We start from the raw sequence: 57,671 nt of genomic DNA, 5'->3' as shown, positions 1-57,671 counted from the left end.
GTCGACCGCCATGATCAAATCAGCACCAATTGGTAGCATGAGACCGAACGTCCCCCAGCTCGTACCTGTCGAGAACGCCATGAGACCGGCGATCGCGAACAAGATGAGCGGCAAGTATGACGCCGCGATCGTATCTGTGACGAAGCTTGCCAAGTAATCACCAGTTCTCATATCCCCGATGACGGCAATGATCGTCCAAGCGAACAGCAAGATGAGTACGGCTGGCCACATGGCCCGGATACCGGCCCACGCTGCATGACCGTAGTCTACAGCTGGAATGTTGCGACCGATGAGAAGCAAGAACGCCACGATCAAACTGATGACCGCGCCGGCAACGAGTGAACGCGTCACGTCCGTCGATTCGAACGCTCCGAGCAGCGAGAAGCTTTGACCGTCAGCAGCAAGCGCTTGGCCACCTGTGTAAAGCATGGCCGAGACGGTCGCGATGATCAAGACGATGATCGGGACGATCAAGTCGCGGACTTTCCCACCATCATGCTCTTTAATGTCTTCACTCATTCCCATCGGCGCACCTTTCGACACATCGTACAGTTCGCCTTGAAGCGCGCGAAGTTCATGCGTGCGCATCGGTCCGATGGCAAGCCCTGTGAAAGCGACGTACCCTGTCAACATGAGTGCGAAGATGGCATAGAAGTTCATCGGGATGATTTGAATGAACGCCGAGAACGACGAGTAGCTGTCGATTGAGTACTTCGTTAAAATACCAGCGATGATGGCGATGATGTAGGCCCCCCAGCTCGAAAGTGGGCTGATGACACAGACCGGAGCCGCCGTCGAGTCGATCGTATACGCGAGTTTAGCGCGCGATACTTTCTTCCGGTCCGTCAGCGGTCGGCTAATGTTCCCGACAGCGAGACTGTTAAAATAGTCGTCGATGAAAATCAAGATTCCAAGACCGAACGAGACGAGGCGCGCGCCGCGCGCCGTTTTGACGTTAGAAGCCGCCCATTCACCGAACGCGCGAGCGCCGCCCGATGTTTGGATGATTGACGATAAAATACCAAGCAAGAGCAAGAACGCGATCAAGAGCACGTTCCATTCGTTTATGGCCCCATCTGCCCAGAACAAGGCGATGACGTTCGACCATAAGTACTGAATCGATTCGAGCGGATTGAAGTTATGAAGGAGCAAGACCCCTGCGATGATCCCGACACCGAGTGACGGAATGACTTTCCTTGTTGTGATCGCCATAATGATGGCGAGTAGTGCTGGTACTAACGAAAGTACCGATGTTGAATAATCTACCATGCTGATTTCCTCCTCTTCTGTTTGAGATGAGGCCCCCCAATGCTTAAAAAAACGCAAAGCGAGGGCATCGGCAACAAAGCCGACACCCTCGCTGGATGTTCCGTCTTTCTTAGCCGACTTGGAGCGCTCCATACGTAATATATGTATGGCAGTCTGACGGGTGTTTCCCGTCAGCCCAGCATAAAGTCAGAGACATGACTTTACACTTCGGCGATTCTGCCTTTCTGTAGTCTTCACCGTTGTCATCCTCGGACTACTTACTCATCAGCATCGCACCTCTACCTCATCGATAGCACGAATATTCATTTAAAGTTACGTCTAAATTATCATAGGTTACAGTAACATATCAATAGTTTTTTTAGTCACGGACGATTTGTTTTAATACAGCGAGCGCGGCTTGGTCGTTTGACTCAACGGCTTTAAAGAAATCACTAAAGAAATGATAAAGCACGAACCGCTCGGCATGCGATGACGTATGATCTTTGATCGTCAATAAAATCAAACGGCGCAACCGTCGCTTCGTCTGCGTCTCGCTAGGCAATTCTTCACACCGGTCCTTGAAGGCACGATACACAGAATTGATCAAATCCTCATGTTCATCATACGACCGGTTGTAAGCAACTTGTTCCATCTGTTATATCCCCCCTTTCAATTTGTACCGATGAAACTTGTTGTAACTATATCAACTTAAGCGCACGCATTCAAACGTTTCGGGTTGGTCTTTACGAAAATCATACGTTAGACCGAGTCAATTTCCGATAAATGAGAACGTTGTCACATCAAACAGTCCCATGTCCGTCAATTTCAAGTCGGGAATGACGGGAAGTGCCAGGAACGACATCGTCAAATACGGGTTGAAGTGACGATGAGCCCCGACGACGTCAAGTGCGTCGTTCAGCTGTTCGAGCACGTCTGCGACTTCATGATACGGACGCCTCGTCATGAGCCCTCCAATCTCGAGCGGCAAGACGGCAAGCACTTTCCCTTCCGAGACGGCGACGACACCGCCACCGACCTTCTCGAGCGTCTCTGCAGCCAGTAACATGTCTTCCGGGCTGACACCGGCGATGACAAGGTTATGGCTGTCGTGGGCGACCGTCGCTGCGAGCGCACCACGTTTGAGTCCAAAGCCCGTCACCGGTGCGAGCGCCATATGGCCCGTCCCGTGATGCCGCTCGATGACGGCGAGCGTCACGATGTCCTCGTTAAGATCAGCGCCCGATTCATCCGGATTGAACACGTGGCGGACGTGCTTCGTCAACAGGCTGTTCGGCAACACTTGAATCACGTCGACCGCTTCTTCCTTGATCGGCAGGCGGAACGAGTCAGTTGTCAGGTCCGGGAGTTTGAGCTCACCTTTCATCGGCTTCGGCACTTCAATCCCTTCGGCCTCGAACGTGGCTTTCCCCGCTCGAGCGACTACTTCACCATCGACGTAGACGGTTTCGATGTTAACCGATTCGACGTCTGACAAGATAACAAAGTTCGCTTTTTTGCCCGGCGCGATCGCACCGACGTCTTTCAAGCCGTATGCTTCGGCCGCATGAAGGCTGGCGATGGCGTATGCCGTCTCCGGCTTGACGCCCTGACGGATTGCCATGCGGATATTATAGTCGATACCACCTTCTGCCACGAGATCATCGAGGTGCTTGTCGTCCGTACAGAACAAGAAGCGGTGGGCATTACTTTCGGTGATGGCCCGACTCACTTTCTCGACGTTCCGCGCGACCGAGCCTTCGCGAATCTGGACGTAAAAGCCACGACGGACCCGCTCGATCGCCTCTTCTGCCGTCGTGCATTCGTGGTCGGTCATGATGCCGGCTGTCCGGTACACGTTTAACTGATCAGGATTGAGGCCTGACGCGTGACCATCGACGACTTTCCCCGCGAGTTCCGTTTGTGCGATTTTTTGGAGCATGTCCTCGCTTCCGGCTTCGACCGATGGATAATCCATCACTTCCCCGAGACCGTGCACTCCAGGGTCCCCTAAAAATGGCGCAAGATCTTCGGCGTACAGTTTGGCGCCCGCGTGTTCGAACGGCGTCGCCGGGACGCAGCTCGGGAGCATCATCCGGACGTCGAGCGGCAACCCGTTCGCATCGGCAAGCATATACTCGATCCCGAGCGCACCGTTGACGTTCGCGATCTCATGCGGGTCGGCGATGACCGTCGTCACACCGAGCGGCAGGACCGCTTTCGCAAATTCATGCGGAGGCACCATCGACGACTCGATGTGAACGTGTGAGTCGATGAATGACGGAGCGAGCGTCCAAGACGGGTCATGATATTCCGTCTCCCCTTCGTAACCTTCCCCGATGGCGACGATATAGCCCGAGTCGATGGCGACATCGGTGCGAATCGTCTCGCGACTATAGACGTCGATGACCGCTACGTCCTTAAAGACGACCGCCGCTTTCTTTTTCTTGGCGGCAATGTCGATCAAATATTGTTTTTCCATCTGTCTGTCTCCTTTTGCAACGTATTTTACCTATCTTATCAAGAATAATCTTTCGGGCGCAATTTCTTTTTGTAGTTGTGCGACAATGGGAGCATATCTAATTGAAAGGGGTTACACATATGCAATACAAATTAGGAGACCTGATCCCACAAGTCGACGAGACGGTATTCGTCGCACCTGGCGCCCACGTCATCGGTGACGTCACGATCGGAGCCCATTCCGGTGTCTGGTTCAACACCGTCATTCGTGGAGACGAGGGCCCGATCCAGATCGGCGCTTATGTCAATATTCAAGACGGGTCGATGATCCATCAATACGAAGGATCGCCGACAATCATCCATGACCGTGTCTCGATCGGCCATATGGCGATGATTCACGGTTGTGAGATCGAGGAAGGGTGTCTCATCGGGATGCATGCGACCGTGCTTGACGGTGCGAAAGTCGGGAAAGGGTCGTTCGTTGCCGCCGGTGCCCTCGTCACCCCGAATATGCAAATTCCGGAAGGTGTCATGGTCATGGGCGTCCCGGCCAAAGTCGTCCGTCCGCTCAATGACGAAGACCGCTTCATCATGGAACGGACCGTCAACAAGTATGCGAAGCGGGCCGAGCAGTATTTGAACACGTGTGAACCGCTAACACCGACACAAAGTTTGTGAAAGCGTTTACAAGATTCATAAATTGTTAACGATTACCCCGATTTTTCTTCATGTTTCCCTTGTATACTGAGGATGTAGTCAAGCCGACGTGTCGAAAGGGGCCAATTGTATGTATCCAAACCATGCACAACTCATGTTAGACCTGTACGCCTCGTCCATTAACCCGAGCTATTGCCTTCACATCGATGATTCGTTCGATGATACGCTAAAAGGTACACATCGAGAGGTTTGGGAACGGATGCAATCGGATAATGACATAGAAGAAGAAACTCAAACTGGGGGAAAATAATTACCATGATTCCGACGAATGTCATTCAAAACTGGCTTGCTGGCAAGCTCAAAAAATAAACTGAGACGTTTTTAAACGTCTCAGCCTGTTTATACATCCTGCTCGAGTGCGGCCACGCCGTGCTCGAGCTTTTTCATGTTCACTCGAAGATCGTCAAACACGCATCAAGCGACTGCCGCGCCTTCGTCGGCGGAACGTCTTCAAATCGTCCGAGTTGGAGCAGACCGACGAACGTCTCCCCGTCCGCCCCGATCATCTCCTGCAGGCGAGCGTCTTCGAAGATACCGCCCGTCCGCCAGACGAGCCCGATGTTTTGCTCGGCACAGAGCAAATGGAAGTTCTGGATGAACGTCGCCGTCGCGAGCAGTGCATCCTTCTGCCCTTTCTCCGTCTCAAACGGCTTCGTCGTCACGTACACACACGCCGCCGCGTTGCGGATCCGTCCGGTAATCTTCTCTCGCTTGGCCTCAGGACCGTCTTGAAACGCCGGTTCGAGCGCGTCTAACAACACGCCTTTCCCGTCTCCATTGAACAAATAAAGATTCCACGGCTCGACTTTGTTATGAAACGGCGCTTGGTGGGCCGAGGTGAGCAACTGATACAGCAATGCCGTATCAAGCGGTTCCTCTACAAACATCCGAATCGTCCGCCGCGACTCGATCAACTGTTGTCCGACTGTCTTCTCCATTAGAAATCACTTCCCCTGATGTAGTCTTTTTCATCATAAGTGAAAATGGTTCTCACGTGTAGCAATTTGACCGAAAAGCATGGGAACTTGATAGCTCATCGTCCCGTATATAGAAATGACTAGATTTTTCTTTTGATTGAAACTTGTACTACGTTTGAAGACGATACAAATAAGGAGAGGATCACCGTGACCCCACGTTTCAAATCGTTTCTATTATGTACGCTCTCGCTCGTCATCTTTACAACAGCATGTCAATCCGCGACATCGTCACCTTTGACGATTGACATGAAGAGCGAAGAAGAACAACGCCAAATCGTAGACAACTTCACGTTCGACGATTATAAAGCACTGTTTGACGACGTCATCACCGAAGCAAACAAGTTCGACGTTGAGGAACCGTTACGAAAGTGGGTAATTCGGACATTGTCCCAAGAGAAACTGTATTATGAAACCGACTTGACGGATGAACAAGTTATCACGCTCTCAACGGAAGCGATGAAGCATGATATCGCATGGAAAACGGTCGCAAAAGAGCAGTACAACATTCACGTAACAGAAGAAGAGATTGACCGTTACATTCAACAAGGCCCGGATCGGAGTGATTTACCGAGTCATCTCGCCTACGCGAGCGCCCTCGGCTTGTCGCTGCAACAACTAAATCATCAGTTCGATCGAGACCTTTATGAAAAGAATACGATTTGGCTAAAGTTGAAACTTGAGTTGGAAAAGAAGTACCAGACAGACGACAACAACGAGCTCGTTGATCGCTATGAAGCGGAAGTCAACGCACAGCTAGATTAACCTGATAGATCGACTCGGTAAGGTCGCATCGGTCGTTCATACGAAAAGGGGTTCAGTCGTTTTTATGACTGAACCCCTGTTCTTTATCTGCCTACAAAATTATGTCGATTGTCCAATCACTTCACACGCGACCAAGTCTTCGAGCGTCTGTCTGCGAACGACGAGACGATGTGTCCCGTCTTTCACGAAGACGACGGCCGGGCGGAGCATTTGGTTATAGTTGCTCGCCATCGAGAAGTTATAAGCGCCTGTCGCTTTGACGAGGAGAAGATCCCCGGCTTCAACCGGCGGGATGAGCGAACGGTTCGAGATGATGTCTCCAGACTCGCAGCACGCCCCGACGATCTTCGCTTCAAGCGTCTTCGCTTCATCCATCCGCGTCGCCGCGATGACGTCATATTCGGCATCATAGAGGGCAGGACGGATGTTGTCTGTCATGCCGCCGTCGACCGAGACGTATGTGCGGACACCGCTCACGTCTTTGACCGTCCCGACTTCATACAGCGTCGCACCGGCGTTGGCGACGAGCCAACGTCCCGGCTCGATGCCGATTTTTGGGAGCGGCAAACCGAATCGCTCCACTTCTGAAACGAGCGTATCCATCACTTGCGTCATCGTAGCGGCAAAGTCGAGCGGGTCATCCGTCTCAAGATAGGCGACGCCGAAGCCACCGCCGATGTTCAACACATCAGCCGTAAAGCCGGTCTCCCGACGAATCGTCTCGATGAAGTTGACCATCGTCTTGACCGTATTGATGAACAGCGTCGGTTCTTGAATCTGTGACCCGACGTGACAATGGATCCCTTTCAGATGAAGACGTTCCGCCGCGAGTGTTTCCCGGACCGCTTCGAGATACGTGTCGTCATGCGTCGGGAAACCGAACTTCGTATCGACCCCACCCGTCTGGATCGCCTCGTGGGCGCCTCCGACGACTTGCGGGACGATGCGGAGCAAGACGTCGACATCGACATCATGCTTTACGGCGAGACCCGAGAGCAGACCGATCTCACGCATGTTGTCGATCGTGAAATGGCTGATGCCGTTCTCGAGCGCGAACGAGATGTCTTGCACCGTCTTATTTGACCCGTGAACGTGAATCCGGTCAGCCGGGACACCGGCATGGAGCGCGACGAACATCTCACCGCGTGAGACGACGTCGATGCTCAAGCCCGCCGTCATGATTTTCTCATACACGGCCGCGATCGACATCGCCTTTGACGCATAGAGCGCGTACGTGTTCGGATACTTATCTAAAAATGCGCTCCGGACGAGCCCGAGCCGAGCTTCAAGTTCTGGCTCGCTCATGATATAGAGCGGTGTCCCGTACGTCGCTTGAAGTTCTTGGACGGATACGCCCTCGATCATACAAACGGATTGGTTGCTGGTGTACATAAAATGCCTCCTTCAAAGCGATGCGGGACACGCCATGAGCGTGCGCATAGTTGTTCCGAGTTGTTGGCGTGCCCGGACCGGGTCACGTCATCGATCTTCGTCTCATTACCGTACAGCTCGACCCGGTCACCGATTTGAACCGTCTCGTCGACGCGGAGGAAGCTGTGGCTCATGAAAATATTGCTGACGAACGGGAACGCCCGTCCATTAATGTGGACCGGCAAATGCCGGCGGGCCCGCATCAAGCCATCGCCATATCCGACTGACAACACGGCGATCCGCTCTTTCGACGGTGCCGTGTAGCCCGTTCCGTAGCCGACGTGTGCGCCGGCCTCGATATCGTGCACGGCAACGACTTCCGTCTCCCAATGAAACGCCGGGACGAGCCAATCGACCGCCTCGACCGATGAGTAGCCGTAGAGAAAGATTCCGACCCGGACGTGCGTGCAGTGCCCGAGGCGCGGATCAGCTTGAAGCGTCGCCGCGCTGTTGGCGGCATGGACGACTTCAAACGAATGCCGTTCGATCAGCCGCGTCGACCAGTCGGCAAACCGTTCGACATGGACACTGTGCTCGATTTCGGCGTTATCGGCGTCGGCGAGCGGAAAGTGTGTGCATAAACCGACGAGGTCGAGCTTTTCATCTTGGCAGAACGCTAAGATGGCAAGCGCTTCTTCGAACGTCTTCGCACCGAACCGGTTCATGCCGACATCGAGCTTCAAATGAAGACGGACGCCGTCGAGCTCATGGCGTTGTGAGACGAGCCAATCGTACGAACCGATGGCGACGTCTAAACCGTCGCGATGCACGGCCGACCACTCGTAAACGGGGTTCATGACGAGGACGTTCGCCTCGGGTGCATGCACCCGGACCTCGCTCCCCTCGTCGAGCGTCGTCACCATGAAGTGACGCACCCCTTCTGCGTACAATGTCGTCACAACTGGCTCCATCCCTAAGTTATAGGCGTTGTTTTTCACGACGGCAAACACCGGTCGGCCGAGTGCCTCGATCCGACGTTTGTTCTCGCGAATCGCGTTTAAGTCAATTGTGACTCCCATACACATTGCTCCTTTATTCTTTGACTGCTTCTTTGACGAACGTGATCCAATCGCGGTGTGCCGGGATTTGTCCCGTCACGGTCTCGCGGTAACGGGCGAGCATAGTCGTTGCGACCGTCTGAACCCCGCCGCCGATCGAGATATTGTCGACTTCGATGACACTCGTCACTTCAGCTGCTGTACCCGTCAAGAAGATCTCATCTGCTACATACAATTCGTCACGTCCGATATGGCGCTCAATGATCTCGAACCCTTCTTCACGGGCAAGATCGATGACCGTTTGACGCGTGATGCCGTCGAGGACAGAACAGTCGAGTGACGGTGTGAAAATTTTATTGCCTTTGACGAGGAAGATGTTGGCGACGCTCGCCTCGCTGACGTTTCCGTTCATGTCGAGGGCGATCGCTTCGTCATACCCGTCTCGGACCGCTTCTCCTTTAAGGAGCTGCGAGTTCATATAGTTGGCTGCCGCTTTCGCTTGCATCGGCATCATCGTCGACGAGACGCGGCGGTACGACGCGACTTTCGCCCGGATACCGACCGTCTTGCTGAAATATTCGCCGAGCGGCCAGCATGAGATGGCAACGTGTACTTTCGTTTCCTGCGTCGGCATGAGGGCCTGCCAAGGTGTGCCGAGGAAAACGAATGGACGGATGTAACACGCTTCAAAGCCGTTGCGTTCGATCAATTCGATCGTCGCTTGTTCGAGCTCGTCGACCGTGTACGGTAGTTCGACGTGATAGTAAGCACACGAACGAACGAGTCGCTCCAAGTGTTCACGGAGTCGGAAGATGGCTGGACCTTCCTCTGTGTGATACGCCCGAATTCCTTCGAAGAACCCGCTACCGTAGTGGATCGCGTGCGTCATGATACTCGTGTTCGCGTCACTCGGCTCGATCCAAGCCCCGTCTTTCCACATCCATTGTCCATATTGTTCCATTGTTCAACTCTCCCATTCACTTTTGATATTTTCTGTCTATTATACGTTACAGGGAGCGTAAGTCATCCACTAGTTGTGTTTTTTCTGCTGTTTTTTCATCTTTTTGCTTGATGACACGGGCTGGCGTGCCGGCGACGACACTTCCTGCCGGGACGTCGACTGTGACGACACTGCCTGCTGCGACGACCGCATTCTCGCCGACACGGACACCTTCTAAAATGACCGCGTTTGCACCGATCATGACCCCGTCTTCGATGATGACCGGATCTTTTGAAGGCGGCTCGAGGACACCTGCGACGACTGCGCCAGCGCCAAGGTGGACGTTTTTACCGAGTGTGCCGCGGGCGCCGATGACGGCGTTCATGTCGACCATCGACCCGTCACCGATGACGGCGCCGATATTGATGACCGCCCCCATCATGACGACTACGTTGTTGCCGATTTGAACGTGGTCACGGATGAACGAACCTGGTTCGATGCGGGCGTTCAACTTCGTCGTGTCAAGCATCGGCACGGCGCTGTTGCGGCGGTCGAACTCGAGGTGCGAGTCGGTGATGACTGACGCGTTCGCTTCAAGGAAAGCGGCCGCACGTTCAGCCGTCGTGAGGAATAGTTTCGACTCGTCTGTTCCGAATGCTTTTGCTTCTTCGATTGTTAAACCTGCCAACTGACCGTTGACGTACAATTTGACTGGCGTTTCTTTCTTGGCATCTTTAATGTATTGCGCGATTTCATAAGCGTTTGTGAGTAACATGAGTGGCCTCCTCGTATAGGTTCGTTAAATTATATAATCCGGCCGGGCGGTCGAGAATTGTCGCCGCCGCGGCGAGTGCCCCGTTCGCGAAGACGCGTTTCGACAGGGCCGTATGTTTTAATTCAAGCATTTCATCGTCTCCGGCGAAGAGCACCGTATGCTCACCGAAGATCGTACCGCCGCGGACCGAGTGCATGCCGAGTTCGTCGGCACCTCTCGCCTCACGGCGTGACGCACGTTCGTACACCGGCGTCACGTCCCGCTTCGCCTCAATGGCACGGGCGAGCAGTTCAGCCGTCCCGCTCGGCGCGTCGACTTTTTTACGGTGATGCGCTTCGATCACTTCGATATCATAACCAAGCGTGAGCGGCACGAGCTGATCAAGCAACTGCTTCAACAGTGCAATCCCGTAAGACGTGTTATACGACTGGAAGATCGGGATCTGTTTCGATGCGTCCTCGATCTTTGCCAGTTCCGCTTCCGAGAAGCCCGTCGTCGCGATGACGAGCGGGATTTGCTTGTCTTTCCCGAACGCGAGCACGTCATCTAGCAGCGCCGGGTTCGAGAAGTCGATGACGACGTCGATCGCGGCGTCAACTTCTTTCAGTGAAACGGGATGATCGCCGCCCGCCGGTGAGACGATGGCCGCGACGTTCAAGTTTTGAGCGAGCGCGACTTCTTCAACGATCTGCCCCATCGCGCCGTATCCGTGAATTAACAAGTTCACTGTCTCACCTCATTAAACTGCTCCATCGCCGACAACAGACGTGCCTCGGCCGTCGCGCTCATCGGAACGAGCGGGAGGCGCGGCGAGCCAAATTCGAAGCCGCGTGCGTTAAGCGCCGCCTTGACCGGGATCGGGTTCACTTCGGCGAACAGTTCATCGATGACCGGAAGCAAGCGGATCTGCCATGTGCGGGCCGTCTCTAAATCTCCGGCGAGAAGCGCTTCGGCGAGCGCGACCGTCGCTCCCGGATACACGTTCGAGAGCACCGAGACGACACCTTGGGCGCCCCATGCCATGTACGGCAGGATTTGGTCGTCGTTTCCGCAGTAGACCGGGAAACCTTCCGGCAAGTGGGCCATCATTTGCGCCATCACCGAGATGTCCCCGCTCGCTTCTTTCAACGCAGCGATCTGTGGGTGTTCGGCGAGTTCACCGACCGTTGCCGGATCGAGCGCGACGCCTGTCCGTGACGGGACGTTGTAGAGCATGAGTGGAATCGGTGACGCGTCGGCGATCGCCGTGAAGTGGGCGATCAGCCCCGCTTGGGTCGACTTATTATAGTAAGGCGTGACGACCATCGCCATCTCGGCACCAAGTTCTGCCGCCCGTTTCGTCTTCGTGATACTTAACGCCGTATTGTTCGACCCTGTCCCGGCGATGATGACGGCACGACCGGCGGCGACTTCGATCGCCTTCGTGAGGAGCGTCTCGAACTCTTCGTCCGTGATCGTCATCCCTTCGCCTGTCGTCCCCCCGATGACAAGACCGCTGACGCCTTCTTTGATTTGATCTTCAATCAATGCTTCCCACGCTGTGAGATTTAACTGACCGTCCGTTTGGAACGGTGTAGCGAGTGCTGTAGCGACTCCTGTGAACATATGATTTCCCCCTTATTTCGTAGCGACTTGCCCGATCATGCACTGGGCGATTTGAACGGCGTTCGCCGCCGCCCCTTTGCGAACGTTATCGGCGACACACCAGAGATGGAACGTGTTCGGTTGCGACTCGTCGCGGCGGACGCGACCGACGTACACTTCGTCCGTCCCGTTCGCATCGAGCGGCGTCGGGTAGACGAGCTCGCTCGGGTTGTCCATGAGGACGACGCCTGGCGCGTCACTGAGGACCGCCTTCACTTCCGCGAGCGTCGCTTCACGATCGAGCGTGACCGTGATCGAGACGGCGTGGCTGTTACGGACCGGGACGCGGACACACGTCGCCGTCACACCTAATTCTGGTGCGTTCAAAATTTTGCGTGTCTCGTCGATCATCTTCTGTTCTTCTTTCGTGTAGCCGTTCTCGAGGAAGACATCGATATGCGGCAGCACGTTATCGTAGATCGGATACGGGTAGTTTTGCGGCTCTTCACCGCGGGCGCCCCGTTCGAGATCTTCGATGCCTTTTTGTCCCGAACCGGAGACGGCTTGGTAAGACGTATAGGCGACACGCGTCAATCCATACACTTCTGCGAGCGGTGCGAGGGCGACGACCGATTGGATCGTCGAGCAGTTCGGATTGGCGATGAGCATCTTGTCTGGGCTCAGTTCGACTCGGTTCACTTCTGGTACGACGAGCGGGATTCCTGCTTGCATCCGGAACGCGCTCGAGTTATCGATGACGATGACTCCTTGTTCACTCAGACGCGGTGCATACTGTTCACTGATGCTACCACCGGCCGAGAACAAGGCGATGTCGATCGCGTCTGCGTAAATCGTGTCCGACAGTTCACGGATGACGATGTCGCGACCGTTCACTTCGACTGTTTTCCCAGCCGAGCGGGCTGACGCATATAGTAATAGTTCGTTGATTGGAAACTCATATTCTGTGAGCACGTCGATCATTTTTTGACCGACGGCGCCTGTCGCACCGATGACGGCAACGTTATACATGGTAACTCCCCCTTATAAATGGAAACGCTCCGCGATGGCCGCGACCGCCGCTTCAACGTCTTGATCGTTAATCGTGTAAGAGATGCTGATCTCTGAAGTTGTGACTTGATAGAACGGGATTCCGCTCTCACGGAACGTGGCGAACAATCCGGCTGCGACACCGGTCGCGTCGCGCATGCCGATCCCGACGACCGAGATTTTCGCATGTTCGGTATGACGGTCGATTTTAATTTGTGGGAACGCCTCCGTCAGTTCGGCGAGCGCTTCTTCGAGGAACGCCTCCTCGTCAAGTGGACAAGTGAACGACAGGAACACTTCACCGTCGAACGCTGTCTGACTGATCATGTCGATATTGACGTGACGCTGTGACAACTTCTCGAAAATATCGGCAACCCCTGCCACTGAATGCGGAATATGTTTGATCGAGACGCTGAGCACGTTTTTCACGACGCTCACGCTCGTCACCGCTTTTTGTTCCATCGCCTGTGTCATATCCATGATCCATGTTCCTCCTTCGCTCGATAGCGTCTTCCCTACAAAGATGTTCACATCATATTTTTTGGCCAGCTCGACGCTGCGCATTTCCATCACTTTCGAGCCGAGCGCGCTCATTTCCATCATCTCGTCATACGAGACGGTATCTAGGCGACGTGCCGTTTTATGGATACGCGGGTCGGCCGTATAGACACCGGCGACGTCCGTATAAATCTCACAACGTTTACTGAGGACGGCGGCAAGTGCGACGGCTGTCGTATCCGAACCACCGCGTCCGAGCGTCGTTACATCCCCGAACTCGTTGACGCCTTGGAAGCCGGCGACGATGACGACGTCATTCGTTCTGAGCCTTTCTTCCAACACTTCTTTCCGGATCGCTTTGATCTTACTTTTCGTGTGAATGCCCATCGTGTCGATCCCGGCCTGTTGCCCCGTGAGCGAGATGGCGGCGACACCTCGTGAGTTCAAGGCGATGCTGAGTAGACTGATCGTCTGTTCTTCTCCGACGGCGAGCAAGCGGTCGAGCTCACGAATCATCGGACGCTCTGTAATTTGTTTTGCGAGTGACAGGAGTGAATCGGTCGTTTTCCCCATCGCGGAGACGACGACGACGAGTTTCTCGCCAGCGACGACTCGTGTCTGTAAATATTCAGAAATTGCCTGAATCTGTTCGATTGTGGCAACAGAACTTCCTCCAAATTTTAGTACGGTTGTCATCAGGTTCCCCACTTTCATGATGTCGACCAACAGAAAAAGCGGCAGACCGGTAGGAAGCACTCTCCCTACGGTCTGCCGCTTGTACGCGCAGTTGAAAAACGATTAAAAAATCGTTCCGTAGATAGCGCTCCATGGCATTTCATCCATGGCAGTGTAGGCGTTGTTCACGACTACCCCAGCCTTCGTTCGTACGCATGCGAACGTTGACTTCGGCGAATTTCCCCTTTCGGCTCGATCCGGAATGCGTCCGTTTCAATCAAGCTTACTCATGTCATTCGCAACCTCTATCTGTCAGTTGTTAGTTTTAGTTATAACAAATGCTTCCCGGCTTGCCAACCTTTTTTTAGAAAAAAAGAAACTTTCTAAAAATAATCACCACGACTTCTTCATCATCCGATGCGGGATATCGGCGTCTAAAAACTCGTCACCGAACGTCGTATAGTCGAGCCGTTCATAGAACGGGAGCGCCGTCAGTTGAGCGCCGAGCTTCAACTCATGCAGCCCACTCTCGCGCGCCACATCCTCGATTTCGAGCATCAGCTTTTTCGCATATCCGTTCCCTCTCGCCGATGCGAGCGTGGCGACCCGTTCGACTTTGCCGACACCGTCTCCGATCGGTCGTAGCCGTGCCGTCGTCACGGGCTCCCCGTCTATCATCCCGACAAAATGGATACAGACTGGATCGAGGTCGTCATATTCGAGCGCCGGGTTAATCCCTTGCTCGCCGATAAAGACAACCTCCCGTACGGAACGGGCTCGTTCGATGAGCGACGTGTCGTTGCCGTGTTCAATCGTCAACATGACACCACTCCTTCCTGTAACCGTTTGACGACTTCTGCCGTGGCCCGTTCTAGGTCGACAATCGATTCGAAGCGGGCTTGGGCTTGTTTATGACTGCCACCGCCCCGACCGATGCCAAGGTCGTCTAACGTCCGCTTTAAAAACTTGCCGATGGCGATGTCATGCGTCCCGTCATGCATGAGCAACAGTTTTTGTCCGGTATGATTGGCACCGACGGCAATCCGTCCGGTCGCCGCGATCCGTTCGACGATCATCGTCGTGAGCGTCTCCGCCTCGGTCTTGCCGATGTGCGTGATGACGTAATTGTCCTCTTGTAAGAATGCTGCGACTTTCGCCTTGGCGACCCGGGCCTCGAGCACCTTCACTTCTTTTTCACGTTCGAGTCGCGCCGTCCGCTCTTCGGCGACACGGGCCGCGACCGTCTCGTTCGTCGTCGACAACGTTTGATGGATCGCCCGTAGCGCGGTGCGCGAAGATTGGATGACCGTTAGTGCCCGCATCCCTGCGACATACGTCAAACGAACGTTCCCTCGCACTTTTTTCATCGAGGTCACTTTAATGATCCCGAGCTGGCCGGTCGTCGACACATGCGTCCCTCCGCAAGCGTTATAATCGAGTCCATCGATTTCGACGATCCGAATCGTGCCGGTGCGATCCGTCGCTTTACGTAACCGGTCATGCTCGACTTCGCCATCCTGTAATTCAAAAATGTGAATCGGTCGGTTGTCGAAGATGATCTGCTGAACGTCACGTTCTAACGTTTCGATTAACTCCCAATCGAATGATTCGGCCGCGATCTCGATCGATGAATCGTCAGCACTGATCCCAAAACTGAGCGTCTCGATACCGTATCGGTCTTCAAGCAAGGCCGTCAGCACGTGTTGCGCCGTATGTTGGATCGAGTGGTCGTGACGTGTCGCTGCGTCGATTTGACCGATCACTACTGTTGCTTCGTCGATTGGCTCGTTGACGAGGTGCCACACGGTCGAGTCGTCACGTTGCACATCTAAAACGGCTTGTCCGCCAATCGTCCCTGTATCGGCCGGTTGTCCGCCACCTTCCGCGTAAAAATGTGTTTCTGCAAGCGCGATCCACGTGCCCCGCTCATCTTCCCGCTGCGCTGTCACCGTCGTTTCAAATTGCCATGAGTTCATATTGGTCGCCACCTTTTCTGCATGATATGTTCAGACAACTAGTCTGATTTGGTCTATAATAAGTAACACTTACCCTTAGGTCAGGAGCGATATGTATGTTACAGATTGATAAAAAGTCCCCGTTACCTATTTATTATCAAATCGAAGCTTATTTAAAGCAACAAATAGATGCTGGCGAGCTCCAACCCGGCGAATCGATCCCGTCCGAACGGGAATATTCGGAGCGGTATAACGTCAGCCGGATGACGGTGCGCCAGGCGATCACGAACCTCGTCAACGCTGGTTATTTGAGCCGTCAAAAAGGACGTGGTACGTTCGTCGCCAGTAAAAAGATCACGATGGCGTTGTCCGGTTTGACGAGTTTCTCAGAAGAAATCAAACACCGGGGCATGCGCCCGTTCAGCCGTCTATTGTCATTCGACACGATTCCGGCCTCGAATAAAATCGCGCAGAAATTGAATGTCGCAGCCAGTACGCCGGTCTATGAGATGAAGCGTCTCCGACTCGCCGACGAAGACGTGCTCGCTTTAGAGACCGCCTATATCCCGGTCGCCTTATTGCCCGAACTGACCGAGGCAGATGCCGTCGGCTCGATTTATGAGTTCGCCGAACAGTCCGGACTGCGTTTGAAAAACGCGACACAGACGCTCGAAGCCCGAAGCGCCGGACCTGTTGAAGCGAACCTGCTGACCATCTCCCCGAACGCGCCCGTCCTATTGATCGACCAACGGACGTATCTCGAGAACGGCGACATGTTCGAATACAGTCGTTCTTTGTTCCGCGGCGATGCGTATTCGTTCACTGTCGCGATGGAACGCACCTAAAAAAATGGTTTGCCCCGCTGAGGGCAAACCATTTTTTTATTGGGCTTCGTATGTGATGCCGGACGGGTCGAGCATATAAGACTCGAGCTCCGTCTCCGTCATCGCTTCGACTTCGTTGCCGGAATCCGCTTGTTGCACACGGTACCGGACCTCGTCGAGCAACGGCTCGTTCAAGAAGTAATAGAAGTGGCCGTCATTGCCACGCGCACCTTCTCCGGTCAATTGATATTGAACCGTGTTGTTAAGGGCACCGACGTCTTCGATCAAACGCATATAGTCGTTCGGTCCAAGCGTCGTCTGCATATTGTCACCGACCGATTTGAGCACTTTATCATAGTTGTTGATCAATGACGTGCCGAGCGACTGCTCGAGCACGGCGTTGATGACTTCCATTTGACGTTGGCCGCGTCCGATGTCCCCGCGCGGGTCGTCATAGCGGTTTCGGACATAAGCGAGTGCTTCTTCACCCGACAACTGCTGAAGGCCGGCTTCGACTTGGACGGCTTCACGGGATGCGTCATAACTCTTCTGTTCAGACGAGAAGGGAACGTCGATTTCGACGCCTCCGACAGCATCGATGAAGTCGACGAAGCCTTGGAAGTTGAGCGACACGACGTGGTCGATTTCAACACCGACTAGGTCTTCAACTGTATTCGTCGACATGCGCATACCGTTGTTCGGATCCGACTCGTCCATCGATCCGAAATAGTAGGCGTGCGTGATTTTGTCTTGATCGAGACCGGTCTTACCGTAAGGGATATCGAATCCTGTGTAATCGATATTGACGTACGAGTCTCGCGGAATGCTGAGCATCGTCGTCTGCTTGTCTTTCTTGTTCAAAATGACGACAATCATGACGTCAGAGCGACCGAACTCCCCTCGCGCTTTCTTTTGCGGGGAGAGGTCGGTCCCGAGCACGAGAAAACTTTCGGTGTCCTCTTTATCAAACCGGGTCGGTTCGATCGTCGGATCGTCCTCGAGCGTCACTTGTGTGCCGGACAACATGTTGTGCGCTTTATAAAAAGCCGCCCCATACATGCTAGAGCCGACGATGACGGCAATGAGGATCAGCGAGCTGAACACTTTATAAAACGTAGACGGACCTTTACGCCGTCTACGCGCCTGGGTTCTTGAGTTCATGTTTTTCTCCTTCACGGTCGAATGATACGAGCTTCACTTATTATAGAGGAATCCTCGAGTTTTGTCGAAAACGTTTTGATGACAAACTCATTTCCATACAATTTCCCATAATCGCAACCAAAAAAACCTGGGGACGTGCGTCCCCAGGTTGAACGGTTATGAGCGGATCGAGAAGAACCGTGCGGCTGCTTCGCTTCCGCGTGCCTGTAAAGCTTGCGCGCACTGTGAGGCCGCCTCGGTATCAAGTACGATCGTGACACTCGGATGCGCCTGCAAAATCGTCGCGGGCCAATCGACAGACGGCACACTCTCGATCATGTGATGGACCGCGTTCGCTTTTCGGTCTCCCGTTGCGACGAGAACAATCTCGCGCGCGTTCATGATCGTATCGAGTCCCATCGTGATCGCGTGCGTCGGGACTTCTTCGCTTGCATCGAAGAAGCGGCGATTCGCCTCCCGCGTCGACTCAGTGAGCGCTGTCACGTGCGTCTTCGCATCGAGCGCCGTCCCCGGTTCGTTGAACGCGATATGACCGTTTTCACCGATCCCGAGCAGTTGAAGATCGACACCGATTGATCGGACGAGCTGTTCATACCGCTCCGCTTCAGCATCAGGATCTTTTGCGTCACCACGCGGAAGATGGCTTTCTTTGAACGGAACATCGTTGAACAGACGTTCTTCCATGAAATTATAGTAGCTTTGAGGATGACTCGGAGCAAGCCCGATATATTCGTCCAAATTAACGCTTGTCACATGGCGGCAATCGAGCTGGTCCTGCTTGAACATCTTATACATCCCGACCGGCGTGCTCCCCGTCGCCAGCCCGAGTACGAATTCCCGTTTCCCGGCCAACCGCTCTTTAATGAGCGTGTAGGCAATCTGTTCAGCGTCCGCTGGTGTCTTCGCTACTAATATGTTCATTTCACGTCCTCCTTCTCAAATCCGATGCGTCCTTGGTGAATTGTCTGCTCGACCGTCAATGACCCGTCCCAGATGACGAGATCAGCGTCAAACCCGGCTGCGATTGACCCTTTTTTACTCATGCCAAACTCAGCGGCTTGGTTCGCGGACGTCATCTTCACGGCTTCTTGAATCGTGCACCCGGTGAAGGCGATGATGTTGCGGAACGCCGCGTCCATCGTCAACACACTTCCAGCCAAGTTACCGGCTTCAAGCCGCGCCGCGCCGTCCTCGACGATGACCGGTTGTCCCCCGAGCTCGTAACGCCCGTCCGGAAGACCTTTCGCCCGCATCGCATCCGTGATGACGACGAGACCGTCCGCGCCTTTCAAGCGATACGCGAAATCGACCATCTCGGGACGGCTGTGAATCCCGTCCGGAATAATTTCAACCATGACGTCCCGTTCTAACAGGCAGTAACCGACCGTCCCCGGTTCACGGTGGTGCAACCCGCGCATTTGATTGTATAAATGTGTGCCGTGCTTCACGCCAGCCGCTTTGTTCTCGGCAAACGTCGCATTCGTATGACCGGCTGAGCCGATGGCACCCGATTCAATCATTACTCGCTCAAGCTCTCGTGCGCCCGGACGTTCCGGTGCGTACGTGACGAGTCGGATGTGACCGCCCGCCTCGTCTTGCCAGATGCGAAACTGCTCGGCGTCAGGATCGATAATATATTCTGCCGGTTGAGCCCCCGCGTTCTCGACGTTGACGAACGGTCCTTCTAGATGGATACCGGCAACCGTCGTCTCGTTTGACTCGATGACGTCACGGACAGACTCAAGCGCCTTGGTGATTTCTTCCGGTGACTGCGTGATCGTCGTCGCAAAAAACGAGGTCACTCCTTCGGCGAGCATCGATTGACTGAGGAAACGTAACCGGTCTCGGTCCGCATCCATCGTGTCGACGTCATACCCCCCGTGGACATGTATATCAATCATGCCCGGTGTCACGAGTTTTCCTGCGACATCGAGCACTGTCTCATCTCCAGCCTCATAGTCAGCCATCGCCCCGACCGCTTCAATCGTTTTACCGTTTATCCGAACATAACCGCGTTCCCACGTCTCCTGTCCAGAAACGAGGTGTGCGTTAATAATCACCATCATCAGTCATCCACCCTTTCACTACTATTCTCGACAATAGCATATCAAAAATCAGTATAGTTGTATAGACCAATTTATCCGTTTTAAAAAAATCATCAAATCATCAGTCATTTGCCCGACTTCCAATCGACTCAAACAAAAAAAGGCTGCATCCGGACGAACCAGATCCAACCCTATTTTGTCACGCTGTCTCTTCGACAGCTGCTTTGGCATTGTATCGTTTGACGATATGGACGAGGCGCATGAACAAGAGCACTGCCCCGGCGGCAAGTCCGACGATGAGCCCGATCCAATAACCATCGGGACCGAAGCCGAACCGTTCCGCGAGTAAGAAACCGAGCGGCAGCCCGATCACCCAGTAGGCGATGAGCGACAACACGAGCGTCACGTTGACATCCTTGAAGCCGCGCAAGATGCCTTGAATCGGTGCGGCGACGGCGTCAGACAATTGGAAGAAGACCGCAAAGATCATGAAGTGGGCCGCAAGTTCCACGACAGCGGCGTCATTCGTATAAATGGCGGCGACGCGTTCATTCTGCCAGAACAACAAGGCGCCTGAAAATGACGATACGGCCAGACAGAGCACAATCCCAATCTTGGCATAGCGCACCGCGTCTTGGAGCCGACGGGCACCGAGTTCATAGCCGACGACGATCGTCAAAGCGCTTGAAGCAGACAAAGGCAACATATAGACGAACGAGGCAAAGTTGATCGCCGCTTGGTGGGCGGCGACGATATTGTCCCCGTACTCGCTAAGGAGTAGTGTCACGGCCGCGAAGATGCTGACCTCAGCAAAGATGGCGAGGCCGATCGGCGTCCCGAGCTTGAGCAGTTCTTTTTGGCGCGGCCATGCCAATCGATCCGGCGCGCGCAGGAACCGATACTCAAGGAACGGTTTCCCGCTCCGGACGAACGCGAACGCCATGAAGAAGAGAAGCCAATACGTGATCGCAGAAGCGATGCCGGCCCCGATGCCCCCATAAGCAGGAAGTCCGAGCTTCCCGAAAATGAAGATGTAGTTTAACCCGACGTTAATGGGTAACCCTAATAGTATAAGCAACATGGAAATTCGGGTTTTTCCGAGTGAATCCATGAGCGTCCGGAGCACGTTGAACAAGAACATCGGCAAGACGCCGAATCCGAGCGCGAGCAAATAACCTTTGGCGATTCGTTTTCCTTCCTCACTTAGCCCCATCCCGTCCACTGCGGCCGGAACGAGGAACGCACCGAGGACGAGTGTCGCGATGCTCAGTCCGATCGCTAAGTAAACGCCTTGATACAACGTCCGTTGGATATGTTGGATATTACGGGCCCCGAGCGCCTGAGCGACAATCGGTGCGACGGCAAGCAGAATCCCGCTCAGTCCCGTATAGACCGGCATCCATAGACTCGAGCCGACACCGACGCCAGCCAAGTCGACGGCTCCGGCTCGGCCTGACATGACCGTATCGAAGAAGCTGATTAAGTAGAATGATACTTGCGTGACCAAAATCGGAAAGAAAATCGTGAAGAACAATTTTATTTTTTCGTTAAGTGAATGCGTTTGATACATGGACAACCCTCATCTCATTTCAGAAAGGAACAAATTCGGATGAATCAACGGAATGCAGAGAAGCTAAAGTACGAACTATTGGAAACATGGAATACGTTCAACCATTATATGACCGAAGCGCTCACTTTCCAAAACACAGAAGACGTGCATCAGGCCCGGGTCCATTTGCGCAAGTTGCTGACGTTCATGCAACTGTACGACACGAAACCTTCCACGTATCGGCAATTGAAACAGCTGATGGAAGCGCTCGGCGCGGTCCGTGACGGGGACGTGTTGCTCCAAGGTCTCGCAATCGAGACCGGGCTCGAGCAGGCGTTTGCCGATCACATGGAAGCGAACCGCGCCAAAGACCGGACGTTATTAAATTCGCGCGTCACCGAAAAGATGACGCCGTCGCTCGACCAACAAGTGCGCCGCTTCATCGGCGGTCAATTGTATCGCTCGTTAAAGAAGCAAGACGCCTCAGCGTTTCTCGATAAGGCAAAATCGGAGCGGAAACGCCGCGTCGAGTCCCACCACCACGCCACATCAAAGCATGACCGGCTCGAGGCACTTCATAAAGTCCGGCTCGCCGTGAAGCGTGAACGCTACTTGCACGAGTACTTGTTAAACTACGAAGAAAAGGCCTCGAAAGACCAGGTCCAAAAGTTGAAACGGCTCCAAACCGAGCTCGGTGAGATGAATGACCGTCATCAATTGCTGCTACGCTGGACCGATTTTTCACCGCCGACCGAATACGTTTCGGCGTATGAACGACTCATCGACACACTGCACGAGCAACTTGACGCTTCTGTCGACGCCATCAAGCTCTAGCGTGACGTGTAGCGTTCGACGAGCAGTTCGAGTAGCTTCATACCAGCAATCGAATTGCCTTTTGAGTCGAGCGCGGGACCGAAAATCCCGAAGCCGACGTCGCTCAGTCCGAGTTCGTGCTTCCCGGTCGCGAGAATCGCACCCGACACCCCGCTCTTCCCTGGCAGACCGACACGGACCGCAAACTCACCGGAGGCGTCATACATGCCACACGTCGTCATGATCGCTTTGACGATGCGGACGACCCGGCGCGGAATCAACTCTTCGCCTGTGACCGGGTCTTCCCCGTTGCCCGCGAGCACCCGTCCGATGCGGGCCAACTCAAAACAGTCGATCTCGATGGCACATTGTTTCGTATAGACGTCGATGATCTCATCGACGTCGCCTTCCACGATGCCGTGGTGGCGCATGAAATAAAGCAAGGCCCGGTTCAAGTCGGTCGTCTCGTATTCCGAGCGGGCGACTTTTTCGTTGTACGTCACTTCTTCGACCGGCACACCGAGTAACGTCGCTAAAAATTGACGGAACTGATAAATTTTAAGTTCCGCCGTATCCCCTAATATCATGCTCGTGACGGCTAGCGCCCCGGCGTTAATCATCGGATTGAGTGGTTTCGATGGCACGGTCTCTTCGAGCTTGGCGATCGAGTTGAACGCATCACCCGTAGGCTCCATCCCGACTTTCGAGAACACGAAGTCCTCGCCGAACTCCATCAACACGTAACAAAGCGCGAGTGCTTTCGAGACGCTTTGAATCGTAAACTTATGATGGACATCACCCGCATGGATGTAAGAACCGTCAGGCAGGCAAATCGCCACGCCGAGCAAGTCATCCTTGACATGTGCGAGCTCAGGGATATAATCCGCAACTTTTCCTTGAGCCGTATACGGACGACACTCGTCGACCAAATGCGCCAACTGCTGTTCTAATACGTTCATCAAAATCACCTCATATCCGATAGTTTACAACCGGCTCATCTTATCATATCTTCTCAAGCTTAGCCATCAGGCGGACCGTCATCTTTGGACGATCCTGGCTTGTACCAGTCCTCGTCGGCCCAAATGACCGGCGGACTTTCCTCATCCCCAGCAAGCTTCTCTCCATGTCGGTTCATCGCGGCGATGAATGCGACAATCCCAACGACGACAATCGAAGCTGTGATGCCGAACCAAACCATAGTCGCCCCTCCCTTTCATCCGTGACAATTTCGTCTAGAACCGTGTGATACTTATCCTATGTCTACACCCATATTCTCGGTACGGTTAGTTCGAAGACTATATAGAAATGGGTGAATCGATTGAACAACATTGCGATTATCGGGGGCGGCATCACGGGTATGGCCGCTGCTTACTATGCGAAACAGGCCGGTGCACACGTCACACTCTTTGAATCGAGTGATCGGGTCGGCGGGAAAATCAAGACGGTTTATCGGGACGGATTTGTACTCGAATGCGGTCCCGACGGTTATATGGCCAGAAAGCCGACGTTGACCGAGCTCATCACCGAACTCGGTCTTGATGAACAGCTCGTTCGTTCACAGACCGGCACGTCTTACATATACGTTCGCAACAAGTTACGGCAAATGCCAAACGGTTCCGTCATGGGCATCCCCACGAAATTTTGGCCGATGGTGAAGACCGACCTGTTCACGTGGCGTGGAAAGGCTCGGGCCGGGATGGACTTGGTGCTCCCCCGCGTCTATGCGGGCGAAGACATTTCGCTCGACACGTTTTTCCGGACCCGGCTCGGCTCTGAAGTCGTCGAATCGATGATCGAACCACTCCTGTCAGGCATTTATAACGGGACGCTTCAAGATATGAGCATCGAGTCTACTTTCCCTCAGTTTATCACGATTGAACAAAAAACACGCAGCTTGATTCTCGGCATGAAAGCACTCACGCCGCCTGTACAAGCCGGAGTGAAACCGCGTGAGGCCGGGAAGTTTTTATCGTTACAAAACGGGCTCGGAATCCTCATCGAGGCGCTCCGTCCGTCGATCGACCGCCTCTACACCGGCACCCGTGTCGCCTCGGTCCGCCCTCATGAGATCGAACTCGAGGACGGCACGATCGAACAGTTTGACGGCATCATCTTAGCGACTTCGCCGAATGCGCTCGGCCCGATCCTCGGAATCCCCGAGGCGGAGCGATTATCTCAATTGAAGCGCACCTCATCGATCACCGTCCTCGCGGCGTTCGACGAGAAAGATGTGGCGGCGCTCGACGGGACAGGTTACGTCATCGCCAAAGCGGAAGCCAATGCGTTGACCGCCTGCAGTTGGATGCATAAGAAATGGCCTCACATGGCACCGAAAGGTAAGGCGCTCTTGCGCGTCTATATCGGTTCCGATCACGTGCCCGCCTTATTAGCTGCAACGGATCAAGCGGTCGCCGAGTTTGCGTTAAACGAGCTCCGCAAAATTCAACACGTCGGGACACCGCTTTTCACGAAAGTCGAGCGCCACGTCGATACGATGCCACAATACGAGGTCGGTCATAAGCAACATGTGCACGCGTTCGAACATGCCTTGGCCGCTCTCGATGGCGTCGAGGCGTGCGGGGCGATCTTACACGGGGTCGGGCTTCCCGACTGTGTCGATTCCGCCAAACAGGCCGTCATGCGGGCGATGACGGCGAAGCAGGTGGTGCGCTCATGAAACGGATTGATTACAACGAGAACCCGTTCATCGTCATCTGGGAAGTGACGCGCGCCTGCGCCTTGTCTTGCGTCCATTGCCGGGCCGAGGCGCAGTACCATCGTTACCCGGATGAATTAGACACGGCGCAAGGCAAAGCGCTCATTCGTGACATTTACGCGATGGACAACCCGATTCTCGTCTTCACGGGCGGCGACCCACTCATGCGTGAAGACTTGTTCGAGTTGACTGAATACGCGGCGTCACTCGGCATGCGCGTCTCAATGACTCCATCAGCGACGCCACGGGTGACTCATGACGCGGTCAGACGGGCCAAAGCGGCCGGGTTGACACGCTGGGCGTTCTCACTCGACGGTGCCGACGCGAAAGCGCACGATTATTTCCGGGGGACACGCGGCAGCTTCGAGCGGACGATTCGCGGCATCTCCTATTTCCGGGAGGAAGGCATGTCGTTCCAAATCAATACGACCGTGACCGAGTACAACGTCGACCAACTGCCAGAGATCGCGAAACTCGTTGGTGAGCTCGGCGTCTCGGTCTGGACGCTGTTCTTCCTCGTCCCGACCGGTCGCGGCTCGCTCCTGCAACCGATCTCGCCGGAACGACATGAGGACGTGCTACGCTGGGCGTTCGCGCTGCAAGAACATGTGCCATACATCATCTCGACGACCGAGGCCCAGTTCTATCGCCGGGTCGCCCGGCAAGAAAATCAAAAACGGAAAGACGCAGGACTCGCGCCGATCGGTCATCCGCATGACGACCTCGCCAAAGCGCCACGCGGGACGAATGACGGCAACGGCTTCGTCTTCATCTCTCACACCGGTGATGTTCAACCGTCCGGCTTCCTGCCGATCAACTGCGGCAACGTCAAAACGACACCGCTTGCCGAGATTTATCGGGAACATCCGGTGTTCAAGACGCTGCGTGACCCGGACACGCACGGCGGCAAATGCGGCTACTGCGAATACCGTTACTTATGCGGCGGATCGCGTGCCCGAGCCTACGCCGTCACCGGCGACTATAAGGCAGAGGAACCGTATTGCACGTATCAACCTGAACACGCTAAATAAGGAGCACAGGCCGAGGCCTGTGCTCCTTATTGTTTAGTACGCCACCGTCGTCGGACGGAGCGTCAATTCTCCGTTCTCGACGTCGATCATGACGGTCTGACCATCCTCGACGTCACCGGCGAGAATGCCGCGCGCGAGCTTCGTCTCGATCGTCCGTTGTACGTAACGGTTGATCGGACGGGCGCCGAACTGTGGCTCGTACGCTTCGTCGGCGATGAACGCTTTCGCCGCGTCCGAAATTTCGATCCGAATCGAGCGTGCCGTCAAGCGGCTACCCATCCGAGCGACCGCTTTCTCGACAATCTGCCCGATTTGGGCACGCGTGAGCGGATGGAACAAGATCGTCTCATCGACCCGGTTCAAGAACTCCGGCCGGAAGTGGCGACGGAGCCGCTCGATGACTTGACGTTCTTCCTCTTCATCGATGACACCGTCTTTCGCGGCCTCGAGTAAAATATCGGCCCCGATGTTTGAAGTCATGATGACGATCGTGTTCTTAAAGTCGACGACGCGACCGTGTGAATCGGTCAAGCGACCGTCGTCGAGCAGTTGTAGCAAGATGTTGAACACGTCAGCGTGCGCTTTCTCGACTTCGTCAAGCAAGAGCACCGAGAACGGGCTGCGGCGCACCGCTTCGGTCAATTGACCGCCCTCTTCGTAGCCGACGTATCCTGGAGGTGCCCCGACGAGTCGAGATACGGCGTGTTTCTCCATGTACTCACTCATGTCGAGACGGACGATGTGGTCTTCAGAATCAAACATCGCTTCGGCGAGCGCTTTCCCGAGCTCGGTCTTCCCGACCCCGGTCGGACCGAGAAAGAGGAACGAGCCGATCGGACGGTTCGGGTCTTTAATGCCGGCCCGGGCCCGGATGACGGCGTCGCTGACGAGTCGGATCGCCTCATCTTGTCCGAAGACACGTTGATGAAGCACCGTCTCGAGGTTGAGCAACTTGTCGCGCTCACCTTCTGTCAACTTCGTCACCGGGATGCCCGTCCATTTCGAGACGACCTCGGCGATCTCTTCTTCCGTCACTTCTTCCCGGACGAGTTCACGCGTCACCGATCCGGCGAGACGTTCCGCTTCAGCGAGGTCACGTTCGAGCTCTGGAATCCGTCCGTACTTCAACTCGGAAGCCCGGTTCAAGTCGTAGCGGCTCTCGGCTTCTTGCAGTTCGAGCTTCACTTTCTCGAGGTCCCCGCGAATGTGTTGGACGCGGTGTGTCGACTCTTTCTCGTTCTCCCAGCGCAGGCGGAGCGCATCCGCTTGTTCACGCGTCGAGGCGAGCTCTTGCTGGAGCACGTCGAGACGTTTTTTCGAAGCCTCGTCGCTCTCTTTCTTCAAAGCAGCCTCTTCGATTTCAAGTTGCATGACGCGACGTACGAGTTCGTCGAGTTCCGCCGGCATCGATTCCATCTCGGTCCGGATCATGGCGCACGATTCGTCGACAAGGTCGATCGCCTTGTCCGGCATGAACCGGTCGGTGATGTAGCGGTTCGACAGTACAGCCGCCGCGACGAGCGCATTATCATGAATGCGGACGCCGTGATGGATCTCAAAGCGTTCTTTCAATCCGCGCAAAATCGAGACCGTGTCTTCGACGTCCGGCTCGGCGACGAGCACTTGCTGGAAGCGACGTTCGAGCGCCGGGTCTTTTTCGATATATTGGCGGTACTCATCGAGTGTCGTCGCGCCGATACAGTGAAGTTCACCGCGGGCGAGCATCGGTTTGAGCATGTTCCCCGCGTCCATCGCGCCTTCCGCTTTGCCGGCCCCGACGATCGTGTGCAACTCGTCGATGAAGAGGAGGATCTTCCCTTCCGCCTCTTTCACTTCGTTCAAGACCGCTTGTAACCGTTCCTCGAACTCGCCGCGATATTTGGCGCCGGCGACGAGCGAGCTCATGTCGAGACTGAAGATCGTCTTGTCTTTTAAGCTTTCCGGGACGTCACCGCGGACGATGCGCTGGGCAAGCCCTTCGACGATCGCCGTCTTCCCGACCCCTGGCTCCCCAATGAGCACCGGGTTGTTTTTCGTCTTCCGGCTCAAGATGCGGATGACGCGGCGAATCTCACTGTCACGCCCGATGACGGGGTCGATCTTTCCGGTCTTCACTTCTTGAATCAAATCACGGCCGTACTTCGTCAAGACGTCGTACGTCGCTTCCGGTGACTTCGACGTGATGCGTCGGTTGCCGCGCACGGCGACGAGCGCCTCGCGCAACTTGTCCTCGGTCACGCCTTTACGCTCGAGCATCGCTTGCGTCTGGCTCTTGTTGAGGAGGATGCCGAGCAAGATGTGTTCGACCGAGACGTACTCGTCACTCATACCGGTCGCTTCACGCTCAGCTGTCGTCAACACGTTAAGCAGCGAGGCCGAGATCATCGGTGTCGTCGGGTTTTGAAGTTTCGGTGCGTTCTTGAGCGCCATCGCGACCTCTGCCTCGATCTCCGCGACGTTCAACTCCATCTTTTGCAACAACAGTGGAATGATGCCGTCAGCTTGCGAAATCATCGAGGCGAGGACGTGCCATTCATTCATCTCGCTATGATGATACTGTTTAGCAAGTGCTTGCGAACTGACGATCCCTTCATGCGCTTTATCTGTAAATCGATTGAAATCCATGTTGTTTCCTCCTTATGCTCAGCGTTCTAGTTGTTCATAAACAGACCGGTGGGCGGCGTCGAGCGGCAAGTCGACCTCGAGTTGGATGAACAAATCGGACCGGACTTTTGAAGCGGTCATGAAACCACGACCCGGAATCCGCATCCGTTGGCCCGGACGTGAGCCCGGTTTGACTTTAAGCTTGACGCGGCCGCCATCGAGCGTCGCGACGACGACTTCGGTACCGTCTAGGAAAGCGAGTGGCCGCAACCGTTTGACGGTGATGACGTTCGCTCCTTCTCGTCGATACGTCTCGTCATCGGTGAAATGGAGTTCGACGTACACATCGCCCCGGTCGCCTGATTGACCGACTTTGCTACTCTTGCCTTTCAGTCGAAGTTTCTGGCCCTCATGGGCGCCTTGCGGAATCTTCACGTTGACCGTACCCGTTTGCAGGCGCAAACTCACTTTCGAATCACTCGTCAACTGGCTGAGCGGCACGTTGACCCGGACCGTCTCATCTAAATCTTCTTCTACCGCTTGGTTGAAGAAACTTCCGAACATATCGTCGAATCCGAACGTCCGCGACGTCGTGCGTGATCCGCCACCGAACTGACGGAACAAGTCTTCAAATTGCGCCGAACCTTCCCCGTATCCGTCACCGTCATACGTCCCTTGACCGAACGTCGGGCCTTCCGGACTGCCGTAACGGTCATAATTCGCTTTCTTGTCGGGGTCGCTCAACACATCGAACGCTTCTTGGATTGCTTTGAACTGATCTTGTGCCCCCGGCTCTTTATTCACATCCGGATGATATTGTTTCGCTAGTTTTCGATAAGCTCGCTTAATGTCTTGGTCGGATGCCTGTTTCGACACGCCAAGCACGTCATAGTAGTTTTTCGTCATCTCGATTCACCTCACCTTATTCTTTCCCGTTTCTGTTAAGTCTATTCTACCGATTTGGTCAAAGAAGGTCAAAGATTTTCCTCGTTACAATACATACGAAAAAAAGAGGCGCTTCGTTTCATTACGAAGCACCTCATCTGTTAAAAGTAAACTTTCGGTGTATCCATGCCTTCTTCGAACACGATCGTCACTTCTTGTGTGCCACCGAGTGAGGTGACATTGATACGGACCGGGACGTTCCGATTGTATTCCCAACGGTTCTCAAGCAAACCGACGACGTGTTGCGTGAAACCGACGAGTTCGGCCCGGCTGTAGAATTGGATCGGGATGTCGATCTCGATGCGTGACAAGTCACCGTTCTGATAGAATCCTTTACCGATCATGCCGCTGAAGTCAGGGAAGACATCAGCGATTCGGTCGCTAAACAGCGTGAACTTCTGTGCGTCATCACGCACTTCGGTCGTCGCCGTATTCGATGGGAAGTAGTAGTACTTCTCGTCGATTGCTTTCCAATCAGACGCGGCTACTTCCGCACCTTCCCCGACGAACGCTGACTTGACATAATTGCCCGGTGTCGGTGACCCTTGCGCCGACTTCATGTATAGGGCGACGTTAATGTCAAGACCCTTAAAGTCTTCACGCTTCCGCAGTTGTGCGACGAGTTCATTTGCCATCCGTTCCCCTTCTGCGATGACTTTTTTCGCATCTAACTTTTCCGTGTAGGTCGGACCGAAGTTCGGGGCCTGGAAGACGTACTCACGGTTCAAAATGAGGGCGAACGAGACACCGTCGAGTTGATATCCGCTATCCGTCTTTGTCATATAGTTTTGTTCGATGAGCGACGCCAAATAGAGCGGCGACTTCTTGTTTTCTTCAACGAACTTGGCATCTGCCACTTCTGCCGTCCCGTTCGCATAGGCCGGGTTGAGCGGTGTCAGGCCTTCAGACGTTTTATCTTTTCGTCCGAGCAGACGAGAGACGTCTTCAGCCTTCAATAATTGCCCTTCTTGATAAACGTATTGTTCAGGCGCGAACGCGCCGGTCGAATGGCGCATGAGACCAAGCTCGACTTCTTCTAGTTCGAGCGATGAGCTGACTTGGCGTTGGGCGAGCCCGCGCGCTGCGGCCGGCTTGAACGGAATCACCATCTGGTAATACGAGTCACGCGCTTCAATCGCTTGTGTGACACCTTCTGACGTCATCTCGTTCCCGGTCGGCGTCACTTCTTCTTCCCCCATCGGAATTTTCATTGAACACCCACCGAGAAATACCGTCGCGGCGAGGGCGGGGATTATTATTTGTTTCCATTTCATCTATGTCCAAACTCCTTTGACGAATCAATTCGTTATACACTTCGTCCATTATAACAAAATCGTCTGTTGAAAAAAGTGTCGAAGCGGAATCAGTCGAGAATCACAAAAATACGTCCCTCGACTTTCATCGAAGGACGTATGCTCAAGTTTTTGAAGACGGCCGGCGCCGGTGTGTGAAGAACAATAGGCCGAGTACGATCAAGACGAGGCCAATCACAGTAGCCCACGTCTCGGTCGTGCCGGTCATTGGCAATGTGCCTTGCTCAGGTGACACGGGCGTGGTCGGTTCTGGTACGTATGCTTCCTCGTCTTCCCGTTCCGGAATCGCTTGTTTGACGTGGACTGTCGTTTCCGCCGACCGGGAGACGCGAGCTGCCTCGTTGACTTCAAACGTGAACGTGACCCGGTTCGTCAAAATCCCCCCGGCTCGAACATCGTATGACGGCAGCAACACTTTTTCTAGTTCGAGCACGACTTCCTCGCCCGGAATCAATCCGTTCTCGACTTCAGCGAGCGCTCGCATCCCGTCGCGGAGCACCTCTGTCGTCTCGCGTTGTTCTTTCACCGTCAAAGCGCCGCTCGTCCACTCTTCCACCACGTCGACGAAGTAAAGGGTGACGTTCGACGTATTCGTGAGCGTATACGTATAGAGGATCGTCTCGCCCGGATGAACCGTTTGCGGGTTTGCGACTTTCGTGACCGTGAAATCGAGCCGGTTGAGCAAAACGATTTGCTGACTTTCGGCGTTAACGACACGACCCGATTCATCAGTCGCAGCGACACGGAAGATGTTCCCAACTTCAGGATGCATCACTTGGTCGTAGTCGCTCGGCACATCGAGAATTACAGTCGTTTCGACGCGTTCGCCGGAAGCGAGACCATCGTCACCGATGAGCGCCGTCAACTTGCTGCGTACTTCCTCGTTGAAAGCAGTGACGGCATCGTCTTGAATCCCACCGCTGAAAAACTCGTCTTCAATCGACGTGATCGTCAACGTCGCATCGCCCGTGTTCTCGATGACGAACGTATAAGGGATGCTCCCTCCGACGACGGCTTGGTCGATGTTCGCCTCTTTGCCGACTTCAAGTCCGATTGCGACCGCTGGTTCGACCGTCGTCACCGCCACTTCTTCGGTCATCGGCGCTTCGGTTGCCGGTTCTGCCACTTCGCTCACTGGTTCACTGCTCTCGTCGGTGACATCAGATTCTGCCACTTCGCTCACTGGTTCACTGCTCTCGTCGGTGACACCAGATTCTGTCACCTCAAGCGCTGGGTCTTCAATCGGTAGCTCTTCAATCGGTAGCTCAGCTGTAATCGCTGCTGGCGTAAACGAGTACGGCACGCCTTCCTCGTTATATAACGTGACTTGATCAATCAAGGACGTCTCGACTGCTTGAACGTCCACGATAAAACGCCAGACGTCCGCGGTCTCGCGAACCCCATAATACGTAATATCGGCATAGACAAGACTAGCTTCGTCTAGTGTCGCTTGCTCTTCAGCGGTGAGATCGACTTGGACGTACAGCGTGCTCGTTTCCGTCGTGTCGCTTGCATAAAGAACGTTTGGTGCCCACATGCCGATGAGTAAAACGAATAACGTGATGAATGCCGTGAACCGTTTGGTGGCGCTACGCATGGTGGTCCCCTCCTCTAAGATGTATGTCCATCAGTGACAAAATGTCCCGACGACAGCGCTCTGGCACGGAGGGGAGATAGAGGGTGAGTGTGCACGAGTCGTGGTGTCAAGAGTACCTCGGTTGCAGAAAAATTTTACAATTTTGTTGTTACTATTCATTACCCGTCCACCACTTTAGTGAATCCGTCCATATACTGAGATTTTTATAAATCAAGTCAATGAAAAAAGACCCTCGCTTCTTTGAGGGTCTTCCGTTCAGACGTGTTCCGCTAAAAAGGCGAGCAGTTTCGATTCATCCCATACTTCGACACCGAGCGCTTCGGCTTTCGACAGTTTTGAACCTGCCTTCTCGCCAGCGACGAGGAGATCGGTGTTCTTACTGACACTTCCGGTCACGCTCGCGCCGAGGAGTTCTAATCGTTTTCCCGCCTCACCGCGTGTCATCTCATACAACTTCCCGGTCAAGACGACCGTCTTACCAGCGAGCGGGGCGTCGGCGGCGACGGGCCGCTTCACTCCTTTGAACGTCAAGTTGACACCGGCCGTATCGAGTTCACGGACGAGTTCACGCGCCTCAGGCTTCTCGAAGTAAAGAACGATCGATTCCGCCATCTTCGTCCCGATCCCGTCAATCTCGATCAACGCTTCAACCGAGGCGTCCATAATCGCGTCCATCGTCTCGAACCGCTCCGCGATGAGTGAGGCCGCTTTCTGACCGACGAGACGAATCCCGAGGGCGAACAACACCCGTTCAAGCGAATTCTGTTTCGATTGTTCGATTGCGGCAAGCAAGTTCGTCACTGACGTCTCACCCATCCGTTCTAAATCAAGGAGTGCTTCTCGCTCGAGGACGTACAAGTCAGCGACGTTATGGACGAGTCCGGCCGCATGAAGCTGGGTGATGACTTTTTCACCGAGACCGTCGATATTCATCGCTGGTCGCGACACGAAATGAATCAGCCCTTCGAGCAGTTGGGCCGGACATTCCGGGTTGACGCAGCGATGATCCGCCTCACCGTCTAAGCGGACGAGTTCGGACTCACAAGCCGGGCACCGGGTCGGGAAAACGATTTCTGCCTCGTTCCCGGTCCGTTCGCTGACGAGCGCGGACACGACGGCCGGAATGACGTCCCCGGCCTTTTTAATGACGACTCGGTCGTTGATCCGAAGGTCTTTCTCTTTGATGAAGTCTTCGTTATGGAGTGTCGCGTACGTCACGGTCGATCCCGCGACCGCGACCGGCGCGAACCGGGCCCGCGGCGTCACTTTCCCCGTCCGTCCGACACTGAAATCGACGTCTTCGATCGTCGTGACGACTTCTTCGGCCGGGAATTTATAGGCGACGGCCCAGCGCGGGCTCTTGGCCGTAAAACCGAGCTGTTCTTGTTCTTCGTAAGCCGCGACTTTGATGACGATCCCGTCAATCTCATACGGAAGTTCTGAACGTTTCGTCACGTACATCTCGATATAGTCCCACAGCTCGTCCGCTGTCCGACATGTCGTATATTCCCCGCTCACGGCGATCCCGAGACGCTTCAAGTATTCGAGCGACTCATCATGTGACGCGACGAGCTCATCGTTTGAGACGAGCCCATACGCGAAGAAGGCGAGATTTCGTGACGCCGCGATCTTCGAATCGAGCTGACGCAGGGACCCCGCGGCCGCATTACGCGGATTGGCGAACAACGGCTCCCCAAGGCGTTCCCGCTCGTCGTTCAAGTGTTCGAACGAACGTTTCGGCATATACGCCTCGCCGCGCACTTCGAACGTCACATCCTCATTCAGACGGAGCGGGATCGTGCGAATCGTCTTCAAGTTTTGCGTGATGTCTTCGCCTGTCGTCCCGTCTCCACGCGTCGCCCCGCGCTTGAGGCGACCGTCCTCGTATTTGAGCGAGACGGCAAGACCGTCGAACTTCAGCTCGGCGACGAACAACGGGGCATAGCCAAGATCTTTTTCAATCCGCTCGACCCACTCGATCAAATCGTCTTTCGAGAACACGTTGCCGAGCGAGAGCATCGGGGTATCGTGCGTCACTTTCACGAACGCATCGAGCGGGGCGCCGCCGACGCGTTGCGTCGGCGAATCCGGGCTCCTAAGCTCCGGATAGTCCGTCTCGATTTGAATCAACTCGTTCATGAGCCGGTCGTACTCGGCGTCCGGGACGCTCGGCCGGTCAAGTACATAATATTCATAGCCGTATTGGTTCAACTTTTGTCGTAACGTTTCGACGTGTTCTGTCATCTCCATACGATCACCTCACGCTTTTTCGATCGGGGCAAATTTGGCGAGCAGGCGTTTAATCCCGACTTGCGGGAAGGCGATATCAAGTTCGAGCTGATCGCCCTCGCCGCGTGTCTGAACGACCGTCCCTTGTCCCCATTTTTTATGATTCGCTTTATCCCCGACTTGCCAGCTCATCGACTCGGCACCTGACGATTGGGCGACTTTTGGCTTCGGTTTCGAGCTGAACCCGTTGACTGGCAACTTCCCAGGTGATTCGACCGGATTCCACGGCATCGCTTTCTTCGCTTTGCCGGAACGTTCGAGCAGCGTTTCCGGCAACTCGTGCAAGAAACGGGATTCCGGATTGTTTTGGAACCGTCCGTACAACATGCGCGACTGGGCCCGTGTCAAATACAGGCGCTTCTCGGCACGGGTGATGCCGACGTAGGCGAGACGGCGTTCTTCTTCCATCTCTTCCGGGTCGTTCAACGAACGGCTGTGCGGGAACAGCCCTTCTTCCATCCCGATCAAGAAGACGACCGGGAACTCGAGCCCTTTCGCCGAGTGAAGTGTCATGAGCGTCACTTGATGCAACTCATCGACCTCTTCGAGCGAGTCAAGGTCTGAGACGAGCGTCAAATCGGTCAAGAAGGCGACGAGCGTCTGCTCTTCGCTCTCCTTCTCAAAGTTTTGAGCGACCGAGAGAAATTCTTGTAAGTTCTCGAGGCGGCTCTCGGCTTCGAGCGTCTTCTCGATCTTAAGCATCTCTTCATAGCCTGACTTCTTCAGCACTTCTTCAATCAGTTCAGAGATCGACAAATAGTCTGCCATTTGCCGAAGGTCGATCATGAGCTGGCGGAACTCGGTCAGCTTCGTCGCCGCTCGCGGCGCGATGCCCGACAGTTCGATGTCGCGAATCGCTTCCATGAGCGAGACGCCTTGCATACCGGCGAAGTCGCCGAGCTTATCGACCGTCGCCGCGCCGATGCCGCGTTTCGGTTCGTTGACGACGCGGACGAACGAGAGGTCCTCGTCCGGATTGGCGATCAAGCGCAAGTACGACAGGATGTCTTTAATTTCTTTACGCTCATAGAACTTCGTGCCGCCGACCATCTTGTATGGGATGTTCGACTTGAGCAACGTTTCCTCGAGACCACGCGACTGGGCGTTCGTCCGATATAAGACGGCCATCTGGCCGTATTCGATGCCTTCTTGGCGCAGTTCTTTCATCTCGTTGATGATAAAGAACGCTTCGTCCCGGTCGTCCGAGGCGACGTGGATGAGCAGTTTCTCTCCCTCGTCGTTATCGGTCCATAAGTTTTTGTCTTTACGGGTCGAGTTGTTTTTAATGACCCCGTTCGCCGCTTCTAGAATCCGTTTCGTCGACCGATAGTTCTGTTCGAGCAAGATGACGTGCGCGCTCGGATAGTCTTTCTCGAACGTCAAAATGTTGGCGATGTCGGCCCCGCGCCAGCGATAGATCGACTGGTCCGAGTCACCGACGACACATAGGTTCTCGTGAGCGGCCGCGAGCATCTTGACGAGCGTATACTGGGCCCGGTTCGTATCTTGATACTCATCGACGTGGATGTATTGGAACTTCTTCTGATAGAACGCGAGCACGTCCGGGGCTTCTTCGAATAACTGGATTGCTTTCATGATGAGGTCATCGAAGTCGAGGACGTTGTTGTGTTTCAGCTTCTTCTCATACGCCGTGTAGACGTCCGAGATGACTTTTTCGTACGGATTGTTGCCGACGAGTCCGGCCGCGTCTTTCGCTGTGCGCAGTTCATTTTTATGGTTCGAGATCATCCCGAGTAACGTCCGGGGCTCGTACTTCTTCGGATCGAGGTTCAACTCTTTGAGCACTTGCTTGATCGCCGTGAGCTGATCGGACGAATCCAAAATCGAGAAGTTACGGTCGTAACGGATCCGATCGATGTCGCGGCGCAAGATGCGCACACACATCGAGTGGAACGTCGAAATCCAAATGTCGTCCGCCACGCCGCCGACGAGACGGGCAATCCGGTCTTTCATCTCACGGGCTGCTTTGTTCGTGAACGTGATCGCGAGAATATTCCATGGCGCGATCTGTTTCGACGCCATCAAATAGGCGACGCGATGCGTCAACACACGTGTCTTACCTGATCCGGCACCAGCCATGATCAAGAGCGGACCGTCTGTATATTTGACCGCTTCTGCTTGTGGCGGGTTCATGCCTTTGACTAATTCTTCGCTTAAGTTATACATAGGGGGTATCCTTCCTTATTTCCAAACATTTGTTCTTATTTTAACGGACTACTTGCACAGTCGCAAGCGCCCCTTCGAGATTGTCGTAAATGATGTTGCCGACGACGATCGTGTCGGCGTATTCGGCCATCATCCGGGCCGTGTCGCTCCCGTCGATGCCGCCCCCATAAAACACGTGGGCATCGGGTAAAGCCAGCTTCACTTCTTTGACGACGTCAGGTGAACCGAGCGTGCCGCTATATTCGAGATAAAGCGACGGGAGACGGAACAGATGATGACCTGTTTCCGCGTAGGCGACGACTTCTTCAAGCGTCAACGTTGCTCTCGCCCCGGTCACAGCGGCCACTTTCGCCTCCGGATTCAAGACGATATACCCTTGCCCGGTCACGTTGTTTGAGTCAAACAGATGGCCGTACCGTTCGAAAGCCCGCATTTGATGACCGACGACCCAATCGACGGTGCCGGCGTTCAACACCGTCGGGATAAAGTAATGATCGAATCCACGGATGGCGTGTTCAGGATGACTCATCTCGAGCGCGACCGGAATCCCGCAACCTTGTAGCCGTGCGTAAAGGGCGAACGTGTTCTCCGCATCGACCCCGTCCGTACCACCGATGAGAAACGCGTCCGTACCTGAACGGACGAGCGCGGCAAGTGCCGATTCATCGAGCTGTTTGTTCGGGTCCAGTTTAAACACATGGCGCCACGTCTGAAAATCCATCCATCTTCCCTCCATTCGATACCTTCTCTAGTGTAGCGATTTTTAGGACAGGTTGCATCTGTTGGACAAAAAAAAGACTTGCCGAAGCAAGTCATGTACGTGCGGTCCGGCTACGCTCGCGCTCCGTCAACCATTTGGCGACGAGGAGCGCGAACAAACCATAGACCGGGACGAACCAGAGCGGGTTGGCCAAGAAAAAGCCAAGCACGGGGATATCGAGTAGCGGTGAATCCGGCGAACAAAGCGCCGTCCCGTTCACAACGGCGATAAACGGCAACACCGGAACAGCGAACACGTAACCGAAATTGATCCAAAATGCCTTCATGTCACAATCTCCTTAACCTAAGATAATCGATTCTTTCGGATAGTTGTACATTCGCTTCGGCTGTCTCCGTTGCAAGAGCAAGATGAAGGCGATGACACCGATCCGACCGATGAACATGAGAATGGTGAGCACCCATTTGCCGACATTGCTAAACTCCGACGAGAGCCCGACCGAAAGCCCGGTCGTCCCGAACGCCGAACACGCCTCAAACAAAATGCGCGTAAGCGATGCGTCCTCAAAGAATGTGAGAATCAACACCCCGGTCAGTAATACAGCAAGCGATACCGTGATGATCACGAACGCTTTCCAAATATCTTCGAGCACGATCTCACGTCCGAACACCTTGATCGATGAGTCCCCGCGAATGAACGCGATGACTCCGAGCACGGCGACGGCGAACGTCGTCGTCCGAATCCCCCCGCCGACAGAAGACGGCGAGGCCCCGATGAACATCAAGATGGATAAGAGCAGCATACTGCCTTCGGAGAACAAGTTGACGTCAACCGTCGACAGCCCTCCGTTTCGCGTCGTCACGGACTGGAACAACGAATCGGAAAGCGCGAGCCAAAGCGGTAAATCTTTGAACGCGTTATTGTATTCGAACAAGAACAGACCGACCGTACCTACGGCGATCAAACTGAAGAACGTTGATACCGTCAACTTTGTGAACAAAGAAAAACGACGCGGGAAGTTCTCACTCTTGCGACTGATCCGGTTCGTCAAGTACGTCCGGATCTCGACGAGCACTGGGAAGCCGATCGCGCCGCCGGTCATGAGCACGATTTGCGTGAAGATGACGAACGGGTCTTCACGGAACGGTGCGAGCGAGCTGCCGGTAATATCGAACCCGGCGTTCGTCGTCGCACTGATCGAACCGAATAAGCCTTGCAGGAACGCCTCTCCGGCCGTGTCAAAGTAGTTTAAGTAATGGACCCCGAGCAGGATCGCCCCTACCGCTTCGATCGCGATAACGGTAATGACGATTTCCGCGATGTATTTGACGATGCCAGACATCGACGTCTGGTTCTGGTCGCGCAAAATCAACTGGCGCTCGCGGAATCCGATCCGTTTCCCGAGCAAGATCCACATGATGACGTGGAGACTGATCAAACCGACCCCACTCACTTGAACGATGAATAAAATGATGAACAGTCCGAACGTCGAGAACGTATCGGTCACGACGATCGGGGTGAGTCCGGTGACACTGACGCAACTGACCGCGAAGAAGACGAGATCGGTGAACGTGATGGTGACACCAGGTTGTCTTGCGATCGGCAGAGCCAATAAAACCACGGAAAGGACGACCGCCGCGCTATAAATTAAAACGAGCGTCTGGACTGGCGTCAATTTCCGGAAAAATAGCTGTAAATTTCGCTTCATGAACTTATCTTGCATCTCGCCCCTCCTCTCCATCAAAAACAAGATGACTCTTACGAGTCACCTTCTGATTGTTGTAGACGTTCAAGGGCAAGATCATAGCCGCCTGACCCGTAATTCAAGCAACGCTTGACGCGGGAAATCGTGGCCGTCGAAGCACCTGTCGCTTCTTCAATTTTATGATACGTGCTGCCTTCACGAATTTGGCGTGCCACTTCTAACCGTTGGGACAACGCCTGCACTTCGTTCACGGTCGCTAAATCTTCGAATAGTTGATAACAGTCTTCGAGTGTGTCGAGCTTCAAAATCGCTTCAAAAAGCTGATCGAGCTCTCGTCCTCGTAATTTATCGAGTTGCATCCGCAAGCATCCTCTCTCATCGTACTTCTTTATCATTCTAAAGCACGACCGGCTCGGACTCAACTGTTCATCGTAAAATTGCCGGAAATAGTATTTGTTTTTTCATAACTTCGTATATACCGAGCGGTGTCGCCCGGACGTAAGGCAAGTGGGTCGACGCCAGGAACAGCAACGTATAGACCGGGTCCTCGAAGTGATAGCCGCGGGCAATCAGCTCGGCACGCAACCGTTGTTCTTCGACAATCAATTGTTCGAGCGGCTCTGTCGAAGTCATCCCGCAGAGCGGTAACGGGATCTCCGCGATGATTTCCCCTCTGTCGACGAGGACGATCCCGCCGCCGAGCTCTCTCATCCGTTCGAACGCCATCAACATGTCTTGTTTACACTTCCCGAGGATCAAGTAGTCGCCGCTGATCGAATACGAGCTGACAAGACCGCCGAAATCGTTGGCGAACCCTTTCAGCACCGTATTGAGCCGCCATTTTCCTTCTTTATCTAACAGCATCAAGAACGATTCGTCGCAGTCGCGCGGCAGTTCGTCTTGACCGGTGTCGTGTGTGATTTTAAACAGCTTCATAATGACCGAATTGACCATATCGAGACCGACCGGCATGCTGAACGATAAATCGTTTGGCGTCAAGTCGATCGTGACGTCGGTCGCCGGCATGAGCGCGAGCGCCGCCTCGATGAGTTCGTTCGGGAAGAGCGAGGCCCCGTCCCGGTATATCCATTGGCCTTTAGCGATGACGGCCGACGGACGCGGCTCATCGATCGCATCGAGGATGTTCAGGTGGGCGATCCGTCCCGGCGCAATCGAGCCGAGGACGTGATCGAGTCCGAAATGCCGCGCCACGTTGAGCGACACGATCCGATACGCCTCGATGGCAGGCAGACCCGCCTCGATCATAATCTTCACAAGCGCGTCCTGAAGGCCGTCTTGATAAAACCCTGGGGTCGAACCGTCCGTCGTCACCATCAAGTGGTCGTACGCTTCGAGACCTGCGTCCAATAACCCGCGAATCATGCCCGGCAAATCGGGACGGATCGACGAATGGCGGAGCGTCGTCGTATAGCCGTGTTCGAGTCGACATAACGCCTCGTTCGCCGTCATCGCCTCATGGTCGCTGTGAACACCCATCAACGCCATCTTCGTCAACGTCTTCGCGGACGCGCCTGGGAAATGTCCTTCTACCGGGAGACCGCACGTCTCCGCGTCGAGCATCCATTGGAGCATCTCATCGTCACCTTTTAACGTACGCGGCCAAGCCGTCAATTCTCCAGCCATGACGACGTCAGGATGATTGAACCACGCGTGGACGCGCTCCGAGTCGACGAGGACGCTGTCGCGGTCGAGCTCGGTTTGCGTGTCGAGCCGAGCCCACCAATACGTACTCGTCGGGAGCTGTTGAATCGCCTCGAGTTGCGCAAACGCTTGCTCCTTGTCTTGTAAAAAAAGAAGCATGTTATCGTTCACGAGCGTCGTCGTACCCCGCTCGCCTGCATACTTCGACAGCGTCGCCGGATTATAAAGTTGGAACGGATGCGCGTGCGGCTCGATGTAACCTGGTACGATATATTTCCCGGTCATGTCGACCGTCTCGACGGCCGAATCCGGCACGTCTGGTCCGACGTAAACGATGCGGTCGTTTTCAATCCATATGTTAGCCTGTTTCCACTGTTTCACGTACACGTTTAAGTATGTGGCATTTGTCAATACGAGCGAAGGTGGTCGCAATTGATCCACGACTTCAAGTTGTGAGCGAATCATCGCTTTTGACCACGGTGCCCGCGCCGATCGTTTTAAAGGCATCGAACCCAGTCCTCCCTTAATCGCTTCAATAGTATCAAAAAATAATATTGTAAGCGTTTTCTTTCATTTGTTTCAAGTTTACCTTTTCTATGAAACACCTGCAAGCTATGTTGCCAATTGTAACGGAATTCACACGAAATTCACATAATAAAGACGCCTCTTCACAGAGGCGCCTTCACCAATCGTACATCGTTGCCGTTTTCTTCAAATAATGCTCCAGTTGCGCGAGCGGAACCGGCTTACTGTAATGGTAGCCTTGAATCAATGAACCGCTATGCTCGAGCACGAACGCGAGCTGTTCCGGACGTTCGACCCCTTCGGTGACGATGTCGAGCCCGAGCGTATGGAACGTCTGGTAAAGTCCTTCAAGGAGGGCCCGGTCGAACGTGTTCTCAGGAATCCCTTTGACGAAGTTTTGATCGATCTTGATGATGTCGAGTTGCAGCGATTGCAAGAACGACAGCGACGATGTGCCGACACCGAAGTCGTCGAGTGAGATCTTGACGCCGATTGCTTTGAGCGAACGGATGAACTGTTGCAGCTCATACAAGTTACCCCCGACCTCGCTTTCCGTAATCTCGACATGGAGCAGGAGCGGGTCAAACCCTGTTTCGTGCAACACATCCTCTAACTCCTGAAGGAACGAACCGTCCGCAATTTGACGCTTCGAGACGTTGATCGACAAGAACAAGTGATGGCGGGCTGCGTGCTCTTTCATCTCCAACATGGACTGGCTGAGTACCCAGCGCCCGATATCTGAGATGAGTCCCAGTTGCTCCGCAATCGGGATAAACAGCCCAGGTGAAATTTGTCCTTTACCCGGATGGTTCCAGCGAATGAGCGCCTCGACCCCGCGGACAGCGAACGGGCGCGGGGACACGATCGGCTGGTAGTATAGCTCGAACTCATCATGTTCAAGCGCGTAGCGTAAGTCACGCTCCATCTCGAGCGTCTGGAGATAGTGACTTCCATCCTCGATGTCTTGGAACGACAGGATCCGATTTTTCCCAGACAGTTTGGCCTCATGGATGACGACGTCGAGACGTCCCATCATGACTTCGTACGTATGATGCGACTCGCGACAGGCGAACACATCGAGACCGATTGTCGCCGTCATTCCTTTGACACCGTTCACGTCGGACCAGTTTTTCAAATCTTTCGTCAGCCGTCGCGCGATCGGCTTCAATTCTTCGAATGTCCAATCCGGATGCAAGAAAATGAACTCATCCGCACCGAGCCGGGCCGCAAATCCGGCTTCTTTATAGAAATTCAGACGCGACGCGATATAAATCAAGACGGCATCACCGGTACGGTGACCGAACTGGTCGTTGATACGTCGGAAGTCGTCTAAGTCCAAACCGATCACACCGATCCGTTCATGGCTCCCCCTCACGGTCGAAAAATAGTCTTCGAGGGCGAGCCGGTTCGGCAGCAACGTCAACGCATCGCGAAACGCGCGATCGAGCACTTCTGCCCGCGTATCTTCGAGTGCCGAGAGCACTTCGTTCATGCTCGTCGCCATCTGTTCGATCTCGTCTCGGCTATGTTGATCTCGACGCAGACGGAGCCGGCTATCGCGCTCGACCGTGATGTGTTTCAACTCATCGACGATTTCCATCACCCGCCGAATCACGACATGATGAATCGTCCATAGAAGCGACAAGAACAGACCTAACGCTAAAGCAAGCAACGACAACATCCCGAGCCTCAGCATCGAGATCGTGTTCTGGTAATGGGTCGGTTCGACGATAAAGCCGACTTCAAAGTCTGCCGTTTGAAAGACGGTATCGAGTGGCACGACGACCTCGGTCCCATCATTTTTGAGCGTCATCTTCGTCTCACTATGTTGGACAGGCTGCATCGTCAGCGGAATTTTCGTTTGGGCGCTTAAGTCTGCCAAAAAATCCGCGTCAACAAATTCAAGCATGACGAGCGTTCCTTGAACAGGTCCGCTCGTGTCACTCCGTAAGATTGGGTGACTGGCGTATAGGATCGGTCCATAGTCGCTGTCATATACACCGTCTTGTTTTTCTAGGCCCGGGCTCAACCGATTCGTAATATCTGAGATGATCGTTTGCCGATCCGCTTTAGACAACGGGGCGTCTTCTTGACGGAATGTCGAATAGTGGACCTCACCTTCACGGTTCAAGTACACAATCGCTTGCACACTCAAGTTTTCGAGCGACTCCTCACTTATATTGCTCGCTATGTAAGAATCGTTCTGATTTTGAATGAACGCATACGTGTCGTTCCAAACCGCCCAGTCGACGAGCGTCCGTTCAAGCGTACTTTTTCGATTCGCGAGCGTCTCGGTCACACTCGCAATTTGACTCTCGACCGTTTGACGGTCTTGCTCCATGCTTTTCTCGATAAAGTAGGGACGAATCACAAAAAAGATGACACTGACAAACACAAGTATATTCACGGCAACCGCAATCATCAGCTTCGTCCGAATGCGCACGTCGACCACCTTCTTCCTTCAATCTACTTCACCATTGTAGAGCAGGAAGCCGGTATTCCCTTTTTTTCGCATGAAAAAAAGGATGGGTTGACCCATCCTTTAAAAAATCCGCGCAAGCGCCCGTCCGCCGATGTCTCGACGATAGAACGTGTGCGGTAATGTTAACTGTTCGAGCGCGGCGTAAACGGCCGTCTTCGCTTCAAGCAAGGTCGGTTTCGTCGACGTGATGACGAACAGTCGCCCACCGTTCCCGATGATGTGACTACCGTCACGCGTCGTCCCCGCATGAAACACGAGCACGTCTTTCGGCAAGCGCTCAAAATCCGAGAGCACTTGCCCCGTCGTCGCTTGTTCCGGATAACCGGCGGCCGCGACGACGACACCGATCGTATACCCGTCAAGCCATTCAATCGCATACGGTCGTTTAGCGACGACCGCCTCGATGACGTCAAGGAGCGGCGACGCCAAGTTCGGGAGGATGACTTCCGTTTCCGGGTCACCGAACCGGGCGTTGAACTCGATCACTTTCGGTCCGTCTTCCGTCAGAATCAGACCCGCATATAAGAATCCTTCGAACGGCGTCCCCCGCTCCACCATCTCCCGCGCGAGCGGGACGAGCACACGCTCTACCGACTCAATATAAACGGCTTCCTCTAAATGAGGCATCGGGCTATACGCCCCCATCCCGCCCGTGTTCGGTCCTTTGTCCCCGTCGAACGCGCGCTTATGGTCTTGCGACGTGATCATCGGGATGACGTGTTCACCGGAGACGAACGCCATGAGTGAAAACTCTTCCCCGTCCAAAAATTCTTCGATGACGACGCGTGACTGGTCACCGAACTTGTCGGTCGCGAAGATGTCATGAATCGCCGCACGTGCCTCATCGAGCGAGAAGGCGACCGTGACCCCTTTACCGGCAGCGAGACCGTCCGCTTTGACGACGAGCGGTGCCCCGATTGACTCAATATAAGCGAGCGCCGCTTCCGCTTCCGTGAACGTCTCATAAGCTGCTGTCGGGATGTTCGCTTCACGCATGATTTCTTTGGCGAACGCTTTGCTGCCTTCTAGCAACGCCGCTGCTTTCGTCGGTCCAAAGATGCGTCGTCCGCTCGCGTTGAACGCATCGACGACACCCGCCATGAGCGCTGACTCAGGCCCGACGATCGTCCAATCGATGTCTTCGGTCTCTGCGAAGCGGACGAGTGCGGTGACGTCCGTCTCTTCAATCGGCACACACGTCACACCGTCCATGTTCAAGTTACCCGGGGCGACGAATACGTCATGCCCGTCTTGTCTCAACTTCCACGCGAGCGCGTGTTCACGGCCGCCGCGGCCAATGACGAGTACGTTCATCCTCTTGCTCCTCTCAATGTTTGAAATGTCGGACTGAAGTGAACACCATCGTAATGCCGTGACGGTTCGCCGCTTCAATCGACTCGTCGTCCCGAATCGAACCACCTGGCTGGATGATGGCCGTAATGCCGGCTGCAGCTGCAGCTTCGACCGTATCGCCCATCGGGAAGAACGCGTCGCTGCCAAGCGCGGCACCGACTGCACGGTCCCCTGCCTGTTCGAAAGCGATTTTCGCCGCACCGACTCGGTTCATCTGTCCGGCACCGATACCGATCGTCGTCTCGTCTTTCGCCACGACGATTGCGTTTGATTTCACGTGTTTGACGACACGCCACGCGAGCTTCAAGTCTTCCCATTCGGCCGCCGTCGGACGACGGTCGGTCACGATTTGGCACGAAGCATCGTCGAGTATCATGTCGTCGCCGTCTTGGACGAGGAGACCGCCCGCGACTGCCGTCAGACGCATGCCTGTCATCTGCCCCATCTCAAGCGTCAATAGACGTAAATTCTTTTTCTCTTTCAATCGGTCAAGTGCTGCCTCACTAAAGGATGGGGCAATGACGATCTCTAAGAAGATGTTGCGGAGCGCTTCTGCCGTCTCGAGGTCGACTTCACGATTGAGGGCGACGATGCCGCCGAAAATCGAGACTGGGTCGGCCGCATGGGCTCGATCGAACGCTTGGCTGATCGTCCGACCGACAGCGACGCCGCATGGATTCATATGTTTGACGACGACCGCTGCCGGTTCCGTCAACTCGCTGAGCGCCTCGAGCGCCGCGTTCGTATCTTGGATGTTGTTATACGAGAGTTCTTTGCCGTGGAGTTGCACCGCGTTGGCGAGCGTCATACCGTCATAGAGCGGAGTCTTATAGAACGCCGCCTGTTGGTGCGGGTTCTCCCCGTAACGAAGGTCTTGGACTTTTTCGTACGTGACCGTCAGCTGTTCTGGGAACGTTTCGCCGATTTGCTGACCTAAATAGTCGGCAATCAAGGCGTCGTACGCCGCCGTATGACGGAACGCCCTCAAAGCGAGTCGTTGCCGCGTCTCAAACGACGTACCGCCATTCTGAATCTCGGCGGCAACGTTGTCGTAGTCGGCCGGGTCGACGACGACCGTCACGCTCGCATGGTTCTTCGCGGCTGAACGGAGCATGCTCGGGCCGCCGATATCGATGTTTTCAATCGCCTCTTCATACGTCGCGTTCTCTTTCGCGATCGTCTCTTTGAACGGATACAAGTTGACGACGACGTAGTCGATCGGCTCAATGTGGTGATGTTTCATCTGTTCGACGTGTGAATCTAAATCACGGCGTCCGAGCAGACCGCCATGGACGAGCGGATGCAGCGTCTTGACACGTCCGTCGAGCATCTCGGGGAACGATGTCACTTCCGAAATATTTTTCACGGGCAGTCCGGCCGCGACGAGTGCCGCTTCCGTCCCACCTGTCGAGATGAGTTCGATGCCCGCTTCGTGCAAGACGCGCGCGAGTTCGACGATACCTGTTTTATCTGACACACTCAGTAATGCTCTCACTTGAAAACCTCCTGTTGGTTCAACACTTGTTGTAATACGCGTGGATAGAGTTGGTGTTCGATCGCTTGAATCCGGTGGGCCGCCTCGATGCGGTCACATCCCGCGATGTCGACTTCTTCTTGCGCGATGATTGGACCCGTGTCCATCCCGGCGTCGACGTAATGGACGGTGACACCGCTCGTCGACACGTTCGCGGCAAGCGCTTGACCGATCGCGTCTTTTCCTGGGAAGGCCGGCAAGAGCGACGGATGGATATTGATGATCCGACCCGGATACGCCGCGAGCAGCACATCCCCGATTAAACGCATATAACCCGCCAAGACGATATAGTCGACGTGTAGCGCTTCTAACAGAACGAGCAGCTCCCACTCAAACTCTGACTTTGACGCATACGCCTTCGGCTCGAACGAGAACGTCTGGATATGATGACGGTCTGCCCGCTCGAGCACTTTCGCCTCAGGCTTATCCGTGACGAGGAGCATGCACTGTCCACTCAGCTCGCCATGCTCAATCGCTTCCCAAATCGCTTCGGCGTTGCTCCCAGATCCAGAGGCGAAGATAGCGAACCGCTTCACTGGTCGACCCCCATAATCCGGACGCCTGGTTTCGCTTCGACTTTGCCGATCCGATGCGACGTCTCGCCGATCCGTTCGAGCGCGGCTTGTACCGTGTCGACGTCTTCGGGACGTACCGTAATCATGAAGCCGATGCCCATATTGAACACGTTGAACATCTCTTGCTTCGACACGTGGCCGACTTGTTCGAGCCAGTCGAATACCGGCAGGCTCGGCCAGCTTGATGCGTCAAACGTGACACCAAGACCTTCAGGCAGCATGCGCGGTACGTTCTCATAGAAACCGCCGCCAGTGATGTGGGCCATCCCTTGGACGAGTCCGGTCGAAATGGCCGCTTTCGCCGCTTCCGAATAGATGCGGGTCGGTAGCAATAAGGCGTTCCCGAGCGTCGTATCGAGCATCGCGATTTCATCCGTGTACTCGAGCCCTTGCGCCTCGACGATGTGACGGACGAGCGAGAAACCGTTCGAATGGACACCTGACGAAGCTAACCCTAGAACGATGTCCCCCGCTTCGATCGTCCGTCCGTCGATGAGTAACTCTTTCTCGACGACACCGACGGCAAACCCGGCGATATCGTACTCCCCGTCCGGATACATGCCCGGCATCTCGGCCGTCTCGCCGCCGACGAGGGCACACCCTGCTTGGACGCAGCCTTCGGCCACACCCGCGACGATGCGTTCGAGCTTCGCCGGTTCCGCTTTTCCAGTCGCGATATAGTCTAAGAAGTAGAGCGGTTCGGCTCCGTGGACGAGACAGTCGTTGACGCACATCGCCACGCAATCGATTCCAATCGTATCATGTTGGTCGAGCGCGAACGCGAGTTTTAGCTTCGTGCCGACCCCGTCCGTCCCGCTCACGAGGATCGGATGTTTCAATTGCATCGAGCCGAGATCGATCATCGCCCCGAAACTGCCAAGTCCGGTCATCACTTCTGGACGCATCGTCCGTGCGACGTGACGCTTCATGCGTGACACCGCTTCATAACCTGCCTCTAAATTCACACCCGCTTGTTCATATCTTAAACTCATCGTCAGTCCCCCTCAAGCTTTTGTCTCTGTCACAAGTTCCGCTAGTTCAGTTGGATAAAGTCCGGTGAAGCAAGCGGCACACTGCCCGCGCAAGTTTCCTTCGAACGGTCGGCCGATTGCTTCGACCGTACCGTCTAATGTGAGGAACGCTAATGAGTCGGCCCCGATCTCTTGTTTAATCTCTTCGATCGATTTGGTGGCCGCGATCAACTCGTCCTTTGATGATGTATCGATACCGTAATAGCACGGATGTTTGATCGGTGGTGACGTGATGCGCACGTGTACCTCGGTTGCCCCGGCTTCCCGCAGCAACTTGACGATGCGACGGCTCGTCGTGCCCCGGACGATCGAATCATCGACCATGATGACACGCTTGCCGTTGACGACCCCACGTAGCGCCGACAGCTTCATCTTGACGCCACGCTCACGCAATTCTTGTGACGGCTGGATGAACGTCCGCCCGACGTAACGGTTTTTGATGAGACCCATCTCGTACGGGATCCCGCTCGCCTCGGCGTACCCGATGGCTGCCGAGATGCTCGAGTCTGGAACGCCGGTCACGACGTCCGCCTCGACCGGTGCCTCGTCGAACATTTTTTTCCCCATCGTCTTACGGGCCGTGTGGACGTTGATCCCGTCGATGATTGAGTCTGGCCGCGAGAAGTAGATGTATTCCATTGAACACATCGCCCGGACCGCTGCTTCACTGTAGCGTTCTGAGACGATCCCGTCTTTCGTGATCATCAACAGTTCACCCGGTTCGACGTCACGTACGTACGTTGCCCCCACGATGTCGAACGCGCAAGTCTCTGAGGCGAATACGAACGCCCCGTCTTCAGTCTTACCGAGCGAGAGGGGCCGCAAACCATGGACGTCGACGCCGACGTAGAGCGCGTCTTCTGTCAAGAAGAGAAAGGCGAACGCGCCGACGAGACGCGCCAAGCTGTCCGAGATTCGCTCTTTCATTGAGTTGCCGCGGCTCCGTTTGATCAAGTGGGCGACGACTTCCGTGTCAGACGTCGTCTGAAAGATCGCCCCTTCCGCCTCGAGCATATGTTTCAACTCGTTGGCGTTGACGAGGTTGCCGTTATGCGCCATCGCGAGATCCCCGGTGAGCGATTTGAAATGGAGCGGTTGGACGTTCTCAAGCGTGTTGCCGCCCGCGGTCGAATAACGGACGTGACCGATGGCGTGATGTCCGGTCAGGGCATCGAGCGACGGTTCGTCGAACACTTCGGCGACGAGACCGAGCCCGCGTTTCGCGTGCAGGCGCTCGCCGTCAGCCGTGACGATGCCCGTCCCTTCCTGACCTCGGTGTTGCAGGCTGTGCAGTCCGTAGTAGGCGAGGTGTGACGCTTCGTGGTGATTGAACACCCCGAACACCCCACACTCCTCGTTCATGCCTCGGATGTCATATAACATGGAATAGCTCCTTCCCATACACGTTCAAGTTCAGTGACGTCCATTTCAATTAACCGATCGCTCGAGCGGACCGTCAGTTGCGCCGCTTCGGTCACTTGACCGATTCGTGTGGCGTTCGTCAATTTGGCGAACGTGTCCGCGTGAATTGACGCGACCGTGACGAGGAAGCGCGACTGTGACTCGCTGAACAGTGTCGTCACGAGATCCGTGTCGATGCTGACGTCTGCACCGAGCCCCGTTCCGAACACGAGCTCAGGAAGTGCCGCTGCTAAGCCACCTTCTGAGACGTCGTGAGCTGCCGTGACGAGTCCTTGACGAATTGCCGTGAGCAGAGATTGCTGGTGACGGCTCTCGATCTCGAGGTCGAGCGTCGGTGCTTGTCCGCTCACTTTTCCGTCTTGCAACATTTGTAGCGCACTGCCGCCAAATTCAGGCTTCGTATCGCCGAGAAGGAAGATGACATCTCCCGCTGTCTTGGCGTGTGACGTCGTGATATGTTCCGGTTTCGTGATCAAACCGACCATGCCGACGACCGGTGTCGGGTAGATCGCCGTCCCGTTCGACTCGTTATAAAGCGAGACGTTCCCGCCGATGACCGGTGTGTCGAGTGCTAAACACGCCTCGGCCATACCTTCGACGGCTTGGTCGAGCTGCCAGAACCCTTCCGGTTTGTCCGGACTCCCAAAGTTCAGGCAATCGGTGAGCGCAAGTGGCTCGGCACCGCTCGCGATGATGTTGCGCGCCGCTTCAGCGACTGCGATGGCACCGCCGACGCGCGGGTCGAGGTAGACATACTTCGCGTTACAGTCGGTCGTCATCGCGAGCGACTTGTCCGTGTCACGGATTCGGATGACGGCCGCGTCGCTACCTGGTGCGACGACGGTCGACGTTTGGACCATATGGTCGTATTGCTCGTACACCCAACGTTTCGAAGCGATCGTCGGCATCGCGAGGACGTCTTTCCACGTCGCGAGCACGTCTGTGACGACCGGTTGAACCGGTGTCATCGCTTGGAACGCCTCGTAGTATGCTGGAATTTTTGACGGTTTATGATAAACTGGCGCATCTTCCGCGAGCGCGTCGACCGGCACTTCAGCGGCTACTTCGCCGTGATGGACGAGACGGAGCACTTTCTGCTCGATGACTTCGCCGATTTTGATCGCATGAAGTCCCCACTTCGTGACGATCGCTTCGATCTCGTCTTCGTGTCCTGCCTTGACGACGAGGAGCATCCGTTCTTGTGACTCGGACAACATCATCTCGTAAGGTGTCATATCGGCCTCGCGTTGTGGGACGAGGTCGAGGTTCATCTCGATGCCCATGCCCGCTTTCGATGCCATCTCAGCCGAAGACGACGTCAGACCGGCCGCACCCATGTCTTGAATGCCGACGAGGGCCGGATGTTTGATGACTTCAAGACACGCCTCGATCAACAACTTCTCCATGAACGGGTCGCCGACTTGGACGGCCGGACGTTTCTCATCGGCGTCTTCGCCGAGCTCTTCAGAGGCGAACGTGGCGCCGTGAATGCCGTCGCGTCCCGTTGTCGCCCCGACGTACATGACCGAGTTGCCGACCCCCTCGGCGATCCCTTTTTGAATGTCTTCGTGGCGGATGAGACCGACACACATCGCGTTGACGAGCGGGTTGCCGGCGTAGGCCGGGTCGAACGCGACTTCTCCGCCGACCGTTGGGATGCCGACACAGTTGCCGTAGCCGGCGATGCCGGAGACGACGTGGCCGAAGAGATGTTTCACACGTGATTCGTTCAAATCTCCGAAGCGGAGCGAGTTGAGGAGTGCGACCGGACGTGCGCCCATCGAGAAGATGTCGCGGATGATCCCGCCGACACCTGTCGCCGCACCTTGATACGGCTCGATGGCCGACGGGTGGTTATGGCTCTCGATTTTGAAGGCGACCGCCTGACCATCGCCGATATCGACGATTCCAGCCCCTTCACCGGGTCCTTGAAGGACGTGTTTTCCGGTCGTTGGGAATTTACGGAGCACTGGCTTCGAGTTTTTGTACGAACAGTGTTCAGACCACATGACCGAGAATAAACCGATCTCGGTGTAGTTCGGGTCACGGCCTAAGAGCGAGACGACGAGTGCGTATTCGTCGTCAGTGAGCCCCATTGTGGCATACAGTCTTTGTTCACGGATGTGCGTCGCTGTCGGTTCAGTTGTAAGTAACATGTCGTGTCCCCCATTTTACAATCGAAGTGAATAACCGTTTGCCGTCTTCTCCGCCGAGCATCGCCTCGACCGCTCGTTCCGGGTGCGGCATCATGCCGAGCACGTTTCCTTGTGCGTTCGTGATGCCCGCGATGTTCGCGACCGATCCGTTCGGGTTGTCTGTGTAGGTGAAAGCGATCTGGCCGTTCGTTCGCAATGTCTCGAGTGTTGCTTCGTCACAGTAGTAGTTGCCTTCTCCATGTGCGATCGGGACGCGAATCGTCTCGCCCACCGCATAATCGCTCGTAAACATCGTCTCGTTCGTCTCGACTTTCAGTTCGACCGTCTTGCACATGAACTTCAAATCACGGTTGCGCATCAATACGCCGGGTAGGAGTCCTGCCTCGACGAGCACTTGGAACCCGTTGCAGACGCCGAGTACCGGACGTCCCTCTTCAGCGAACCGCTTCACCTCACTCATGATCGGTGAGAACTGGGCGATCGCGCCGCAACGCAAGTAGTCCCCGTATGAGAACCCGCCTGGTAACAGCACACCATCAAAACCGACAAGTGACGTCTCCGTGTGGAATACATATTCCGCTTCCTCCCCGAGCACGTCTTTGACCGCATGATACATGTCGAGGTCACAGTTTGATCCCGGGAAGACGATGACTGCGAACCTCATGCGAGTACCCCCATCTCGATCCGATAGTTCTCGATGACCGTATTGACGAGCAATTTCTCGCACATGTCACGGACCATCGCCTCGGTCGTCTCGTCTGCGACTTGAAGTTCGATGACTTTGCCAATTCGTACCGATTCGACGCCTGTGAAGCCGAGATGCTCGAGTCCGCCTTTGACGGCGACGCCTTGTGGGTCAAGTACACTTTCACGTAATGTCACGTACACGTTCACTTTTTTCATTGGTCAGTTCCCCCTATGCGTGTTAACAATTGGCCGTACGTCTCTGTCAGTGATCCGAGGTCTCTGCGGAACACGTCTTTGTCGAGCTTTTGTTTCGTCTCTTTATCCCACAGGCGACACGTGTCGGGCGAAATCTCATCGGCGAGGATGATCGTGTCATCGAGTTTACCGAACTCAAGTTTAAAGTCGATCAAATCGATACCGTGTTTGTCGAAGAAGTCGAGCAAGACATCGTTCACCCACAACCCAAGTTGTCGCAATGTTTCGACTTCTTTGTGTGTGGCGACTTGCAGTAAACGGATATGGTCCTCTGTTAAAAGCGGATCTCCGAGTGCGTCATCTTTATAGTAGAACTCGACGATCGGCGACAACAGCGGCGTCCCTTCTTCCCAGCCGAGCCGTTTAGCGAGACTCCCTGCGGCGACGTTGCGTACGACGACTTCAAGCGGGATAATGTCGACGCGGCGTACGAGCTGCTCGCGGTCTGACAGTTTCTTGATGAAGTGGGTCGGAATCTTGTTGTCGTGCATGAGCTCGAACAAACGCGTCGTGATGGCGTTGTTCAACACGCCTTTACCTGCGATCGATTGTTTTTTCTCTCCGTTGAATGCCGTCGCGTCATCTTTATAGTAGACACGGAGCACACCTTGTTCTTCTGTCTCGTATAACGCTTTCGCCTTACCTTCGTAGATTGCTTCCATCTGTATCGTCCCCCTTTAAAGTGAGAGGGGCATAGCGCCCCTCAACGATCACAAACCACAGCGTTCAAAGATTGTATCGACACGACGTACGTGATGGCTCGGGTCGAACAAGTCATCGAGCTCGTCACTCGTGAAGAGTGCGCCCATCTCGGCATCTTGCTCGATCAACGTCCGGAACATTGTCTCTTCTTCCCACGCTTGCATCGCTTTCGGTTGGACCGCGTCATAAGCGGCTTCACGTGACCAGCCTTTCTCGATCAAGGCGAGCAGGATGCGTTGCGAGAAGATGATGCCGAACGTCCGGTCCATGTTGCGGCGCATGTTCTCCGGGAACACCGTCAAGTTCTTCACGATGTTGCCGAAGCGGTTGAGCATGTAGTTCAGAAGGCCGGTCGCGTCCGGGAGGATGATCCGTTCCGCTGACGAGTGCGAGATATCGCGTTCGTGCCAAAGCGGGACGTTCTCATATGCCGTCACCATGTGACCGCGAATCACGCGGGCGAGTCCCGTCATGTTCTCCGAACCGATCGGGTTACGTTTATGCGGCATCGCCGACGAACCTTTTTGGCCTTTGGCGAAAAACTCTTCGACCTCACGTGTCTCTGTCTTTTGAAGGCCGCGGATCTCGGTCGCCATTTTCTCGATGGATGTGGCGATCAAAGCAAGCGTAGACATGTACTCGGCGTGGCGGTCACGCTGTAACGTCTGTGTCGAGATCGGGGCTGCTTGAATCCCTAACTTGTCACACACATACGACTCGATGAACGGATCGATGTTTGCGAACGTCCCGACGGCGCCGCTCATTTTTCCAAACTCGATCGTCTCGCGTGCGGCCATGAACCGTTTCTTGTTTCGCTTCATCTCTTCGTACCAGAGTGCGAGTTTCAAACCGAACGTCGTCGGTTCTGCGTGGACTCCGTGTGTACGACCCATCATGATGTCATATTTGTGGGCTTTCGCTTTCTCGGCGAGGATGTCGATGAAGCGATCGATATCGGCTTCAAGGATGTCATTCGCTTGTTTGATCAAGTACGATAGCGCCGTATCGACGACATCAGTCGACGTGAGACCGTAATGGACCCATTTCTTCTCGTCTCCGAGCGTCTCTGAGACGGCCCGTGTGAAGGCGATGACGTCATGGCGCGTCTCCTGCTCGATCTCAAGGATACGCTCGACATCGAATGATGCCTTGTCCCATAATACGTTGACGTCCTCTTTCGGGATGACGCCTAGTTCGCTCCACGCCTCGCAAGCGTAAAGCTCTACTTTGAGCCATGCATCAAACTTGTTCTCATCTGTCCAAATCGCCGCCATCTCGGGACGGGTGTAACGTGAAATCATAAAACGGTCTCCTTCCAAATTGCCAGTTGTTCGATGGTGTGAAGCGCGTCCTCGACGGTACTGCCGAGCACGTTCAAGTGCCCCATTTTCCGTCCGGGTTTCGCTTCTTCTTTTCCATACAGATGTAGTTTAACATTCGATGGTAACGTTTGTGGGTTCACTTTATCCATATGTTCGCCGAGCAGATTGACCATGACGACCGGTGTGTACTGTGTCGTCCGTCCGAGTGACATGCCCGTAATCGCGCGGATGTGTTGTTCGAACTGTGACGTCTCGCATGCATCAAGCGTATAGTGTCCTGAATTGTGAGGACGTGGGGCCAGTTCATTGACGTATAGCTCGCCGTCTTCCATCACGAACAGTTCGACGGCGAGCGTACCGATCAATCCAACATGGTCAGCGAGCTGAAGTGCTAAATGGCGCGCATCTTCTAGAATGTCCATGTCGAGCCGGGCCGGAACGATCGATAAATGTAAGATGTTATTTTGATGGATGTTTTCACTGATTGGGAATGTTGTCGTCTCATGTGCGCCTCTGGTCACGATGACCGAGATTTCTTTTCGGAATGGCAACCACGCCTCGGCGACATATTCATCTTCATTGAACTGTTCTATGAACGCGCGTACGTCCTGTGATGTCCGGAGCACGGTTTGCCCTTTCCCGTCATAACCGAAGCGGCATGTTTTGATGACCAATGGGAGTCCTAGCAAATCTTCGGCCCGGTAAACGTCCCGTACCGATCGGACCGGCACGTAAGGTGCGACATGCAATCCGGCCGCCTCGATCATCTGTTTTTCGAACAGACGATGCTGCGTCGCTGTTAACACGTCCATCCCTTGTGGACATTTATCGGCAATCGCCTCAATCATCGCTGAGTCGATATTTTCAAATTCGTACGTGACGATGTCCGAACGGCCTGCTAGTTCTTTTGCCGCTGAGATGTCGTCGAACCCGGCGACGATACTCGGTGCGACTTGTGCTGCCGGAGCCGTCGGGTTCGGGTCGAGACTGAGCGTCTCGTAACCCATTGCGCTCGCACTGAGTGACATCATCCGCCCTAACTGTCCTCCGCCTAATATCCCGATTCTCATTAGACGAGTTCCTCCGTTCCGCGCAGCGCCATGTCTCGTTTTTGTTGACGATACGTTTCTAGACGATCGATGACTTCAGGGAATTGAAGACTGAGAATTTGAGCGGCAAACAGTCCGGCGTTTGTCGCTCCGGCTTTTCCGATGGCGACCGTTGCGACAGGAACACCTGCTGGCATCTGAACGATTGACAGTAACGAATCAAGTCCGTTCAGTGCTTTCGATTGAATCGGGACTCCGATGACCGGAAGCGTCGTCTTCGCTGCTACCATACCCGGAAGGTGGGCCGCCCCGCCTGCACCCGCGATGATGACATGTATCCCTCGTTCCCGAGCCGCTTCGGCGTATTGGAACATCAAGTCCGGCGTTCGATGCGCGGAGACGACTTGCTTTTCGTATGGAATGTCTAACTCTTCTAGCGCGTCGCACGCATGCTTCATCGTCTCCCAGTCAGAAGAACTTCCCATGATCACACCTACTGTTACCTTCACATCAACGTCCCCCTTAAATAAAGAAATCCCTAAACTGATTAAACAGTTTAGGGTATAGGCCATGACAAAAAAATGTCGGCTATACCCCATAGTCTGATCAGAATCGGTGATCAGGTAGAAACTTGCAAGCCATTTCCTTGCGATTATATGGAGCAATATTTGATTTTCTTAACTCACAAGCCTATCGTACCTTGTTCTTTGAAAACATGTCAACAAACAGCGAACAATTTAATTGTCTGAATATTTATCGTTCGTCTTTACGATGTTTTTACAAAAATAAAAAAACCGCCACGCATTCGTGACGGTTTGGCATTATGGTTTGAGAGCGACGCACTCAAATAAGATTGATTGATGAGAATGAACAGGTTCGTCTTTGGTTCCCGTTTTTTCAAAGACAGGCTTTTCAATCCTTCGTACCGGGCGATACCCCATTTGAGCGATTCGGTCTAAACACTCACCGACTGTCTCGTTTGGCTCGACGTATACTTTGATTTTCTTGGCCATCTGTTATTCCTCTCCTTCATTTGAGTCACGATACAAAATACAAAAAAGCGGCGGCCCTTGAGCGAATGCTCCAGAACCACCGTTTGCCTGGCGACGTCCTATCCTCACAGGGGGAGACCCCCAACTACTTTCGGCGCTGAAGCGCTTAACTTCCGTGTTCGGCATGGGAACGGGTGTGGCCGCTTCGCTATCGCCACCAGACAAGGGAATTGTTCCCTGAAAACTGAAGACTCATCAAGTTCAAACCGTTTCTAGATCAAAGCCTCGACCGATTAGTATCATTCAGCTCCACACGTCGCCGTGCTTCCACCCATGACCTATCTACCTCATCGTCTCTGAGGG

51 protein-coding genes, 2 rRNA genes and 3 riboswitches (1 of these 56 running past the window's edge) are annotated in these 57,671 nt (G+C 54.6%); of the genes, 6 read left to right on the top strand and 47 right to left on the bottom strand.

From position 1 onward, the window contains the following. The 3 genes from BJU60_RS10585 to ade all read right to left on the bottom strand — a co-directional run. A protein-coding gene (locus BJU60_RS10585; RefSeq protein WP_070328842.1) for a Na+/H+ antiporter NhaC family protein crosses the window boundary here: on the bottom strand, positions 1-1,269 show its 5' portion. 324 nt of this gene lie to the left of the window's left edge; 1,269 of the gene's 1,593 nt are visible here — the first part of the coding sequence; its start codon is at positions 1,267-1,269; its stop codon lies off the left edge, out of view. Positions 1,270-1,382: 113 nt separating this feature from the next. Beyond that, positions 1,383-1,558, bottom strand: a riboswitch (Lysine riboswitch). A 69-nt stretch (positions 1,559-1,627) separates the two neighbouring features. After that, a complete protein-coding gene (locus tag BJU60_RS10580; protein WP_070328841.1) occupies positions 1,628-1,900 on the bottom strand; it encodes a hypothetical protein in 273 nt (90 codons plus the stop codon). 117 nt (positions 1,901-2,017) lie between these two features. Beyond that, complete coding sequence (gene ade, locus BJU60_RS10575; RefSeq protein ID WP_070328840.1) at positions 2,018-3,727, bottom strand: adenine deaminase; 1,710 nt, start codon at positions 3,725-3,727, stop codon at positions 2,018-2,020. A 119-nt stretch (positions 3,728-3,846) separates the two neighbouring features. Here ade and BJU60_RS10570 point away from each other — a divergent pair, with 119 nt between their 5' ends. After that, positions 3,847-4,383 (top strand): gamma carbonic anhydrase family protein, encoded by a 537-nt coding sequence (locus BJU60_RS10570; RefSeq protein WP_070328839.1) that lies wholly within the window; start codon positions 3,847-3,849, stop codon positions 4,381-4,383. 428 nt (positions 4,384-4,811) lie between these two features. On the opposite strand, the gene BJU60_RS10560 is transcribed toward BJU60_RS10570, so the two are convergent. Then, positions 4,812-5,360: a nitroreductase family protein gene (locus tag BJU60_RS10560; protein WP_070328837.1), complete on the bottom strand. Its 549-nt coding sequence runs from the start codon at positions 5,358-5,360 to the stop codon at positions 4,812-4,814. A 186-nt stretch (positions 5,361-5,546) separates the two neighbouring features. Between BJU60_RS10560 and BJU60_RS10555 the strand changes: the two genes are divergently transcribed. Next, the gene (locus BJU60_RS10555; protein ID WP_070328836.1) at positions 5,547-6,161 is read left to right on the top strand and encodes a hypothetical protein; all 615 of its coding nucleotides are present in this window, start codon (positions 5,547-5,549) and stop codon (positions 6,159-6,161) included. A 99-nt stretch (positions 6,162-6,260) separates the two neighbouring features. Here the strand turns inward: BJU60_RS10555 and lysA are convergent, their stop codons facing one another. The 10 genes from lysA to BJU60_RS10505 all read right to left on the bottom strand — a co-directional run bounded on the left by lysA (position 6,261) and on the right by BJU60_RS10505 (position 16,085). Then, on the bottom strand, positions 6,261-7,553 hold the full coding sequence (gene lysA / locus BJU60_RS10550) for a diaminopimelate decarboxylase (protein WP_070328835.1): 1,293 nt from the start codon (positions 7,551-7,553) through the stop codon (positions 6,261-6,263). Further along, entirely contained in the window at positions 7,523-8,611 is a 1,089-nt protein-coding gene (alr, locus tag BJU60_RS10545) for an alanine racemase (protein ID WP_070328834.1), read from the bottom strand. The genes lysA and alr overlap by 31 nt, the downstream gene beginning before the upstream one ends. A gap of 13 nt (positions 8,612-8,624) precedes the next feature. After that, positions 8,625-9,551: a branched-chain amino acid transaminase gene (locus BJU60_RS10540; protein WP_070328833.1), complete on the bottom strand. Its 927-nt coding sequence runs from the start codon at positions 9,549-9,551 to the stop codon at positions 8,625-8,627. 46 nt (positions 9,552-9,597) lie between these two features. Further along, on the bottom strand, positions 9,598-10,305 hold the full coding sequence (gene dapD, locus BJU60_RS10535) for a 2,3,4,5-tetrahydropyridine-2,6-dicarboxylate N-acetyltransferase (protein ID WP_070328832.1): 708 nt from the start codon (positions 10,303-10,305) through the stop codon (positions 9,598-9,600). Next, the gene (dapB, locus tag BJU60_RS10530) at positions 10,283-11,032 is read right to left on the bottom strand and encodes a 4-hydroxy-tetrahydrodipicolinate reductase (protein WP_070328831.1); all 750 of its coding nucleotides are present in this window, start codon (positions 11,030-11,032) and stop codon (positions 10,283-10,285) included. Before dapB ends, dapD begins: the two co-directional genes overlap by 23 nt. Next, entirely contained in the window at positions 11,029-11,910 is an 882-nt protein-coding gene (dapA, locus tag BJU60_RS10525; protein WP_070328830.1) for a 4-hydroxy-tetrahydrodipicolinate synthase, read from the bottom strand. Before dapA ends, dapB begins: the two co-directional genes overlap by 4 nt. A 12-nt stretch (positions 11,911-11,922) precedes the next feature. Then, positions 11,923-12,918: an aspartate-semialdehyde dehydrogenase gene (locus tag BJU60_RS10520; RefSeq protein ID WP_070328829.1), complete on the bottom strand. Its 996-nt coding sequence runs from the start codon at positions 12,916-12,918 to the stop codon at positions 11,923-11,925. Between the two features lie 12 nt (positions 12,919-12,930). After that, on the bottom strand, positions 12,931-14,130 hold the full coding sequence (locus BJU60_RS10515; RefSeq protein WP_070328972.1) for an aspartate kinase: 1,200 nt from the start codon (positions 14,128-14,130) through the stop codon (positions 12,931-12,933). Positions 14,131-14,244: 114 nt separating this feature from the next. Beyond that, positions 14,245-14,425: riboswitch (Lysine riboswitch) on the bottom strand. Positions 14,426-14,502: 77 nt separating this feature from the next. Continuing rightward, complete coding sequence (locus BJU60_RS10510) at positions 14,503-14,931, bottom strand: GNAT family N-acetyltransferase (RefSeq protein WP_070328828.1); 429 nt, start codon at positions 14,929-14,931, stop codon at positions 14,503-14,505. Continuing rightward, positions 14,925-16,085, bottom strand: coding sequence for an alanyl-tRNA editing protein (locus BJU60_RS10505; RefSeq protein ID WP_070328827.1), 1,161 nt, complete (start codon positions 16,083-16,085; stop codon positions 14,925-14,927). Before BJU60_RS10505 ends, BJU60_RS10510 begins: the two co-directional genes overlap by 7 nt. 95 nt (positions 16,086-16,180) lie before the next feature. Between BJU60_RS10505 and BJU60_RS10500 the strand changes: the two genes are divergently transcribed. Next, complete coding sequence (locus BJU60_RS10500) at positions 16,181-16,909, top strand: GntR family transcriptional regulator (protein WP_070328826.1); 729 nt, start codon at positions 16,181-16,183, stop codon at positions 16,907-16,909. Between the two features lie 36 nt (positions 16,910-16,945). On the opposite strand, the gene BJU60_RS10495 is transcribed toward BJU60_RS10500, so the two are convergent. The 4 genes from BJU60_RS10495 to BJU60_RS10480 form a co-directional block, all read right to left on the bottom strand. Next, positions 16,946-18,049: an LCP family protein gene (locus BJU60_RS10495; RefSeq protein WP_070328825.1), complete on the bottom strand. Its 1,104-nt coding sequence runs from the start codon at positions 18,047-18,049 to the stop codon at positions 16,946-16,948. A gap of 156 nt (positions 18,050-18,205) precedes the next feature. Further along, the gene (gene nagB, locus BJU60_RS10490) at positions 18,206-18,970 is read right to left on the bottom strand and encodes a glucosamine-6-phosphate deaminase (protein WP_070328824.1); all 765 of its coding nucleotides are present in this window, start codon (positions 18,968-18,970) and stop codon (positions 18,206-18,208) included. Continuing rightward, positions 18,967-20,115 carry an N-acetylglucosamine-6-phosphate deacetylase gene (gene nagA, locus BJU60_RS10485; protein ID WP_070328823.1) on the bottom strand — a complete coding sequence of 383 codons (1,149 nt, stop codon included), beginning with the start codon at positions 20,113-20,115 and terminating at the stop codon, positions 18,967-18,969. Before nagA ends, nagB begins: the two co-directional genes overlap by 4 nt. Before the next feature lie 178 nt (positions 20,116-20,293). Then, positions 20,294-21,664, bottom strand: coding sequence for an MATE family efflux transporter (locus tag BJU60_RS10480; protein ID WP_070328822.1), 1,371 nt, complete (start codon positions 21,662-21,664; stop codon positions 20,294-20,296). 39 nt (positions 21,665-21,703) lie between these two features. Between BJU60_RS10480 and BJU60_RS10475 the strand changes: the two genes are divergently transcribed. Next, positions 21,704-22,477 (top strand): CHAD domain-containing protein, encoded by a 774-nt coding sequence (locus BJU60_RS10475; RefSeq protein WP_070328821.1) that lies wholly within the window; start codon positions 21,704-21,706, stop codon positions 22,475-22,477. On the opposite strand, the gene glsA is transcribed toward BJU60_RS10475, so the two are convergent. Further along, the gene (glsA, locus tag BJU60_RS10470) at positions 22,474-23,415 is read right to left on the bottom strand and encodes a glutaminase A (RefSeq protein ID WP_070328820.1); all 942 of its coding nucleotides are present in this window, start codon (positions 23,413-23,415) and stop codon (positions 22,474-22,476) included. The genes BJU60_RS10475 and glsA overlap by 4 nt on opposite strands. Before the next feature lie 59 nt (positions 23,416-23,474). Continuing rightward, positions 23,475-23,654 carry a hypothetical protein gene (locus tag BJU60_RS10465; RefSeq protein ID WP_070328819.1) on the bottom strand — a complete coding sequence of 60 codons (180 nt, stop codon included), beginning with the start codon at positions 23,652-23,654 and terminating at the stop codon, positions 23,475-23,477. Between the two features lie 111 nt (positions 23,655-23,765). Between BJU60_RS10465 and hemG the strand changes: the two genes are divergently transcribed. Further along, complete coding sequence (hemG, locus tag BJU60_RS10460) at positions 23,766-25,133, top strand: protoporphyrinogen oxidase (RefSeq protein ID WP_083274111.1); 1,368 nt, start codon at positions 23,766-23,768, stop codon at positions 25,131-25,133. Next, entirely contained in the window at positions 25,130-26,203 is a 1,074-nt protein-coding gene (locus tag BJU60_RS10455) for a TIGR04053 family radical SAM/SPASM domain-containing protein (RefSeq protein ID WP_070328818.1), read from the top strand. Before hemG ends, BJU60_RS10455 begins: the two co-directional genes overlap by 4 nt. Before the next feature lie 33 nt (positions 26,204-26,236). On the opposite strand, the gene clpB is transcribed toward BJU60_RS10455, so the two are convergent. From clpB to BJU60_RS10320, 27 genes are all read right to left on the bottom strand, one after another. After that, on the bottom strand, positions 26,237-28,828 hold the full coding sequence (gene clpB, locus BJU60_RS10450; RefSeq protein ID WP_070328817.1) for an ATP-dependent chaperone ClpB: 2,592 nt from the start codon (positions 28,826-28,828) through the stop codon (positions 26,237-26,239). 18 nt (positions 28,829-28,846) lie between these two features. Further along, positions 28,847-29,713: a DnaJ C-terminal domain-containing protein gene (locus BJU60_RS10445; protein WP_070328816.1), complete on the bottom strand. Its 867-nt coding sequence runs from the start codon at positions 29,711-29,713 to the stop codon at positions 28,847-28,849. Positions 29,714-29,853: 140 nt separating this feature from the next. After that, the gene (locus BJU60_RS10440; protein ID WP_254281689.1) at positions 29,854-30,963 is read right to left on the bottom strand and encodes a CamS family sex pheromone protein; all 1,110 of its coding nucleotides are present in this window, start codon (positions 30,961-30,963) and stop codon (positions 29,854-29,856) included. A gap of 205 nt (positions 30,964-31,168) precedes the next feature. Further along, on the bottom strand, positions 31,169-32,662 hold the full coding sequence (locus BJU60_RS10435) for an LPXTG cell wall anchor domain-containing protein (RefSeq protein WP_070328814.1): 1,494 nt from the start codon (positions 32,660-32,662) through the stop codon (positions 31,169-31,171). A 255-nt stretch (positions 32,663-32,917) separates the two neighbouring features. Further along, entirely contained in the window at positions 32,918-34,912 is a 1,995-nt protein-coding gene (gene ligA / locus BJU60_RS10430; protein WP_070328813.1) for an NAD-dependent DNA ligase LigA, read from the bottom strand. Between the two features lie 9 nt (positions 34,913-34,921). Further along, positions 34,922-37,138: a DNA helicase PcrA gene (gene pcrA / locus BJU60_RS10425; protein WP_070328812.1), complete on the bottom strand. Its 2,217-nt coding sequence runs from the start codon at positions 37,136-37,138 to the stop codon at positions 34,922-34,924. Between the two features lie 40 nt (positions 37,139-37,178). After that, positions 37,179-37,859, bottom strand: coding sequence for a heptaprenylglyceryl phosphate synthase (locus tag BJU60_RS10420; RefSeq protein ID WP_070328811.1), 681 nt, complete (start codon positions 37,857-37,859; stop codon positions 37,179-37,181). A gap of 91 nt (positions 37,860-37,950) precedes the next feature. Further along, positions 37,951-38,184 carry a hypothetical protein gene (locus BJU60_RS10415; protein WP_016509263.1) on the bottom strand — a complete coding sequence of 78 codons (234 nt, stop codon included), beginning with the start codon at positions 38,182-38,184 and terminating at the stop codon, positions 37,951-37,953. Positions 38,185-38,196: 12 nt separating this feature from the next. Next, positions 38,197-39,579, bottom strand: coding sequence for a TrkH family potassium uptake protein (locus BJU60_RS10410; RefSeq protein ID WP_083274110.1), 1,383 nt, complete (start codon positions 39,577-39,579; stop codon positions 38,197-38,199). A gap of 35 nt (positions 39,580-39,614) precedes the next feature. Continuing rightward, entirely contained in the window at positions 39,615-39,920 is a 306-nt protein-coding gene (locus BJU60_RS10405) for a YerC/YecD family TrpR-related protein (protein ID WP_016509246.1), read from the bottom strand. 67 nt (positions 39,921-39,987) lie between these two features. After that, positions 39,988-41,730 (bottom strand): adenine deaminase C-terminal domain-containing protein, encoded by a 1,743-nt coding sequence (locus tag BJU60_RS10400; protein WP_070328810.1) that lies wholly within the window; start codon positions 41,728-41,730, stop codon positions 39,988-39,990. A 175-nt stretch (positions 41,731-41,905) separates the two neighbouring features. Further along, the gene (locus tag BJU60_RS10395; RefSeq protein ID WP_254281688.1) at positions 41,906-44,191 is read right to left on the bottom strand and encodes a bifunctional diguanylate cyclase/phosphodiesterase; all 2,286 of its coding nucleotides are present in this window, start codon (positions 44,189-44,191) and stop codon (positions 41,906-41,908) included. A 99-nt stretch (positions 44,192-44,290) separates the two neighbouring features. Continuing rightward, positions 44,291-45,544, bottom strand: a complete 1,254-nt coding sequence (purD, locus tag BJU60_RS10390; protein WP_070328808.1) for a phosphoribosylamine--glycine ligase — start codon at positions 45,542-45,544, stop codon at positions 44,291-44,293. A gap of 13 nt (positions 45,545-45,557) precedes the next feature. Further along, a complete protein-coding gene (gene purH, locus BJU60_RS10385; RefSeq protein ID WP_070328807.1) occupies positions 45,558-47,078 on the bottom strand; it encodes a bifunctional phosphoribosylaminoimidazolecarboxamide formyltransferase/IMP cyclohydrolase in 1,521 nt (506 codons plus the stop codon). Further along, positions 47,075-47,653, bottom strand: a complete 579-nt coding sequence (gene purN, locus BJU60_RS10380; RefSeq protein ID WP_070328806.1) for a phosphoribosylglycinamide formyltransferase — start codon at positions 47,651-47,653, stop codon at positions 47,075-47,077. The genes purH and purN overlap by 4 nt, the downstream gene beginning before the upstream one ends. Beyond that, a complete protein-coding gene (purM, locus tag BJU60_RS10375) occupies positions 47,650-48,684 on the bottom strand; it encodes a phosphoribosylformylglycinamidine cyclo-ligase (RefSeq protein WP_070328805.1) in 1,035 nt (344 codons plus the stop codon). Before purM ends, purN begins: the two co-directional genes overlap by 4 nt. A 12-nt stretch (positions 48,685-48,696) precedes the next feature. After that, a complete protein-coding gene (gene purF, locus BJU60_RS10370; protein WP_070328804.1) occupies positions 48,697-50,106 on the bottom strand; it encodes an amidophosphoribosyltransferase in 1,410 nt (469 codons plus the stop codon). Next, a complete protein-coding gene (gene purL / locus BJU60_RS10365) occupies positions 50,082-52,301 on the bottom strand; it encodes a phosphoribosylformylglycinamidine synthase subunit PurL (RefSeq protein ID WP_070328803.1) in 2,220 nt (739 codons plus the stop codon). The genes purF and purL overlap by 25 nt, the downstream gene beginning before the upstream one ends. Then, on the bottom strand, positions 52,285-52,965 hold the full coding sequence (gene purQ, locus BJU60_RS10360) for a phosphoribosylformylglycinamidine synthase subunit PurQ (protein ID WP_070328802.1): 681 nt from the start codon (positions 52,963-52,965) through the stop codon (positions 52,285-52,287). The genes purL and purQ overlap by 17 nt, the downstream gene beginning before the upstream one ends. Beyond that, positions 52,962-53,204: a phosphoribosylformylglycinamidine synthase subunit PurS gene (gene purS, locus BJU60_RS10355; protein WP_021065194.1), complete on the bottom strand. Its 243-nt coding sequence runs from the start codon at positions 53,202-53,204 to the stop codon at positions 52,962-52,964. The genes purQ and purS overlap by 4 nt, the downstream gene beginning before the upstream one ends. Beyond that, the gene (purC, locus tag BJU60_RS10350; protein WP_070328801.1) at positions 53,201-53,905 is read right to left on the bottom strand and encodes a phosphoribosylaminoimidazolesuccinocarboxamide synthase; all 705 of its coding nucleotides are present in this window, start codon (positions 53,903-53,905) and stop codon (positions 53,201-53,203) included. Before purC ends, purS begins: the two co-directional genes overlap by 4 nt. A gap of 48 nt (positions 53,906-53,953) precedes the next feature. After that, positions 53,954-55,246 (bottom strand): adenylosuccinate lyase, encoded by a 1,293-nt coding sequence (purB, locus tag BJU60_RS10345; RefSeq protein ID WP_070328800.1) that lies wholly within the window; start codon positions 55,244-55,246, stop codon positions 53,954-53,956. Then, the gene (purK, locus tag BJU60_RS10340) at positions 55,243-56,337 is read right to left on the bottom strand and encodes a 5-(carboxyamino)imidazole ribonucleotide synthase (protein ID WP_070328799.1); all 1,095 of its coding nucleotides are present in this window, start codon (positions 56,335-56,337) and stop codon (positions 55,243-55,245) included. The genes purB and purK overlap by 4 nt, the downstream gene beginning before the upstream one ends. Next, a complete protein-coding gene (purE, locus tag BJU60_RS10335; protein ID WP_141737246.1) occupies positions 56,337-56,825 on the bottom strand; it encodes a 5-(carboxyamino)imidazole ribonucleotide mutase in 489 nt (162 codons plus the stop codon). The genes purK and purE overlap by 1 nt, the downstream gene beginning before the upstream one ends. 69 nt (positions 56,826-56,894) lie before the next feature. Beyond that, positions 56,895-56,996, bottom strand: a riboswitch (purine riboswitch). Between the two features lie 141 nt (positions 56,997-57,137). Beyond that, positions 57,138-57,329: an NETI motif-containing protein gene (locus tag BJU60_RS10330; protein ID WP_034809046.1), complete on the bottom strand. Its 192-nt coding sequence runs from the start codon at positions 57,327-57,329 to the stop codon at positions 57,138-57,140. Positions 57,330-57,414: 85 nt separating this feature from the next. Then, positions 57,415-57,530, bottom strand: a 5S ribosomal RNA gene (gene rrf, locus BJU60_RS10325). A gap of 51 nt (positions 57,531-57,581) precedes the next feature. After that, positions 57,582-57,671: ribosomal RNA gene (locus BJU60_RS10320) — 23S ribosomal RNA — on the bottom strand; the annotation flags it as partial.

This window comes from Exiguobacterium aurantiacum, assembly GCF_001766415.1.
GTDB classification, from domain to species: Bacteria; Bacillota; Bacilli; order Exiguobacteriales; family Exiguobacteriaceae; genus Exiguobacterium; species Exiguobacterium aurantiacum_A.
The sequence above is the reverse complement of the archived record's forward strand: the minus strand, read 5'-3'. Positions and strand labels throughout refer to the sequence as shown.

What these genes read in the sequence shown, in the direction of transcription:
- BJU60_RS10580 (WP_070328841.1), bottom strand. Translation starts at nt 1,900, where the DNA reads ATGGAACAAGTTGCTTACAACCGGTCGTATGATGAACATGAGGATTTG.
- ade (WP_070328840.1), bottom strand. Translation starts at nt 3,727, where the DNA reads ATGGAAAAACAATATTTGATCGACATTGCCGCCAAGAAAAAGAAAGCG.
- BJU60_RS10570 (WP_070328839.1), top strand. Translation starts at nt 3,847, where the DNA reads ATGCAATACAAATTAGGAGACCTGATCCCACAAGTCGACGAGACGGTA.
- BJU60_RS10560 (WP_070328837.1), bottom strand. Translation starts at nt 5,360, where the DNA reads ATGGAGAAGACAGTCGGACAACAGTTGATCGAGTCGCGGCGGACGATT.
- lysA (WP_070328835.1), bottom strand. Translation starts at nt 7,553, where the DNA reads ATGTACACCAGCAACCAATCCGTTTGTATGATCGAGGGCGTATCCGTC.
- alr (WP_070328834.1), bottom strand. Translation starts at nt 8,611, where the DNA reads ATGGGAGTCACAATTGACTTAAACGCGATTCGCGAGAACAAACGTCGG.
- BJU60_RS10540 (WP_070328833.1), bottom strand. Translation starts at nt 9,551, where the DNA reads ATGGAACAATATGGACAATGGATGTGGAAAGACGGGGCTTGGATCGAG.
- dapD (WP_070328832.1), bottom strand. Translation starts at nt 10,305, where the DNA reads ATGTTACTCACAAACGCTTATGAAATCGCGCAATACATTAAAGATGCC.
- dapA (WP_070328830.1), bottom strand. Translation starts at nt 11,910, where the DNA reads ATGTTCACAGGAGTCGCTACAGCACTCGCTACACCGTTCCAAACGGAC.
- BJU60_RS10520 (WP_070328829.1), bottom strand. Translation starts at nt 12,918, where the DNA reads ATGTATAACGTTGCCGTCATCGGTGCGACAGGCGCCGTCGGTCAAAAA.
- BJU60_RS10515 (WP_070328972.1), bottom strand. Translation starts at nt 14,130, where the DNA reads ATGACAACCGTACTAAAATTTGGAGGAAGTTCTGTTGCCACAATCGAA.
- BJU60_RS10510 (WP_070328828.1), bottom strand. Translation starts at nt 14,931, where the DNA reads ATGTTGACGATTGAACACGGCAACGACACGTCGCTCATCGAACGAGCC.
- BJU60_RS10505 (WP_070328827.1), bottom strand. Translation starts at nt 16,085, where the DNA reads ATGAACTCATGGCAATTTGAAACGACGGTGACAGCGCAGCGGGAAGAT.
- BJU60_RS10500 (WP_070328826.1), top strand. Translation starts at nt 16,181, where the DNA reads ATGTTACAGATTGATAAAAAGTCCCCGTTACCTATTTATTATCAAATC.
- BJU60_RS10495 (WP_070328825.1), bottom strand. Translation starts at nt 18,049, where the DNA reads ATGAACTCAAGAACCCAGGCGCGTAGACGGCGTAAAGGTCCGTCTACG.
- nagB (WP_070328824.1), bottom strand. Translation starts at nt 18,970, where the DNA reads ATGAACATATTAGTAGCGAAGACACCAGCGGACGCTGAACAGATTGCC.
- nagA (WP_070328823.1), bottom strand. Translation starts at nt 20,115, where the DNA reads ATGATGGTGATTATTAACGCACACCTCGTTTCTGGACAGGAGACGTGG.
- BJU60_RS10480 (WP_070328822.1), bottom strand. Translation starts at nt 21,664, where the DNA reads ATGTATCAAACGCATTCACTTAACGAAAAAATAAAATTGTTCTTCACG.
- BJU60_RS10475 (WP_070328821.1), top strand. Translation starts at nt 21,704, where the DNA reads ATGAATCAACGGAATGCAGAGAAGCTAAAGTACGAACTATTGGAAACA.
- glsA (WP_070328820.1), bottom strand. Translation starts at nt 23,415, where the DNA reads ATGAACGTATTAGAACAGCAGTTGGCGCATTTGGTCGACGAGTGTCGT.
- BJU60_RS10465 (WP_070328819.1), bottom strand. Translation starts at nt 23,654, where the DNA reads ATGGTTTGGTTCGGCATCACAGCTTCGATTGTCGTCGTTGGGATTGTC.
- BJU60_RS10455 (WP_070328818.1), top strand. Translation starts at nt 25,130, where the DNA reads ATGAAACGGATTGATTACAACGAGAACCCGTTCATCGTCATCTGGGAA.
- clpB (WP_070328817.1), bottom strand. Translation starts at nt 28,828, where the DNA reads ATGGATTTCAATCGATTTACAGATAAAGCGCATGAAGGGATCGTCAGT.
- BJU60_RS10445 (WP_070328816.1), bottom strand. Translation starts at nt 29,713, where the DNA reads ATGACGAAAAACTACTATGACGTGCTTGGCGTGTCGAAACAGGCATCC.
- BJU60_RS10440 (WP_254281689.1), bottom strand. Translation starts at nt 30,963, where the DNA reads ATGAAAATTCCGATGGGGGAAGAAGAAGTGACGCCGACCGGGAACGAG.
- BJU60_RS10435 (WP_070328814.1), bottom strand. Translation starts at nt 32,662, where the DNA reads ATGCGTAGCGCCACCAAACGGTTCACGGCATTCATCACGTTATTCGTT.
- ligA (WP_070328813.1), bottom strand. Translation starts at nt 34,912, where the DNA reads ATGGAGATGACAGAACACGTCGAAACGTTACGACAAAAGTTGAACCAA.
- pcrA (WP_070328812.1), bottom strand. Translation starts at nt 37,138, where the DNA reads ATGTATAACTTAAGCGAAGAATTAGTCAAAGGCATGAACCCGCCACAA.
- BJU60_RS10420 (WP_070328811.1), bottom strand. Translation starts at nt 37,859, where the DNA reads ATGGATTTTCAGACGTGGCGCCATGTGTTTAAACTGGACCCGAACAAA.
- BJU60_RS10415 (WP_016509263.1), bottom strand. Translation starts at nt 38,184, where the DNA reads ATGAAGGCATTTTGGATCAATTTCGGTTACGTGTTCGCTGTTCCGGTG.
- BJU60_RS10410 (WP_083274110.1), bottom strand. Translation starts at nt 39,579, where the DNA reads ATGCAAGATAAGTTCATGAAGCGAAATTTACAGCTATTTTTCCGGAAA.
- BJU60_RS10405 (WP_016509246.1), bottom strand. Translation starts at nt 39,920, where the DNA reads ATGCAACTCGATAAATTACGAGGACGAGAGCTCGATCAGCTTTTTGAA.
- BJU60_RS10400 (WP_070328810.1), bottom strand. Translation starts at nt 41,730, where the DNA reads ATGCCTTTAAAACGATCGGCGCGGGCACCGTGGTCAAAAGCGATGATT.
- purD (WP_070328808.1), bottom strand. Translation starts at nt 45,544, where the DNA reads ATGAACGTACTCGTCATTGGCCGCGGCGGCCGTGAACACGCGCTCGCG.
- purM (WP_070328805.1), bottom strand. Translation starts at nt 48,684, where the DNA reads ATGAGTTTAAGATATGAACAAGCGGGTGTGAATTTAGAGGCAGGTTAT.
- purF (WP_070328804.1), bottom strand. Translation starts at nt 50,106, where the DNA reads ATGTTATATGACATCCGAGGCATGAACGAGGAGTGTGGGGTGTTCGGG.
- purL (WP_070328803.1), bottom strand. Translation starts at nt 52,301, where the DNA reads ATGTTACTTACAACTGAACCGACAGCGACGCACATCCGTGAACAAAGA.
- purQ (WP_070328802.1), bottom strand. Translation starts at nt 52,965, where the DNA reads ATGAGGTTCGCAGTCATCGTCTTCCCGGGATCAAACTGTGACCTCGAC.
- purS (WP_021065194.1), bottom strand. Translation starts at nt 53,204, where the DNA reads ATGAAAAAAGTGAACGTGTACGTGACATTACGTGAAAGTGTACTTGAC.
- purC (WP_070328801.1), bottom strand. Translation starts at nt 53,905, where the DNA reads ATGGAAGCAATCTACGAAGGTAAGGCGAAAGCGTTATACGAGACAGAA.
- purB (WP_070328800.1), bottom strand. Translation starts at nt 55,246, where the DNA reads ATGATTTCACGTTACACCCGTCCCGAGATGGCGGCGATTTGGACAGAT.
- purK (WP_070328799.1), bottom strand. Translation starts at nt 56,337, where the DNA reads ATGAGAATCGGGATATTAGGCGGAGGACAGTTAGGGCGGATGATGTCA.
- BJU60_RS10330 (WP_034809046.1), bottom strand. Translation starts at nt 57,329, where the DNA reads ATGGCCAAGAAAATCAAAGTATACGTCGAGCCAAACGAGACAGTCGGT.